At 47.1% G+C, this 57671-nt stretch carries 60 protein-coding genes and 2 tRNA genes (2 of these 62 only partly in view); 29 read left to right on the top strand and 33 right to left on the bottom strand.

The window, feature by feature from the left end; translation table 11 throughout:
- The 8 genes from cas1e to CUJ83_RS07280 form a co-directional block, all read right to left on the bottom strand.
- A protein-coding gene (gene cas1e / locus CUJ83_RS07245) for a type I-E CRISPR-associated endonuclease Cas1e (protein WP_230741623.1) crosses the window boundary here: on the bottom strand, positions 1 to 242 show its 5' portion. 700 nt of this gene lie to the left of the window's left edge; 242 of the gene's 942 nt are visible here — the first part of the coding sequence; its start codon is at positions 240 to 242; its stop codon lies off the left edge, out of view.
- A complete protein-coding gene (gene cas6e / locus CUJ83_RS07250; protein ID WP_230741624.1) occupies positions 242 to 991 on the bottom strand; it encodes a type I-E CRISPR-associated protein Cas6/Cse3/CasE in 750 nt (249 codons plus the stop codon). The genes cas1e and cas6e overlap by 1 nt, the downstream gene beginning before the upstream one ends.
- Positions 973 to 1689, bottom strand: coding sequence for a type I-E CRISPR-associated protein Cas5/CasD (gene cas5e / locus CUJ83_RS07255; RefSeq protein ID WP_230741625.1), 717 nt, complete (start codon positions 1687 to 1689; stop codon positions 973 to 975). The genes cas6e and cas5e overlap by 19 nt, the downstream gene beginning before the upstream one ends.
- An 11-nt stretch (positions 1690 to 1700) precedes the next feature.
- The gene (cas7e, locus tag CUJ83_RS07260) at positions 1701 to 2879 is read right to left on the bottom strand and encodes a type I-E CRISPR-associated protein Cas7/Cse4/CasC (RefSeq protein WP_230741626.1); all 1179 of its coding nucleotides are present in this window, start codon (positions 2877 to 2879) and stop codon (positions 1701 to 1703) included.
- A complete protein-coding gene (casB, locus tag CUJ83_RS07265; RefSeq protein ID WP_230741627.1) occupies positions 2876 to 3457 on the bottom strand; it encodes a type I-E CRISPR-associated protein Cse2/CasB in 582 nt (193 codons plus the stop codon). The genes cas7e and casB overlap by 4 nt, the downstream gene beginning before the upstream one ends.
- Positions 3454 to 5052, bottom strand: a complete 1599-nt coding sequence (casA, locus tag CUJ83_RS07270) for a type I-E CRISPR-associated protein Cse1/CasA (RefSeq protein ID WP_230741628.1) — start codon at positions 5050 to 5052, stop codon at positions 3454 to 3456. Before casA ends, casB begins: the two co-directional genes overlap by 4 nt.
- A 12-nt stretch (positions 5053 to 5064) precedes the next feature.
- Positions 5065 to 7743, bottom strand: a complete 2679-nt coding sequence (gene cas3 / locus CUJ83_RS07275) for a CRISPR-associated helicase Cas3' (protein ID WP_230741629.1) — start codon at positions 7741 to 7743, stop codon at positions 5065 to 5067.
- A 530-nt stretch (positions 7744 to 8273) separates the two neighbouring features.
- Positions 8274 to 8347, bottom strand: a tRNA-Arg gene (locus CUJ83_RS07280).
- 469 nt (positions 8348 to 8816) lie between these two features.
- Between CUJ83_RS07280 and glnA the strand changes: the two genes are divergently transcribed.
- Together glnA and CUJ83_RS07290 are read left to right on the top strand one after the other, a co-directional pair.
- Positions 8817 to 10259 carry a type I glutamate--ammonia ligase gene (gene glnA, locus CUJ83_RS07285; protein WP_369423943.1) on the top strand — a complete coding sequence of 481 codons (1443 nt, stop codon included), beginning with the start codon at positions 8817 to 8819 and terminating at the stop codon, positions 10257 to 10259.
- A gap of 113 nt (positions 10260 to 10372) precedes the next feature.
- Positions 10373 to 10513: a hypothetical protein gene (locus CUJ83_RS07290; RefSeq protein ID WP_230741631.1), complete on the top strand. Its 141-nt coding sequence runs from the start codon at positions 10373 to 10375 to the stop codon at positions 10511 to 10513.
- Between the two features lie 7 nt (positions 10514 to 10520).
- On the opposite strand, the gene CUJ83_RS07295 is transcribed toward CUJ83_RS07290, so the two are convergent.
- Complete coding sequence (locus CUJ83_RS07295; RefSeq protein ID WP_230741632.1) at positions 10521 to 11348, bottom strand: pantoate kinase; 828 nt, start codon at positions 11346 to 11348, stop codon at positions 10521 to 10523.
- Positions 11345 to 12565 carry a bifunctional phosphopantothenoylcysteine decarboxylase/phosphopantothenate--cysteine ligase CoaBC gene (coaBC, locus tag CUJ83_RS07300; protein ID WP_230741633.1) on the bottom strand — a complete coding sequence of 407 codons (1221 nt, stop codon included), beginning with the start codon at positions 12563 to 12565 and terminating at the stop codon, positions 11345 to 11347. The genes CUJ83_RS07295 and coaBC overlap by 4 nt, the downstream gene beginning before the upstream one ends.
- Before the next feature lie 336 nt (positions 12566 to 12901).
- Between coaBC and spt4 the strand changes: the two genes are divergently transcribed.
- The 8 genes from spt4 (at position 12902) to ribB (ending at position 17310) form a co-directional block, all read left to right on the top strand.
- Positions 12902 to 13129 carry a transcription elongation factor subunit Spt4 gene (spt4, locus tag CUJ83_RS07305; protein ID WP_230741634.1) on the top strand — a complete coding sequence of 76 codons (228 nt, stop codon included), beginning with the start codon at positions 12902 to 12904 and terminating at the stop codon, positions 13127 to 13129.
- Between the two features lies 1 nt (position 13130).
- Entirely contained in the window at positions 13131 to 13664 is a 534-nt protein-coding gene (locus CUJ83_RS07310) for a GTP-dependent dephospho-CoA kinase family protein (RefSeq protein ID WP_230741635.1), read from the top strand.
- Between the two features lie 27 nt (positions 13665 to 13691).
- Positions 13692 to 13991 (top strand): 30S ribosomal protein S24e, encoded by a 300-nt coding sequence (locus tag CUJ83_RS07315; protein ID WP_230741636.1) that lies wholly within the window; start codon positions 13692 to 13694, stop codon positions 13989 to 13991.
- A gap of 16 nt (positions 13992 to 14007) precedes the next feature.
- Positions 14008 to 14193, top strand: a complete 186-nt coding sequence (locus tag CUJ83_RS07320) for a 30S ribosomal protein S27ae (RefSeq protein WP_230741637.1) — start codon at positions 14008 to 14010, stop codon at positions 14191 to 14193.
- Between the two features lie 269 nt (positions 14194 to 14462).
- Positions 14463 to 15125 (top strand): hypothetical protein, encoded by a 663-nt coding sequence (locus CUJ83_RS07325; protein WP_230741638.1) that lies wholly within the window; start codon positions 14463 to 14465, stop codon positions 15123 to 15125.
- Positions 15126 to 15159: 34 nt separating this feature from the next.
- A complete protein-coding gene (locus CUJ83_RS07330; RefSeq protein WP_230741639.1) occupies positions 15160 to 15849 on the top strand; it encodes a 2-phosphosulfolactate phosphatase in 690 nt (229 codons plus the stop codon).
- 133 nt (positions 15850 to 15982) lie between these two features.
- The gene (locus tag CUJ83_RS07335) at positions 15983 to 16615 is read left to right on the top strand and encodes a DUF120 domain-containing protein (RefSeq protein WP_230741640.1); all 633 of its coding nucleotides are present in this window, start codon (positions 15983 to 15985) and stop codon (positions 16613 to 16615) included.
- On the top strand, positions 16612 to 17310 hold the full coding sequence (gene ribB, locus CUJ83_RS07340; RefSeq protein WP_230741641.1) for a 3,4-dihydroxy-2-butanone-4-phosphate synthase: 699 nt from the start codon (positions 16612 to 16614) through the stop codon (positions 17308 to 17310). The genes CUJ83_RS07335 and ribB overlap by 4 nt, the downstream gene beginning before the upstream one ends.
- Before the next feature lie 365 nt (positions 17311 to 17675).
- Here the strand turns inward: ribB and mptA are convergent, their stop codons facing one another.
- Positions 17676 to 18626, bottom strand: a complete 951-nt coding sequence (gene mptA / locus CUJ83_RS07345; RefSeq protein WP_230741642.1) for a GTP cyclohydrolase MptA — start codon at positions 18624 to 18626, stop codon at positions 17676 to 17678.
- A gap of 283 nt (positions 18627 to 18909) precedes the next feature.
- The gene (locus tag CUJ83_RS07350) at positions 18910 to 19482 is read right to left on the bottom strand and encodes a hypothetical protein (protein WP_230741643.1); all 573 of its coding nucleotides are present in this window, start codon (positions 19480 to 19482) and stop codon (positions 18910 to 18912) included.
- 78 nt (positions 19483 to 19560) lie between these two features.
- Between CUJ83_RS07350 and CUJ83_RS07355 the strand changes: the two genes are divergently transcribed.
- Genes CUJ83_RS07355 through CUJ83_RS07390 form a run of 8 tightly spaced genes read left to right on the top strand, consistent with a single transcriptional unit; the run spans position 19561 to position 25744 of the window.
- Positions 19561 to 21273 (top strand): type II/IV secretion system ATPase subunit, encoded by a 1713-nt coding sequence (locus CUJ83_RS07355; protein WP_230741644.1) that lies wholly within the window; start codon positions 19561 to 19563, stop codon positions 21271 to 21273.
- Complete coding sequence (locus tag CUJ83_RS07360; RefSeq protein WP_230741645.1) at positions 21254 to 22138, top strand: type II secretion system F family protein; 885 nt, start codon at positions 21254 to 21256, stop codon at positions 22136 to 22138. Before CUJ83_RS07355 ends, CUJ83_RS07360 begins: the two co-directional genes overlap by 20 nt.
- Before the next feature lie 3 nt (positions 22139 to 22141).
- The gene (locus CUJ83_RS07365; RefSeq protein ID WP_230741646.1) at positions 22142 to 23062 is read left to right on the top strand and encodes a type II secretion system F family protein; all 921 of its coding nucleotides are present in this window, start codon (positions 22142 to 22144) and stop codon (positions 23060 to 23062) included.
- Positions 23059 to 23814, top strand: a complete 756-nt coding sequence (locus CUJ83_RS07370; RefSeq protein ID WP_230741647.1) for a DUF7289 family protein — start codon at positions 23059 to 23061, stop codon at positions 23812 to 23814. Before CUJ83_RS07365 ends, CUJ83_RS07370 begins: the two co-directional genes overlap by 4 nt.
- Positions 23783 to 24256: a hypothetical protein gene (locus CUJ83_RS07375; RefSeq protein WP_230741648.1), complete on the top strand. Its 474-nt coding sequence runs from the start codon at positions 23783 to 23785 to the stop codon at positions 24254 to 24256. The genes CUJ83_RS07370 and CUJ83_RS07375 overlap by 32 nt, the downstream gene beginning before the upstream one ends.
- 11 nt (positions 24257 to 24267) lie before the next feature.
- The gene (locus CUJ83_RS07380; RefSeq protein WP_230741649.1) at positions 24268 to 24819 is read left to right on the top strand and encodes a hypothetical protein; all 552 of its coding nucleotides are present in this window, start codon (positions 24268 to 24270) and stop codon (positions 24817 to 24819) included.
- Positions 24791 to 25231, top strand: a complete 441-nt coding sequence (locus CUJ83_RS07385; RefSeq protein WP_230741650.1) for a DUF7262 family protein — start codon at positions 24791 to 24793, stop codon at positions 25229 to 25231. Before CUJ83_RS07380 ends, CUJ83_RS07385 begins: the two co-directional genes overlap by 29 nt.
- A complete protein-coding gene (locus CUJ83_RS07390; RefSeq protein WP_230741651.1) occupies positions 25232 to 25744 on the top strand; it encodes a DUF7261 family protein in 513 nt (170 codons plus the stop codon).
- Between the two features lie 68 nt (positions 25745 to 25812).
- Here CUJ83_RS07390 and CUJ83_RS07395 read toward each other — a convergent pair whose 3' ends face one another.
- The 3 genes from CUJ83_RS07395 to CUJ83_RS07405 all read right to left on the bottom strand — a co-directional run bounded on the left by CUJ83_RS07395 (position 25813) and on the right by CUJ83_RS07405 (position 28705).
- A complete protein-coding gene (locus CUJ83_RS07395; protein WP_230741782.1) occupies positions 25813 to 26244 on the bottom strand; it encodes a hypothetical protein in 432 nt (143 codons plus the stop codon).
- A gap of 127 nt (positions 26245 to 26371) precedes the next feature.
- Positions 26372 to 27550, bottom strand: coding sequence for a hypothetical protein (locus tag CUJ83_RS07400; protein WP_230741652.1), 1179 nt, complete (start codon positions 27548 to 27550; stop codon positions 26372 to 26374).
- 522 nt (positions 27551 to 28072) lie between these two features.
- A complete protein-coding gene (locus CUJ83_RS07405) occupies positions 28073 to 28705 on the bottom strand; it encodes a hypothetical protein (protein ID WP_230741653.1) in 633 nt (210 codons plus the stop codon).
- Between the two features lie 176 nt (positions 28706 to 28881).
- On the opposite strand from CUJ83_RS07405, the gene mgtA reads away from it, so the two are divergent.
- The gene (mgtA, locus tag CUJ83_RS07410; RefSeq protein WP_230741654.1) at positions 28882 to 31401 is read left to right on the top strand and encodes a magnesium-translocating P-type ATPase; all 2520 of its coding nucleotides are present in this window, start codon (positions 28882 to 28884) and stop codon (positions 31399 to 31401) included.
- Positions 31402 to 31459: 58 nt separating this feature from the next.
- On the opposite strand, the gene CUJ83_RS07415 is transcribed toward mgtA, so the two are convergent.
- Together CUJ83_RS07415 and rqcH are read right to left on the bottom strand one after the other, a co-directional pair.
- Positions 31460 to 32512, bottom strand: a complete 1053-nt coding sequence (locus CUJ83_RS07415; protein ID WP_230741655.1) for an mRNA surveillance protein pelota — start codon at positions 32510 to 32512, stop codon at positions 31460 to 31462.
- Positions 32509 to 34503 (bottom strand): ribosome rescue protein RqcH, encoded by a 1995-nt coding sequence (gene rqcH, locus CUJ83_RS07420; protein WP_230741656.1) that lies wholly within the window; start codon positions 34501 to 34503, stop codon positions 32509 to 32511. The genes CUJ83_RS07415 and rqcH overlap by 4 nt, the downstream gene beginning before the upstream one ends.
- Positions 34504 to 34699: 196 nt before the next feature.
- On the opposite strand from rqcH, the gene CUJ83_RS07425 reads away from it, so the two are divergent.
- Positions 34700 to 35326 carry a hypothetical protein gene (locus CUJ83_RS07425; RefSeq protein ID WP_230741657.1) on the top strand — a complete coding sequence of 209 codons (627 nt, stop codon included), beginning with the start codon at positions 34700 to 34702 and terminating at the stop codon, positions 35324 to 35326.
- Here CUJ83_RS07425 and CUJ83_RS07430 read toward each other — a convergent pair.
- From CUJ83_RS07430 to CUJ83_RS07455, 6 genes are all read right to left on the bottom strand, one after another.
- The gene (locus CUJ83_RS07430) at positions 35323 to 36591 is read right to left on the bottom strand and encodes a radical SAM/SPASM domain-containing protein (RefSeq protein WP_230741658.1); all 1269 of its coding nucleotides are present in this window, start codon (positions 36589 to 36591) and stop codon (positions 35323 to 35325) included. The genes CUJ83_RS07425 and CUJ83_RS07430 overlap by 4 nt on opposite strands.
- Positions 36588 to 38279 carry a dolichyl-diphosphooligosaccharide--protein glycosyltransferase subunit 1 gene (locus CUJ83_RS07435; protein ID WP_230741659.1) on the bottom strand — a complete coding sequence of 564 codons (1692 nt, stop codon included), beginning with the start codon at positions 38277 to 38279 and terminating at the stop codon, positions 36588 to 36590. The genes CUJ83_RS07430 and CUJ83_RS07435 overlap by 4 nt, the downstream gene beginning before the upstream one ends.
- A gap of 3 nt (positions 38280 to 38282) precedes the next feature.
- Positions 38283 to 38729, bottom strand: a complete 447-nt coding sequence (locus tag CUJ83_RS07440; RefSeq protein WP_230741660.1) for a zinc ribbon domain-containing protein — start codon at positions 38727 to 38729, stop codon at positions 38283 to 38285.
- A gap of 39 nt (positions 38730 to 38768) precedes the next feature.
- A complete protein-coding gene (locus CUJ83_RS07445; RefSeq protein WP_230741661.1) occupies positions 38769 to 39338 on the bottom strand; it encodes a diacylglycerol/polyprenol kinase family protein in 570 nt (189 codons plus the stop codon).
- Between the two features lie 33 nt (positions 39339 to 39371).
- Complete coding sequence (gene purM, locus CUJ83_RS07450; RefSeq protein WP_230741662.1) at positions 39372 to 40397, bottom strand: phosphoribosylformylglycinamidine cyclo-ligase; 1026 nt, start codon at positions 40395 to 40397, stop codon at positions 39372 to 39374.
- A gap of 758 nt (positions 40398 to 41155) precedes the next feature.
- On the bottom strand, positions 41156 to 42559 hold the full coding sequence (locus CUJ83_RS07455) for an aspartate kinase (protein ID WP_230741663.1): 1404 nt from the start codon (positions 42557 to 42559) through the stop codon (positions 41156 to 41158).
- Positions 42560 to 42801: 242 nt separating this feature from the next.
- Between CUJ83_RS07455 and CUJ83_RS07460 the strand changes: the two genes are divergently transcribed.
- Both CUJ83_RS07460 and CUJ83_RS07465 read left to right on the top strand, forming a co-directional pair.
- A complete protein-coding gene (locus tag CUJ83_RS07460) occupies positions 42802 to 43707 on the top strand; it encodes an ABC transporter ATP-binding protein (RefSeq protein ID WP_230741664.1) in 906 nt (301 codons plus the stop codon).
- Positions 43708 to 43739: 32 nt separating this feature from the next.
- On the top strand, positions 43740 to 44474 hold the full coding sequence (locus CUJ83_RS07465) for an ABC transporter permease (RefSeq protein WP_369423945.1): 735 nt from the start codon (positions 43740 to 43742) through the stop codon (positions 44472 to 44474).
- Positions 44475 to 44478: 4 nt separating this feature from the next.
- Here the strand turns inward: CUJ83_RS07465 and CUJ83_RS07470 are convergent, their stop codons facing one another.
- On the bottom strand, positions 44479 to 44670 hold the full coding sequence (locus tag CUJ83_RS07470; protein WP_230741665.1) for a hypothetical protein: 192 nt from the start codon (positions 44668 to 44670) through the stop codon (positions 44479 to 44481).
- Between the two features lie 92 nt (positions 44671 to 44762).
- On the opposite strand from CUJ83_RS07470, the gene thiD reads away from it, so the two are divergent.
- Positions 44763 to 45536, top strand: a complete 774-nt coding sequence (thiD, locus tag CUJ83_RS07475) for a bifunctional hydroxymethylpyrimidine kinase/phosphomethylpyrimidine kinase (protein ID WP_230741666.1) — start codon at positions 44763 to 44765, stop codon at positions 45534 to 45536.
- A 374-nt stretch (positions 45537 to 45910) separates the two neighbouring features.
- Here thiD and CUJ83_RS07480 read toward each other — a convergent pair.
- The 5 genes from CUJ83_RS07480 to CUJ83_RS07500 all read right to left on the bottom strand — a co-directional run bounded on the left by CUJ83_RS07480 (position 45911) and on the right by CUJ83_RS07500 (position 48578).
- Positions 45911 to 46017, bottom strand: a tRNA-Met gene (locus tag CUJ83_RS07480).
- 152 nt (positions 46018 to 46169) lie between these two features.
- Positions 46170 to 46865 carry a ribose-5-phosphate isomerase RpiA gene (gene rpiA / locus CUJ83_RS07485; RefSeq protein WP_230741667.1) on the bottom strand — a complete coding sequence of 232 codons (696 nt, stop codon included), beginning with the start codon at positions 46863 to 46865 and terminating at the stop codon, positions 46170 to 46172.
- Between the two features lie 542 nt (positions 46866 to 47407).
- On the bottom strand, positions 47408 to 47698 hold the full coding sequence (locus CUJ83_RS07490; RefSeq protein WP_230741668.1) for a ubiquitin-like small modifier protein 1: 291 nt from the start codon (positions 47696 to 47698) through the stop codon (positions 47408 to 47410).
- 56 nt (positions 47699 to 47754) lie between these two features.
- Positions 47755 to 48135, bottom strand: coding sequence for a DUF2111 domain-containing protein (locus CUJ83_RS07495; protein WP_230741669.1), 381 nt, complete (start codon positions 48133 to 48135; stop codon positions 47755 to 47757).
- Positions 48136 to 48185: 50 nt separating this feature from the next.
- Positions 48186 to 48578 (bottom strand): DUF2111 domain-containing protein, encoded by a 393-nt coding sequence (locus tag CUJ83_RS07500; protein ID WP_230741670.1) that lies wholly within the window; start codon positions 48576 to 48578, stop codon positions 48186 to 48188.
- A 275-nt stretch (positions 48579 to 48853) separates the two neighbouring features.
- Between CUJ83_RS07500 and CUJ83_RS07505 the strand changes: the two genes are divergently transcribed.
- Together CUJ83_RS07505 and CUJ83_RS07510 are read left to right on the top strand one after the other, a co-directional pair.
- Positions 48854 to 49495, top strand: coding sequence for a MarC family protein (locus CUJ83_RS07505; protein ID WP_230741671.1), 642 nt, complete (start codon positions 48854 to 48856; stop codon positions 49493 to 49495).
- A 457-nt stretch (positions 49496 to 49952) separates the two neighbouring features.
- On the top strand, positions 49953 to 50321 hold the full coding sequence (locus tag CUJ83_RS07510; protein WP_230741672.1) for a response regulator: 369 nt from the start codon (positions 49953 to 49955) through the stop codon (positions 50319 to 50321).
- Between the two features lies 1 nt (position 50322).
- Here the strand turns inward: CUJ83_RS07510 and ilvD are convergent, their stop codons facing one another.
- Positions 50323 to 51969, bottom strand: a complete 1647-nt coding sequence (gene ilvD, locus CUJ83_RS07515) for a dihydroxy-acid dehydratase (RefSeq protein ID WP_230741673.1) — start codon at positions 51967 to 51969, stop codon at positions 50323 to 50325.
- A gap of 244 nt (positions 51970 to 52213) precedes the next feature.
- On the opposite strand from ilvD, the gene CUJ83_RS07520 reads away from it, so the two are divergent.
- The 4 genes from CUJ83_RS07520 (at position 52214) to CUJ83_RS07535 (ending at position 55662) form a co-directional block, all read left to right on the top strand.
- A complete protein-coding gene (locus CUJ83_RS07520) occupies positions 52214 to 52462 on the top strand; it encodes a hypothetical protein (RefSeq protein ID WP_230741674.1) in 249 nt (82 codons plus the stop codon).
- A gap of 167 nt (positions 52463 to 52629) precedes the next feature.
- On the top strand, positions 52630 to 53523 hold the full coding sequence (gene moaA, locus CUJ83_RS07525; RefSeq protein WP_230741675.1) for a GTP 3',8-cyclase MoaA: 894 nt from the start codon (positions 52630 to 52632) through the stop codon (positions 53521 to 53523).
- A 1046-nt stretch (positions 53524 to 54569) separates the two neighbouring features.
- On the top strand, positions 54570 to 55325 hold the full coding sequence (locus CUJ83_RS07530; protein ID WP_230741676.1) for a Nif3-like dinuclear metal center hexameric protein: 756 nt from the start codon (positions 54570 to 54572) through the stop codon (positions 55323 to 55325).
- Positions 55309 to 55662, top strand: a complete 354-nt coding sequence (locus CUJ83_RS07535; RefSeq protein ID WP_230741677.1) for a hypothetical protein — start codon at positions 55309 to 55311, stop codon at positions 55660 to 55662. The genes CUJ83_RS07530 and CUJ83_RS07535 overlap by 17 nt, the downstream gene beginning before the upstream one ends.
- Positions 55663 to 55674: 12 nt before the next feature.
- On the opposite strand, the gene CUJ83_RS07540 is transcribed toward CUJ83_RS07535, so the two are convergent.
- From CUJ83_RS07540 to CUJ83_RS07550, 3 genes are all read right to left on the bottom strand, one after another.
- Complete coding sequence (locus CUJ83_RS07540; RefSeq protein ID WP_230741678.1) at positions 55675 to 56517, bottom strand: prohibitin family protein; 843 nt, start codon at positions 56515 to 56517, stop codon at positions 55675 to 55677.
- Positions 56518 to 56589: 72 nt separating this feature from the next.
- Entirely contained in the window at positions 56590 to 57246 is a 657-nt protein-coding gene (locus CUJ83_RS07545) for a 4Fe-4S binding protein (protein ID WP_230741679.1), read from the bottom strand.
- A 31-nt stretch (positions 57247 to 57277) separates the two neighbouring features.
- Positions 57278 to 57671, bottom strand: the final stretch of a protein-coding gene (locus CUJ83_RS07550; RefSeq protein WP_369423947.1) for an ORC1-type DNA replication protein. Its footprint extends 734 nt past the window's final position; only the last 394 of its 1128 coding nucleotides appear in the window; its start codon lies beyond the right edge, outside the window — the gene reads right to left on this strand; the stop codon is at positions 57278 to 57280.

The raw sequence follows: 57671 nt of genomic DNA on the forward strand, positions 1-57671 counted from the left end.
CCACCTTCGCCGCACCATGCAGCGAGACATCCGTTATCTGCCAATGTCTTTACTGCTTCGTGAGTAATACTTGTTCCCGGACCCATCATTAGCAAAGCAAGACTGGCACAGGGGACACTGGTTCTCCCTCTTTCATCATGGATAGCTACTGCCTTATTTTCTCGATCGATTTTACAGTGCTCTACATAAAGGTAGCTCCACCCGTCCTCGACTCTCGGGAGTTCATGCAGATCTTTCGGCATCAATCCCCTCTTGCTGAGGCAATAGATAAAAGTCCGAACCCATATGCTTTCCCACTACCTATCCCAGCTTTCAAGGTATCCTGAAATTTGCAGGCGTCGGTGACTATAAGTTTTCCTTCATAAAGTACGGAGACAAAGCTAAGCCTGTTATTGACAGTTCCGTTAGAACACTGATTACCTTTTAAGTAAGCCCCTTTTTGTGGGCTTTCTTCTTTTACAAGTACATCGGCCAGTTCATGAATCGCCTTTGCTGCGATCAGTTCGAATCCTCCGTGATCACCTTTACGCTTTAACCATGATATCTGTTCGGCCTCATTTTTTAGTGGCACTCTTTTTCCATTAGACTTAGGCTTGCCCAGTTTTATTTCCTCTACCCTAGACGTACCTACTTTTTTTGTAGGATTCGCCCTTAACCGGAATGTAAAAACGTCGCCGGATTTTATACCGCCATATTGTTCAGATATTTGTTTACATGCTGGATTTTCCAGATCCGTATCGATAAGAAGGTATCCTGCAGGTAAAGACGACCAGTCAGGATTCACCAGAGATTGTACAAGCAAAACTATAGCACCGCTTCGGGGATGAATGTCAAGCCTGTGAAGTACCCCGAACTTTTCTCTTGCATCCGCATCTTCTTCATTTAAGTCCGGATACCCGCCGAGGACCGTCCTGTGAAGTTCCTGACAATCCGCAAGGTCTCTTCTCACCGCTTTATTTCCGGGATTGAGTATTAATCTAGAGAGGTACATGTATCCTCCTTCATTATAGGTGCTTTAATTTTGAAAATTCTAACATTTCTTATACCATACATGCGAACAGGGCTCTTTTGTACTCGGTCCGTCCTCATATAAGGCCCATTATGATCTTCTACGATGCATTTGAGCTCTTCAGGATATTTTTCACGAACTTCACATGTATAAGAACTCCATGGATACTTTGCCAGCACATCATCGATAGACCCATAATCCTGTGTTATTGTTTCAAATATTGGCCTGGTAGGCGGACAGGATTTTCTTCCGAGATAAATCGGCCATCGAGGATCTTCCATTGCATCTCTTATCTTATACAGGAGTTGACCGGGACCTTCGATAGCGACCAGAAAAGATGCGTCTTCAATATATTCCCTTATTGATATTATTGTAGTAGGCTCACCGTCACTACCTTTGAACTTACCTTCGGCAGTGGGAAGTACTCCGTTTATTGTATGAAAGTCTTTAGAAATTTCGCCCGGATTTTCTATTCTTATACCTATCCGGAGGTTCTTATCAAGCTCTTCTACAAGTCTCGGATCATTTCTCGAATAACCCATAGCGCATCCTATCAGCCCGACAATGCCCGATTTTGACGGTTCTTCCCCTGTGTCTCTTATGTCCCATTTTGCCTTGAGGCCCCATGACTGCATAGGCCCTTCTAGCCTTAAAATCAAGATAGGTGGATAATCCGTCATTAAACCACCCATTAAAACGCCTTTTTAATACTGGATATAAGGTCATCGATGGACGGGCATTCATCTGCCCCGTTTATTCTTTTATTTCCAGTCGTAAACAGCAGCCTTTTTGTAGATTCAAGATTAAATTTAGCAGTCTGAAGTTCAACCTCATTAATGAACTTATTTATGCTATCCTCGATCAAGTCAACGCTATTCGATGGTTTCGCTGGCCTGATGAAAGCATTTGCAAAACTTACAGGAGTCTTTTTCGGCCTGATCTCTACGAGTATCATACTTGGTAACTGATGAGCTGCAAAGCTGTTCTGTTTACCGCTTGGGGTCGTATAAATCGCGGCTTTTATGAATGCGCTTATTGTAACGGAAGCTATTTTTTTGGCATTTTCAAGAGCTTCTTCGTATGCCTTTTTCTCGGCTTCATCCGATTTTTCTCCCGGTTTGATGCCTGCGAGATTTTCAACGAATGATTCGTAATCAAGTGAGAAATATTTATAATAGCAAGCCGAATTAAATTGAACGTCACCGATCATATCAGCTCCTGTATCTTCATTATTATTTTTTTGAAGATCATCGACTGCGGTGAAATAATCGAACTCGTGATCCATCTTGTTCGTCGATAATGCATGGGCTACCTGCATGGATGCCTCAACGTTCATGAACGCATCTGAAGTGGTCATACGCCCGAATAAAGCAATATCGGGAGTTATGGGACGCCAGCCCTTAAGTTCTGCTTTTTTCTGAAGGTCGGCAGCTTTAATTTTCTTAAATTCTTCGACACTGTCGGAAGTTTTAATTGCATCCTTCATTACTTCGGCAACTGCATCGATGTCTTTTTGTGTTATAAACATCGTCTGTGCAGTGTTCAATTCACCTTCTCGCTCCTTCCCGTCTTTTGTACCGAAACCGGTTGCCTTTTCTGCGGCCATATTAGCCATTTTTTCATCAATGCCTTCACTCAATAATTTCTGTTTCACCAGTTCCGGCAGCCTTCTAGTCCTCATCGCGAGTCCGATATCTTTCATCTCTTCCTGGAATATTTCAGAGGCCCTGATGCTTCGCTTTATGCTCTGGCTGGATATTCGCGACCTTCTGATCCCTCCGAACATGCAATCTTTAGGGCTTCCTGTATCATCCCTGTTCAGATTACAGGGAGCGTGATTCTGTATCATGTGTATCTCAATTAATTTCATACTTTTACCTCCTTGTTTATTGATTGATCATTATTTTCTGCAGGTTTACCATAGCCGAAATACGACCTGGCCCACCTTTTCTGAACTTTCTTTTCTGGATTATTCCAGAATTTTAGATCTTGTAGCAGTCTTAGCCAATCAACACCGATCTCATGGCTGCCTGCAAGTTTTACACATTGCCTTATTCTGTAGGCGAGCTCTCCGCCGCCAGGCTTAAAACCGTCTACAATATCGAATTCACTATCCAGCAATGCAGCCATACGGCTGTCAATGCTTTCTGATCCGGCCCGTTCTTTCAATCTTTTCATCGTCAACCCGAAATCGCCATCAAAATGATACTTATTATGCCCGTAAAGTGTTGCGACGATGAAAAATACCTCTTCATTTGGAGAGTCTGCAATGCCATATGGAAGTATATTGTAGAAAGCCTTCATTGCCCCGCGGGATTCCGCTATTGTATTGCCTGCATTCCTTTTAAGGACGGCAAGATCGCCCCTGTCGACACTCGACAGCCTTTGAAGGAACTCCTCGTTTCTGTCTGGTTTTTGCTGTTCTTGTTTCTCGTAATAAGCTTTCATGTTGACTCCTTCTTATTCCTCGATTTTTTACCGTCTTTTTTACTATCAGGATACAATGCAGCTCTGGTACGCGCCCTGAATTCATTCATGGCTTCGACCTGCCGCTTTAGTGATTCACCATCCGTATCAAGAGGACCTAACCCTTTCTCAAGAGCTTTTGTACCCTCTTGTACCAGTATCTTTTTCCATTCATCTATCAGTTTAAAATAAGCTCCAGAGTCGTTTTCATCCTGTTTCGATAGTGTCGATAAAAATTCATTTTCGAACTGATCCTTCAATGATCTCCAGTAAGATGATTGGGCTGAAACGATGATATTATCAAATGCTTTATCGTTAGACTTGCCATTTCTTGGATAAGCCTTTTTCAGGGCTTGCCGGATATTATAAGATACATAATCGGCAAGGTCCATCCCATCCTGAATTAACCTTCCGGCATTATTCTTATCAAGGATCTCCCTGGCAATGTTAAGATCCTCATGATACCATTCATATATTTTCATCTTACCATCTGTCCGAATGCCGAAAACTTCAATCTGGAGTGGTTCTTCTTTTCGTATGATGCCAGTGTCTCCAAGTTGTTTGAATTGATTGATGACCGAGGGTCTTTCGTAGCTTATTTTTCCATCCTTGCCGGAATAATCTCCATGCTGTAATAGCATAAGCGGCCCGATATCTCTCCATAATTCTTTATTTGGGACGGGCCGTAATGGCCTAATACCTTCTTTCGTTTTAATGTAGGATACTTGTGGATCAGCCCAATATCCAGGTTCAGGTGATTTTTGGCCCGGCCCCCAATTCATGTGTCGTACAAGTCCGGGCTGTTCGGCCCCGCTATATGTACATTTTCCTACTGATCCTTCAGGTATAAGTTGAATAATACGAGGTCTCCAGGTCAGGCCTCCCGGTATCGAGAATGTTTTCACATCTTTTATGGAATCAAGTTTATTTCCATTCTTCCATACAACAGGCATATCGCCTATAGGCTTTATGAATGGCTGAACAACACAAACATTATAGACGATAGTTTCAAAGAGATTCCTTCCTTTGACTAAGACATACCATGGAGGACTACCATTAATGCTTGGAGATAAACCGGCACCGCCAGCAGTCATGAATGGCGCTATCGTCACGAGCCCCTTTGCACACTGTTCATAAGAAAAGGCATGGTCTTCCCAATTTCCATGATGGAAATGCGTAACGTTTGTGCCGGCAGGAAGATGTTGCATTAACCTTGCTACCGGCTCCGGTGGTTTCTTTTTAATGTCATTTATCGGTTCTTGCATAAATGGGTGTTTTTCATCAAAAATATCGAACCTGTCCCCCCATTCAGTGGCGTATAAATCTAATATTTCGTGGTCAAAATATCCATTTTCAAGTATATCGGCAAGATCTTCCGTATCGCCAGGATTAAACGCATCCATAATAAATGCGATAAGTAAGCGATATATGCCAAACTCAATAGGAGGGGCGGGATCATAAATACATTTAAGATTATGCGACTCTTTCAGAGTACCCAGAATACCCATGTGCCTAATACTACCCGATTGATCAATGGAACCAATCCATGGTTCTGTTAATAGATTATATGATGCCAAATTTTCACCTCTTCATAATTTTTCCATTCTCAGCCCATACTCGTCATCATTTGTTATTACAACACGATCGCCATTCTTATTGACACCTTTCCACATCACGGAATTCATACATAATATGCTCAAACCTTTTAGCCACATAGGACCCTGTATTATCTGTTTATAACCAGGTTCAGCGTCATATTCATTGATCCAACTACAGGGTATGCTGGCCATTTTCAACATCAAACGCTTCATCATATCTTTAGAAGGAGCGTTCTTGCAATTAATAAAATCCTCGAACTCGTCGTCATTCAGGATTAATAATCGGTTAGTATTATCGCCGAGACGTGTCTTTGCATAAAAGTAGGATCTGGTGCCAGTATCATCCTCATCAAAGGAAAATGCGCTTGACATCAACGCCAAACTGAATTCCTTTTTATTTGGATCTGTAATTAGATATGGCGAAGCTTTCCCTTTTTCACCATCTATACTATGTCGCATATCGTCATAAGAGTCGGAAAGATCCTGGATTGTGATACCAGAAGATGATGGCATCATGTCCGGAGTATAAATTGAATATGCTTTCTCGACGAGCGTACGTATATCTGTCGGTATCAGAATATTATCTAAGGATCCAATGATGTCTAGCGTTCTCAAAAGTGTATACCTATGATAAATAACTTCAGAAGCCCCAAAATCAGGTTTTCCTTGGGCGGGAAGTAATATATGCAGCCTTGGTATCGTTCCAGTCGGTCTGTTTTTACGGTCGTGTCGATGAAGACGGCCTGCTCTTTGCAAGATAAGATCGATAGGTGCGATCTCAACGATCATCTCATCAAAATCTAGATCGAGGCTTTGCTCAACTACCTGTGTAGCAACCAGTATCGCTCTTTTAGGTCTCACAGTATAATCAGGATGACTTTCGATGAGCAAACTTCTTTTATCAAATAATTTAAGAGCTTTTTTCTCGATCACTCCCCTTATATCGGCCGTAAACCTTGAATGGAACAATAATAGTTCAACGCTATCGTCTTTTAAATTCTTCAGGGCTTCATAGACTTTCTGAGCAGCTTTAACGGTATTTAGTATGATACATATGCAGCCGCCATTAGTAGACGATTCAAGAGCAAGTGACGCAATTTTATGGTATTCACCGATAAATCCGGGATGCTTTTCTAAACTAATGTTCATATGCTTAGATGACCCGGCAACTGCTTCTTCGATGATATTATTATTTTGGTCGACGTAAGTTACTAAAGGATAGCCCATAGTTGGCTGGAAAGTTCCAAGATTTTTTTGACCTTGGTTTATGAAAGAAGATAATAGTTCTTGCTTTTTATCAGAAGGCAATGTTGCTGACAAGAGAATGACAGGAATTTCAAGACAGGAGCACCACTTAAGCAATAGCCATAATATTGTGCTCATATATGCATCATAAGCATGGACTTCATCTATTATCAATACTTTATTTGATAACCCGAACAGTCTAAGGAAACCAAATTTAACGTTAAGTACACTCATTAGACTCTGATCGATTGTTCCTACAGAATACGGAGCCAGTAGGGCTCGTTTTGAAGGCTTGAACCAATTCATTATTTCTATAGTATTATCGAATTCATCATCGTATTGCACATTTATTGGGGATACCTCGTCTATGACCCAGGACATTCCATGGACTAGATGTGGTTTTATGATAGCATCTTTATTATGTAATTCTAAAAATTCATTTACTCTACCATACATCTGGTTACTGGTGGCCGCAGTCGGAAGTGCAACATACATACCGGATAGATTATTCTTCCTCATTATTTGGACCGCAGTATATATTGCGGCCTCAGTCTTGCCTTCGCCCATCGGGGCTTCGATTATGATCATACGAGGGATGCTACATGACTTGATAATATCTACACATTCTTGTTGAATAGGTCGTAATTTAGTAAATGTAGAACCCGGCCAAACCTCACAAAACTCGACCTTATCTTCCCAGGATATACCATCATCAAAACCTAGATAACTAATGGCTTTTTTAGCATTAACCCGGCTAATATTCGCATATTCTTCAGTTGAACACTGTAAATCAGTATATCGCATCAAATCTACATTTGATGCAATCCAGTCGCTTAACACTATTAACCCGCTAAGTAATAAGCCTGCTTTACCATTGTCAATAAATTCCACTGAGGATATTTCAGGAGGTTTAAATATACTTTTTACTTCATTATTCAGTATTTCTTTATAATTATCCCAGTATTTTTTCAATGTCGGATAATCAATTGGATCCTTAAAATTAGATCTGCTATGATGGTTCAGTATACTATTTGATACGGTATTATAGGATCTTCTGCTCCAGCCTTCTTTAGATAATTGTTCCTTAATCCAATCATGGCTTCTTTTTTCATGAAGGAATCTTCTATCATATTCCGGAGGAAAAAGTATGCCTGACGTCATGAGTTCCTGAGCTAATTTTTCATTCTTAATTTGAAAGTCAGGTTCGCATTTACCAATATCATGAATAGCTGCCAGATAAGCCATCCATGCCATACTGGACGTTTCATCAAGCCCGGTCGCCGAAGAAAATTTTTTATTTATGATTTTAAAACAAGGAGTCGATAATAAAGATAAGGCAATATTACCAACGTCAATCATGTGATGTAACAATGAATGTCTGGGATTAGATTTAGCCCATATTATATTTGGATCAATTTCTATCATAACACCACACCGATTTAATATAATTGTTACCAACTTATCTTCAATTTTTTGTATATTAAATATAGGATTTATATTACAAAAATTGCGAACAATTATTAACCAATATATACATCATGTGACATTTTATATTGTTGTGTCTTATGACTTAATATTATAAAAGATTATTGGTCAACCGATTACCAAAGAATATTAGAAAGCGTTCGGCGAATGCTTTTAGGGTCTGCCCGAAGCGAGCGTTAGCGAGCGAAGGGATGCGTAGATGGCAGGGTAATGGACGCGGCCTCTGTCCGCGTCGCTTAGGACTTGCAGCATAACAGAGCGAAGCGAATGTTATGCGGGGTGCAAGCCCGGCCCTGACATCGAAGCACCCTAAAAGCCGAGTAGCGAGGCCAAAGGCCGAGCGTCGAACCGCGAAAACAAATAAGAAAATAAGAAAAGATTATTCATCAAAAATAAAAAATGAATATAGGATCGTGAATTCTAACGTTTTTGTTAGTTTATTAAAGAAGAAAATATTCATAATAAAACAGCGGACTCGCCGCGATTCGAACGCGGGTCTTAGGGTTCGAAGCCCCACAGGATGTCCTGGCTACCCCACGAGTCCAACGACGCACTTTACTTGCGCCCCTAAATATTAAAACTTTTGTATCGGAAAATTATAGTGCCATCAGACATATAGCTAACCTATAATAGGATAGCAACTCTTATGGACTTTATTAATTCAGTATTTAATCCCATGTAAACCGATAAGTTTTAACCTTTAAGAAAATGTTATGAAGAAATGATTAATTAATAAGATATAAAATAATATTATATATAATTAATTTTAAGGGAAATGTTTTTATATTATAATTAGAGCCCGGATTTGAAAACGGTTAACTAAGGCTTAAAGTGCCCGTTGCCGCGCCAAAATTACATTTTTCAAGTGCCATAACTGTATCTTTAATTCTACATTCACCACACATAACACCAAACGCATAGAAATATATAAATACATGAAGTAGGTATTGTATTTCACAGTAGGAAACATACTTCCTACTTAGAAAGGATATGTAAGTTTGGTGGAGGAACCAATTGTGTCAGACAAATTAAAGAACGTGTATGACCTGATAGAGAAAAAGAAAATAAAATATGTAGACTACAAGTTCGTGGACGTGCCCGGAACCTGGCAGCACAAGACTCACCCGATCTCCGAACTTGACGACGATGTATTTGAAAATGGTACCGGATTCGATGGTTCGAGCATCAGAGGCTTCCAGAACATCGAGGACAGCGACATGCTGCTTATGCCGGACGCAACCACCGCATTTATCGACCCATTCATCGCCGAGCCCACAATATCCATAACCTGTGATGTAAAAGAGCCTGGCAAGTCAGACGGCTACAGCAGAGACCCGAGACACATCGCTAAAAAGGCAGAGGAATACTTAAAGTACAGCGGAATAGCAGACACCAGCTACTGGGGTCCTGAACTGGAATTCTTCATATTCGACGATGTGCAGTTTGACGTGCTTACTCCATACAAGGGCACCGGCTACTCAGTTAACTCAAACGAGGGCGTATGGAACTCCAACCATAACAGCACCCCCAACCTGGGCCACCGCGTAAGGTTCAAGGAAGGCTACTTCCCGGTCGCCCCGACTGACACCCAGACCGACATCAGGAACGAAATGGTCGGCCTGATGGAAGAAATTGGCATTAAGGTAGAGCTGCACCACCATGAGGTCGCCACCGCAGGCCAGGCAGAGATCGATATGAGGTTCGACACTCTGGCAAGCATGGGCGACAAGGTCATGAAATACAAGTATGTGGTCAAGAACGTTGCCGCAAGGAACGGCAAGACCGCGACCTTCATGCCCAAGCCGCTCTTTGGAGACAACGGCAGCGGAATGCACGTCCACCAGAGCTTATGGAAGGATGGCAAGCCATTGTTCTTCGACGAGAACGGTTACGCATTACTTTCACAGACCGCATTATATTACATAGGCGGTCTATTGACTCACGCCCCCGCACTTCTGGCTTTCTGCAGCCCGAGCACGAACTCTTACAAGAGGCTTGTCCCGGGATACGAGGCGCCGGTTAACCTGGTATTCTCAAGCAGGAACAGAAGCGCTGCGATACGCATACCCATGTACTCGAACAACCCCAAGACAAAGCGTATAGAGTTCAGGCCGCCAGACGCGACTGCTAATCCGTACCTCGCGTTCGCAGCCATGCTCATGGCAGGAATTGACGGCATAAAGAAGAAGATCGACCCGACCGAGGCAGGATTCGGCCCGCTGAACAAGAACATATACCACCTGGCCGCAGAGGAAAGGGCGAAGATCAGGTCTGTACCTGGATCGCTCGACGAAGCGCTCAACGCACTGCAATCCGACTATGACTTCCTCCTGGAAGGCGGAGTATTCACCAAAGAACTCGTAGAGGGCTGGATCGACTACAAGAGGTCCAACGAGATAGACCCGGTCAGAATGAGAACCCACCCGTACGAAGTATACCTGTACTACGACGCATAGATCGTGGGATACCCTCCACCTCTTTTTTTATTTTTAATACAATTTTTCTTTCTTTATCAATAGCATGTCCGATGAAAAGTTTATTATGGACTCATTTACCAGTATCATGTGATATGCCGGGATCTATGGTTAGTGACATCATCAATAAGATCATATCAGGGCCGTTCTGTTGTATAGTCATTTTTGCGCCAGGGCTGATTATCCCGCTCTATAAGTGGCTAAAGTCGATGCTGTCCGGCAGGAAAGAAAGATAATGAAAAATTATATGAGATGTGCGCCGGATAGGTTTATTTTAGTCTTCCTTACTTCTCCGAACTCGTATAAGCCTTCAGGCATCGTAGAGAATACCGTATCGCCCAGCATCGCCATCGATGCCATTCCGCCGTGAGATTCCACTGCTTCGACCGCATCCATAGCCCTGGAGCTTATTAGCCCGGTATCAACGGAAAAGTCCCTCGACAATTTCATAAAGTTCTCGAAAGTCGGCCGTCTTAACAAACCATCAAGGCACTTTTTCCCGGCCTTATTGATCAGTTCCCTTTCTTTGCTGTCCGATAATATTGTCTTTGTAGATAATGGCCCGAATGAAATGTAATAAATGTCCATGGCAGGGACTGGTATCCGGTCAATTATAAAAGGAGTCCCGGGCTTAAGCCTTACAGTGACTCCGCCGCATGTCATCCCGGCGACATCGCCCAGCCCGGTGCTGTTCCGGACCTCGGCCACATGGGCGGCATAGCTCAAATCGTTAAAAGTCTTTTCCAGTTTCAGGGCTTTGTTGAGCGCAAGTGCAGTGCTCAGCGCTCCTGCTCCGCTTGCCCCGAAACCGCCTCCTACCGGTATGGAAAGTCTGCTTTTGACTGTGACAGGCTTATCCGTGAGCAATTCGATCAACGTTCTTGTCGTGACCGCATCTGTTTCTTTTCCATTAAGAAATATTTCAGTACGGTCTGACGGACTCACTTCAGTGTATGCCCCGTCATCAAGTGCCAGCCCGCACCCGCATGAGCCCATTCTTAAGGGGTCATCTTCCTCGTGGACGATAAAGAACCCGGTGATGTGCGCCGGAGCGAAGGCTTTGCCCATCATTTAAAATACTCCGATACCGCGTCAAGTATGGCAGAAGCGACAGCCCTCTTCTTGCCGGAACTCCTGCTCACTGTCCCGTCAGCCTGGATTATGAACACGTCGTTCACTTCAATGTCGCGAACGCCTCCGAAGCGGTTTGCGACCACCATGTTCGCGCCTGAAGAGTCCATTTTCTTAATGGCCCTTTCGACAAGCTCGTCCTCGCCGACAGTCTCTGCCTTGAAAGCGACTATGAATACAGCGGGGAACTCGTGCCTTACGCGCTCGAGTATCTTTTCAGCAGGCCTGAGAGTTATCGTTACCGGGCCTGAAGAGCTGATCTTTTCAGACGAAGGCACTACGGTGAAATCGGATATCGCCGCGGCGCTGATATAAATATCGTAGCCGGTCCTCAGCTCGTTCATAACTGCATTCATCATGTCTGCGGCGCTGTCCGCAAATATCTCTTTTATGCCCCTTATGCCAAGCCGGTGGCGGTGCACGACAGTGACGTCTGCGCCGCTGCGAAAAGCCTCCAGAGCGATCTCGGTGCCCATGCGGCCCGTGCTGCGGCTTGTCAGCACGCGTATCGGGTCTATCTCCTCAAAATTGGGCCCGCTGGTTATCAGTATCTTCTTGCCCTTCAGCGGAGATGATGAAAGGATACGCTCCGCGTTAAGGACGATCTCATCGTTTTCCGGAAGCTTCGCGATCTTTTCCTCTATCTTAGGCATGAGGAACCTGACCCCGATACTTTCCAGCTTCTTTATGTTTTCCTGTACAATAGGATGATCGAACATCGTCCCGTGCATCGCCGGGACGACCATGATAGGGATCTTTGAGCCTATAGCGGTCGTAGCAAATGTAGTTACGGTGGTGTCATCGATACCGGAGGCTATCTTACTTATGGTGTTCGCTGTGCACGGCGCGATCAAAAGAAGGTCATAGGCTTCCTCACGCTTTCCGCAATATGCGACATGCTCCACATCTCCGGTTATCTCTGTTATGGCCTTTCTGCCGGTAGCATATTCAAGAGCCCATGGATGGATGATAGTCTTAGCGGCTTCGCTCATTACGCCCTGTACTTCAGCGCCGTTACGGATAAGCTCCCTGGCCAGCTTAATCGATTCTACTGCCGCAATGCTTCCTGTCACGCATAATATTATCTTCTTGCCCGCAAGAGAAGTGCTTCTTGATGCGGTAAGATCGAGCGTGGGATGAGAGACGTTCAAGCTCAATGATAGAACCTCGTTCTTATGTAAAGCCTGAAGGATTTTAAAGTTTCTTATTATAGTCGGTAATATTTTGACTCGCACGTTGTATCGTTTTTCATCTCTGGTCCCATGCCATAAATAAAAAAAAGAAACGCCGGGCCCCGGAGACAAAAAGTTCTCATGATAGACCAATAAGAACTGATAATTAAAAGATAACAGCGGACAAAGTTTTTATTTTATGTGTTATTTTTGAGGCATACGTTAACCACATCGGAATGCATTATCTTTATATACTCAAAGTTACTATGACGTGATGATTACTTAAGGCAAGGTTATCAAAAAATTTCTGGAGTTAATTAGATGGCAAAGCAGAAATCTGAGTCCCGTTCTCGGAAAACGGGTAGCAATTTGAAGGCTTGCAGGGACTGTCATAGCCTGGTGGAAGGTCCGGTTTGCCCGACCTGCCAGTCAAGCATACTCAGCGAAGACTGGTCCGGCTATGTGGTCATCATTGACCCTGTGAAGTCTGAGATCGCGGCCCTGATGAATATAAAGCGTCCTGGTAAGTTCGCTTTGAAGGTGCGGTAATTTGGCCCTGAAGTTGCCGGTAGAGTTAAGGGAGAAGCTAAAGAAGCCCTATGGTAAGCTTTACCGCTGCAAAGGAGAAGATTGCCTTAAGCAAGTGATAGAAGAATTACCAGACCCTGTCAGGATCATTTCGATAGGGGATGTGACCACATATTACCTGCTGAAGGCTAACGTTATCCCTGATATGTGCCTTGTGGACGACATGACCATGAGAATTCCTGTCGACCGGGCAATGAAGCAGGGAACGGCCCACAGATCATTCAAAGAGGTAACCGTCATTAACCCTCCCGGCGTCGTTACGGGAGAGCTGATGGACGCGATTAAGGACAATATGGACTCCAGAATTCCCGTCCGGATATTCGTCGACGGGGAAGAGGATCTTGCGGTCATACCGGCGTGCATATACGCTCCGATCGGTTCGGTCGTGATATACGGCCAGCCCGGCGAGGGCATGGTCGTGGTAGAGATCACCGAGGAGAAGAAACAACAAACTTTATCTTTGATAGAGCAAATGATAGAGGAAAACGCCAGTTAATATCATCAATATTCGATGGTGAATAGTATGGAAATAAAAGTACTTGAAGAAAAGAAAAACCCTCTCTTAGAGAGACGCGAGGTCAAGTTCTGCGCCACGCACAACCTTGGCACACCGTCGAGAGAGGAAATAAAGAACAAGATAGCCGCATATCTGAACTCCAAGCCTGAGCTCGTCATCATAGAGCAGATGAGGTCTGCCTATGGAAAGCGCGAGACATACGGCTATGCAAAGATATACGAGACAGAGGACCGCTTAAAGCGCGTCGAGACAGAGCACATCATCCAGAGGAACGCTAAACCCGCTCCCGAGGAAAAGAAGGAATAATCAGGCAGTGATGACTATGGCAAAGAAGGCAGCACCAGCAAAAGGAAGCGGCTTAAAGTCCAGAATGTACGAGGTCAGCAAGGAAGGCAAGGTCACCAGGAAAGGCCAGACCTGCCCGAGATGCGGTGACGGAGTATTCCTCGCAGCCCACAAGGACAGGACGTCCTGCGGCAAGTGCGGGTATACCGAGTACAAGAAATAAGAACAGCACAGACTTTTAGACCATAACTATCACCGAGATGGACGCTCCCCCGGATCGATGATGATTATAGGTATGCCATGCCGGCCGCCCAGTATTACCCGGTACCGGATGGCGTACGTTCACATATCTTTTCTAAACTTTTCTCGTCATCAGGAGAACATCGCAGCCCTGAACCTGGTAATATTTTCCAGTATGTCGATTTATTATCAGTTATAAAAAAAGAAAAGTATAAAATAGCTATAAAGCGATTGACAAACGAAGTGAAAATAATGCCAATGAATATTATCAATGTTAAAGTGGACGACGAGCAGGAAGAGACTATCCTGAGCGCCGGCAAGGATACCGGATATGTCATGATGATCATGAACGATGAAGGCGGCATAAGAATATCGACCGAAGAGCTGGAGACTATGGTCGAAGGCGAGAACGATGCCGCTACCATCGATTTTACATCGGAGTACTATGAGCACGTATTCGAGTGGCTTGGGGACAATGACGTTGAGGTCACGGACGATATAGTGGAGACCATCAGCCAGCAAAAAGAGGCCGAGTTCCAGTTCGAGGAGAACGAATATGCGGAAGCTATCAAAAAGTCCGAAAAGCTCACGACGTCCATGATCGACCAGCTAAAAGAAAAGCTCGAGCAGGGAATTGATACGGCTGTCACTCCAAAAATGAAGAATGATTACAGGGCCGCGTTAAAAAAATTAAACAACAAAGAGTATGATCTTGACTATATCACGAAATGGTCGGTGCGCCTGATCGGGGAAGATGAGGCGGAAAAATTCAGGGAGAATATTGACGGCACTGAAAGCGATTTCGTGGACCGCATTTTAAAGAATCGTATGTATAACAGGCTTTTCATAGATGACTATGCATTTTTAGAGGGCGACGGAAGCTTAAAGTGGGTCAGCCTCGAAAAGAAAAAGTAAACTGGTGCCTGATGATATGCCCGGAGCTTGTGACATGAGATACTATATTGCCGCCGAAGGTAAAGCCGAATACTTAATATCCCCGGCAGGAGTCCCGGTCATAATCGACGTGCTCAGGGCATCTTCTACGATAATTGCCGCTTTATGGAAAGGCGCTGAGAAAGTCATACCGGTAGAGTATGAGGACTGGGCCTTAAAGCTTGGTAAGGACATTGGCGCGGTATTGATCGGGGAGAGAGACGGTGTACGCCTGGAGGGGTTCGACTATAATAACTCGCCGAACGAGATATTGAAAGCGGACCTGAAAGGAAAGACCGTGGTAATGACAACCTCTAACGGTACGAAGGTGATGGTCGACGGCGGCATCATAGCGAGCACGCTGAATGCAGGGGCTGTCGCGAACCATATCAAGGATTCCGACCGCACATACCTTTTGGCATCCGGGTCGCCTCTAAAGTCTGACGAAGACATGTATACTGCCATGTTAATAGAAAAGCTCATCAAGAAAATGGAGCAGGGATATTCGGTTGATGATGCATTGAGCCTGTCATCTCATGAGGAAGATTTTATCTCGCTCCTGGATAGCATCAGACATTCAGGCTCGGGAAAAAAAGTCTCACATCTCGGATATGCCGATGACGTCGACATGATATGCACCTCGGTCAACAAATTCCCGATAATACCTGTCTACAGGAATGGTGCCATAAGGTTATCATACACTTGACAGGGCACCATAAATCAGGTCCTGAATAATTTTTGCCATTTCATATGCAGGATACTATTTTATCCATATGTGACGAGAAGTATTTTATAGTTGCATACCATACATGATATGCGTCTTAAATTTGAGGGAGTCTATGGAAGTCGAAACTTTAAAAAAGCTCGCGCTGATGGGCGCCATTCATGATCATGTCGACCTTTCATCCTCGACGTTCGCGTATACACTGGGTACGAGCGCCCAGACCGCTGCAAGAAGGCTTGCATTGCTGGAGAATGATGGTTTTATCACGCGGATAGTCACAAATGAAGGGCAGAAGGTGCACATCACTGATAAAGGGCTTATAGTCCTTAAGTCGGAATTCATGGACTACAAAAAATTATTCGAGTGCGATCACGTGAACAGTATTAAAGGAAAAGTGACCACAGGACTTGGCGAAGGCCAGTATTATATATCGCTTGACGGGTACAGGCAGCAATTTATAAATAAGCTAGGGTTCGACCCGTATCCGGGCACGCTTAACATTAAGCTCAACAAACCGTTCTTGCACGGTGATTCGAGTGTCATAAAGATAGACGGGTTCAAGGACTCGAACCGCACATACGGAGGCGGAAGGTGTTATCTCGTTAAGATAAACGATATTAGGGCCGCCATCATGAGGCCGGACCGTTCGAGCTATCCCGAGACATTAATAGAGATCATAGCCCCGGTGAACCTGAGAAAAACGCTGGGACTTAAAGACGGAGATGAAGTAGAGGTGTTAATAGAATGATCCAGGACGCCATAAGGGCACTCAGGAACGGGCAGGTAATCCTGCTGTACGACTATGATAACCGTGAGGCAGAGACTGACCTGGTCATAGCTGCCGAATTCACGACACCGAAAAGTGTCTATCAGCTCAGGAGGGATGCCGGCGGCCTGATGTGCGTCGCCATCGATCCGGTGGTCTGCTCAAATCTCGGCATACCTTACATAGTGGATGTGCTGAGATATGCGGGTAACTCAGGTAACGGCTTCAAGTCCATCGAGTCCATCTACGAGAAGGTCGGCGACATACCATACGACTCAAAATCATCGTTCTCATTATGGGTCAACCACAGAAAGACATACACGGGCATTACCGACGTTGACAGGAGCCTGACCATTAACAAGCTTGCAGAAGTCACGCATCAGGCCATGAACGGCAACCATGTGAATTTCGGGGCCGAGTTCAGGTCTCCAGGGCATGTGCCTTTATTGAGGGCGGCGCCGAACCTGCTGAAGGACAGGAAAGGCCAGACCGAGTTGTCCATCGTTCTTGCGAGGGCGGCGGGGGTAACTCCCGCGATGGTCATGTGCGAGATGCTTGATGGCGAGACCGGAAAAGCCCTTTCGAAGAAGGATGCCATGGAATATGCGAGAAAGCACGGGCTGGTCTTCGTAGAGGGTAAAGATGTTGAAGAGCTGTTCAATTCATCCATGAATTGAATTTCAACATCACTTTCGTTTAATTTAAATTGAAAAGACCACAATTTACCTATTTCTTTTTCTGTCCTTACCAGAAGCTTAATTGAAAGATAATAGTATAGACCTCACTTTTTCACCACAAAGCGCACAAAGGCGACCAGGGACCACAAGCTTTCACCGCGAAGCGCACAAAAGGGCACAAGGGTACACAAAGGACTTTTTTTAGAAGATTAACATATCTAAAAAAATGTGGACCTTAGATCTCTTCGTGGTGAAAAACCGTGTCCATGGATACCTTTGTATCATAAAGAATGAATAAAAGATCAGTAGATACGAATACCGAGATCATTTAAAATCATAAAAAGAAGTAAGATAATAAAAAGTGATCAAACGACGATATTGCCGTTGTTCATCACTTCTTTCTTGAGCTCGCCGAAGGTCGCCTTCCGCTCCGCGAACGCGTTATGGCGGTGGATGCTCTCCTCGTTTACCTGCTTTATCGTGATTATCGTGTCCTCTGGCAGGTTCGGGAACCTCTCGACAAGGTTCTTAGCCATCGTCCTGACACAGTCCTCGACAAATTTAGGGTTTTTATGAGCCGTTATGACAACATGCCTTTCATCGTCACGCTTTAGCAGCTCGTACATCTGGGAACTCATTGAATTCTCTATGATATCAATAATAGCCTCGATGCCAACTTTGACGCCGTTACTTGATTCTACCATGATCGTGCCTATACCGCGCTGGTTGTGCGTAGGCATGGGCATATCGCACAGGAACTCGCTGATGGTGGCATCATCGACGCCGAGCTTTGCGAGTGTGTTAAAGGCCATTTCCTTGGAGATCTCCTGGGCGCACGGACAGGCTGTCATCGCAATGACGTCCGCACCGATGGTCTTCCTGATCTTGCCGTCCCGGGATACGATCGCGTCGGCATAGATGTCGTATACTTCCTGGCATTCCATTTTAGTCCGGGGCGATTTCTTTTTCATCATATATTCGCCTTTCATACGGACTTCCGCGTTAGTAGCGTATTCGTGTTTTTCAAGAAGGTTCTTTGATACGTCAACGCACAGGTCCTCTATCGCATATATCGGCTCCTGCACGGCGTCCTCAAGCGTCTTGTCGATGACCTCGAGGTTCCTTGAAAGGTTCGCCCCTTTCCTGTCGGAGGGGAGATCTACAAAAATATCAAATGTTGGGATCAGCACTATAGGCCTTTTGTCACTTCTGGTTATCTCTACCATCTTTTTGACTTCTGTTATACCCACTCTTGTTAGGCCTATGTGGACGTCAGGATTATTTGCTTGCACGTCTGGAAGTATCAATATCTTCACCCAGAATGTATTCTTTAAAGACTTTAAATGAGATAAGCTTTACCGTATAAGGATTTTTCGCCTTGTGTCGCAAAATTGCACGGACCGGTCTTTGTAGAGGGGAATCTATGAGAGCCGGTAGCCGTGCATCGCTGAAGAGCGACTTTGACTTGCGATTTGCTGTCTTTGTGTCTATTATGTGGCTTCATTTATCAACTTTCCCTAAAAACAGCATTTAACTAAATATCGATGCGTTTTTGAGGGTAGGAATGGAATTTTTCTTACTTTAATAAAAATCCTGGTCTTAATATGATAATTTTAGATCGAGACAGCCGCCGATATATGAAGACATAAATGTGCGAATATTTTCTAGCTCTTTTTTAGTCATCGCATTGATATTCATATTCTTCAAAGATGTGGCCATTAGCTTTGAAGCGAAATTGCTTCCGAATATCATGCTGACCTGCCTTTCCCATTTTTTTATATTCTTTTCAGCTACCGATGCCGGTATGATACACTTTTCAGAGACATTATCAATGTCCGGAGGCTGGGAAAATAATAGCCGCACTGTACGTGATATGGCCCGAATGTTCGCAGTCCTGCGGCAATTTATGTAGACGTGCACATCATCATATTCATGGCTTATGACGAGCGCTTTTTGATCGCCGGCATCAATCGACAGCTCATAGGAGCATAACAACTTCATAGAGGATATTATTTGTTTTACGCCATGGTTTATATCGGGGAAAATATCGTCCTTGCAAATGACAACAATATCATTTACACCATACATTTCGCCTGATATTGAGCTCGCGATCTTTTTCGCCCATTTTCTAGCATACTCATTCGACACGCTATCACCGGTAATATATGCCATACTTATTTACAATAATCTATAAATAATACATATTATACTTTATTACATAATTAAGAAAAAAAGTATATTGGGATAGATATGAGCACTGTATCCAGAGAGGACTTATTAAAGGTCGACGATAGTAACGTTCCAAGAAAAAAGCTAAAGCTCGGAAACCGTAACGTACCGCCGGACACCGTAGTGAACGACAGGGCCGGTGTGAATTATGCGGGCGCTAATGACAGCCGGAACGTATCGATCCCGGAGGAAGACAATGCATATGCGCCATCGGGGTTCAAGGTCATAAAGAGCTATAGTATCGATGATAATTGCAGTGCCCAAATATTGTGGGACGTCACGTCAAGCAGATACAGGTATCTCCTCATAGAGCCGTCTTTGACAGCCGTCGAGTCAAAGACCTATTCAGATATTGTTACTGAGCTTCACAAGAAACCCCGGTCAGAGCTATACCTTATGAAAAAGCTTGGAGGGCGTCAAAGAATAAGACAAAAGTTCGACAGGCTTTGTAGAGAGAAACTTGTGGATAAACAGCTTAAGGAAAAGATGCTTTACCACATAGAGAAGGATTTCTGGGGCTATAAAAAGATCGACGCGCTCCTTAAGGACAGGAACGTGGAAGATATAAGCTGCAACGGCTATTCGAGGCCAGTGTATGTGTATATCCCCGAGTTTGAATCGATACCCACTAACATTGTTTTTGAAAGCGAAGAGGAACTTGACGACTTTGCGATGTACCTCGTCCAGAGAGGCGGGAAATCTATCAGCGCAGCAAATCCGATACAGGACGTGGCGCTGCCGGACGGGTCAAGGCTGAACGGGACGATATACAGGGAAGTAAGCTCGAACGGCACAACTTTCTCGATCAGGGTAGCAAGCCGCGCCAGGGGTGCTGCAGAATTGTTACGCCGCCGAACTTTCTCTCCGGAGTCAATGGCTTTTCTCTGGCTGGCAATGGAGAATAAGTGCAGCATGGCGTTCATCGGAGGGACCGCCTCTGGAAAAACGGCCGCTATGAACGCTGTGTGCAGTTTTATCACAGATAAGAATAAGATCGTGACCATAGAGGATACGAGGGAGGTCAGGCTGTCCAGCCAGAACTGGACGCCGCTGGTCGTGAGGGAAACAGGTGATTCTCCTATCACAGAGTTCGACCTGCTAGTCGCGGCGTTCAGGCAGCGCCCGGAATATGTCATAGTCGGTGAGGTCAGGACGCCGGAAGGCTCAAGAGCCGCCATCCACGGTATAAATTCGGGCCATACGGTCATGCTGACGTTCCATGCTGATTCATCCGCTAATTTTTTCAACAGGATCACGAACGAGCCTTTCAATATTTCTCCGTATATCGCTTCGAGCCTGTCGCTATGCATAAGCCTGGCCATGGTCACGGTCCCCTCAGGAGGCCTTGATGTAAAGGTCCGCCGGTGTAAGTCCATATCCGAGGTCGTCGGGGTAAAAGAGGATGGCACGGTAGATATGAGCATGATCTTCGAATGGAACCCGGCCACAGACGCAATGACGATGAAGACCGGCAGATCCCGGGTACTGGGTAAAATCAAGGAGGAAAGAGGCTGGGATGACGAGCGCCTTATCAAGGAGATAAGCGCCAGGACGTTCATCCTCAGATGGATGAGCGAGAACAATATCATAAATGAGGAAAGGGTCAGAAAGGTCGTGGAGTATTTCCATCGGGATGGCGAAGGTATGCTGGGATTCATAAAGGAGCATCCTGGCATTATCGGGACAGAGGACATCGTACCGGAGCGTGCTGCCTGTGAGGTTGAAGGAGCTTAAAATAAAATATCCAGAGATCCCGGTCATACGAAGGCTGTCAAAAAGCCTGATTTCTTCGGGCAGGATGGACGGGTTCATGTCGTGTTACGAGAAATGCAGGATCGATATGACTTGCCCGGAATATGTTTACAGGACATTACTGCTCTCCATTGGAGTCCCCATAGCGGTAATAATATCGGCCATAGCCGTCGCATTACCGGGAATGATCCCCGGGCCTTTGACGGCAATATATTCGATACCCGCAGGTATATTCGGCGGCGCCATAACATTTTATGCCAGGGTCTACTCGATCCGGTCGCTTAAAAATTACAGAGGTGCGCTAATGGACGCGAAAGCCGTTCATTCGGTGGGTTTTATGCTGACGATGGCCGAGTCGAACGTGCCTCTTAAGAGAATGTTCCAGAACCTATCGAACCTCGGGACCGTCTATGGAGAGGACATAGCCCTGGAATCGACGTATATCATATCGCTTGCGGAAGAGGACGGGATGGACATAATATCGGCTGTCAGCAAAGCGCAATCAGTATCGCCGTCTGTGATATGGCAGGAGATACTGATCGGGATATCAGGCGTATACAGCAGCGGAGGGGAGCTAAAGGAATACCTTAAGGGTAAATACCAAACCCTTAGCGAGAGGAAAAGAACCGACGTCAGGAAATATAACGACACTGTCCAGGGATTATCGTCCGTTTACCTTTCAGTCATCGGAATTGCAGCGATCTTTATTGCACTGATAAATCTTGTCTTTAACATGGCGAGCCTCTTTTCGAACGACTCGCTGGTATGGCTTGATGCCCTGATCATAGTGCCCATCGGCAGCTTCGTTATCATGCGCATATTAAAAGTGACCAACCCGGAGGCTTAAGACGTGCAAGGTACACTGGCGGGCATATTGCAGGCTTCTTTAAAGATGGGGTCCTATGCGGACACTACCGACATAAGGAGCATAGTAAAGTCTATAGGAATGACGAATGTAACGCTTGTATCATTTATTCTCGGAGCTGCTCTCGCATCGTTATCGCTGCCTTTCTACCCGATAGACGTGGCCATAGCGATCTGGCTTATCTCGGGTCTTGTCCCTGCAGCGGCGGCCTATATTTTAATATCGTCATATGATGCCGGGATAGAGTCCAGAGGCCCTGAGCTTTTCTATGATATTTCGGAGCAGGTCAAGGCAAGCGGCACCATAGTTAAGGCTTTAAAGAGGGTGTCCAGGCATAATTACGGGGCCATGTCCGACGAAATAACAAGGATACTGTCAGAAATGGAGGACGAAGGCTATAATATCGCCGGCTCGCTCGATGAGATGGCAAAGAGGGTTAGCCAGCAGTATATTACGAGAGCTGTCTCGGTCATTAAAGAAGCGCTGACATCAAGCTCTAACCTTGAGGTCATACTGAAGATAGTCGCGGAAGAAGGGAGGCTTGCATTATCCCTGGAAAAAGAGCGGCGTGCAGGAATATCTTCTTCGGTGTTCGTCATATATCTCACCGCGATAATGTTCCTCGCCGTCATCTCGTTGTGCATCACGTCGTTCATGCCCTTATTCCAGAAGCTGAACGCAGTCTCCTTCGATGTAAGCCAGTCCCCGATAAGGGACATGGTGATGCCTTATTATATTTTATCTATATCTGTCGCCCTTTGTTCAGGGCTTGTCATAGGCGTTATGAGGGACACCACAGTCTTCGGAGGCTTCAGGGATTCCGCGATACTCATTGCCATCACGTTCCTGGTCTATGAGCTGGTAGTGTTCCCCGGTAAAAGTATAATGGGGGTATATGGCTTTTGAAGGCTTTTGACGATCATGCTGTTTCAGAGCTGCTCGGCTATACGATCCTCGTCGGCATAGTAATATTAGCGGTCATCTCGCTCACTTCGACGGGCACCGGGGCGATATACTCTACAGTAAAATACCAGGAATTTTTAGGCGCCTCGGGGGCATTGAAATGCCTGGCACACCAGGTCAGCTCTTCCGCCGTGTCCAACAATACTTTTTACAGGGCTTATGAGATGGCCGTTCCTGCCGGATATGAACTGGAAGTTAAAGACAGGTACGATGATCTCGGCTCTATAAGGTTACTGGCGGACGATACGCCGCTTACGTCTTTAAGGACAGGAAGCGTGAAACTTAAATCACCTTACAGGTACGCCGTATTTGAAGGCGGCGCGGTCATGATGAACGATACCGGCATCCTGTCCGAAGGGCGGAAGCCGATGATCTATACTGTAGGATCACAGTCAGGTAGAGACGTGCTATATATTTCGATCGTATCTATCGTAAGCGATACGTGGACATATTCAAATGGCGTTCCTATAACACTTCGTATCCGCTGCGGATCGGTAAAATGTATGAACTGGACGCTGGATGGTAAAAATGCCACATTATTGATAGACTCCGTAGAGCCGGGCATATGGGAGAAAAGGCTCGTTGGCCTGGGCTTTAGTACAGAATACGAGAACGGAACATTAAAAGCAACATCCGGAAAGGTCGCTGAGATCTATGTCACATATGCGGAGATCGGGGTCACAAAAGAGGTATAATGAGGAGGGTGTCGCCAGTTCGACGGAGTACATCTTACTTCTCGGAGTGTCGACCATGATCTTCACCGCGATCTGTATCGGCGTAAACAGCTTTGAGAATACCGCGTCATCTGACTCGTCATATGCTTCCGCGACAAGGATAGCGGCGTATGTAAGCGATCTGATCTCGGACGCGGTATTATGCGCCGGAGAGGATAATGGGGAGATGTCAGTGGAAATAGAACTCCCGGAACGTATCAATGGCATGACGTACATGGTATACCCGTCGGAGGACGGAAAACGGATACTGGTCAGGATAAATTCTCCCGGCCTTGAAAAAGAATATGGTTATCCGTTGATCACGGCTTCTGATAGCTTAAAACTGTCAGGCTCTGTCATCAGCTATCCGAAAGGGCATATGATCAGGATCGATCCGGCAGCAGGGAGTGTTACGATCTCCTGAGAGGTGCTCGGATGGATGATAAGGGTTCTTTCACAATAGATTTTATCGCCGCCTGTACGCTGCTTATCATCGTGATGATAGGAGTGTATTATAGCGGGATGAACATGGTCGCCGCAAGGTTTACAGATAGCTATGCGTCTGAATTACAGCCTCTTGCCGACAGGATATGCGATATGCTGGTCAGAAGTCCGGGCTATCCGCAGGACTGGCATAACGACCCGTCATCTGCGGATAACGCCTCGTATATAGGGCTGTCATCCGGAAAACCAAACCTGCTCTCCGACGATAAGATCCGGGCGCTATCATTTTTTAATGCCGCCACAGTAAGGCAGGTTTTCGGGATCGAGGACCGGGATAATGAATACGGATTGCATATCGAGGTAATATCAAAGGATGGCACTGTGATCAAGTCCTGCGGGAGCGCCATATTACCGCACACAAAGAATGTGGCGATCTCTACAAGAGCAGCGGCCATTGAACAGGAAGACGGGACATACAGGAATGCCTTGATAAAAGTATTCGTCTGGAGGGAACATGTCGGTTCGGCCGCGACTGATCTGTGATGATTCAGGCATCGCACACATGCTCGAAGCGATGGCCGCATCGATACTGCTGGTCTCGGTGCTGGCATGCCTTAACGTTGCGGCGCCCGCCATGAACGATGATACGGAGGATCTGATGCTGTTATCATCAGATATGTTGAACATTTTGATGTACAGGAGCAGTACGCCGGAGCACCCGAACTTAGGACATGCCATGTCTTCCGGAACGGACTGGGAAAATGACTCGGCGAAGATCGATGAGGATGCCCGCAGTATGCTGCCTGATCGTGTTAAGTATTACATGGTCACTGGATATGGGTGTATCGGGGACCGCCCCCCTTCGGGAGTGAATGTATGCGTAAGGCCTTTTCAAGCTTATTGCATCGATACCGGACAGATAATGGATTGCAGTATCATGGTATGGAGGGCTTAAATGACCGGAAAATACGATGAAAAAGGCCAGATGATCATCATGACGGCAATGGTTGCCGGTCTTTTATTGATATCCATAGCATTTTTTATTACGTCAGTAAAAGATCCCGGAATTGATTCTACGGAGAGCCCATACCTGACGGCCGATGCAAAAGACAATATACTGTGGGCGCAGGACGCCTCACTGGATGATGCGGCTGCAAGGACAGGTTCATTGTACGCATGGGATGACCGGGTATTTGCGGTTAACTGCTTTAAAAATACTGCCGCATATGCCGTCAATAGCCTTGCCGATAATCTACAGATGCATGGAGTCGCGTATCAGTTCTCATATAACCGGACACTTTCAAATGAGTATATTCTTCAAAATCCCGGCCTGGATCTCGAAAATATCGATGGCGTTCTCGTATATGAAGAGTCGGGAGACGCGAAAATATACGGGTGCTCTTATGATGCGCATATCTATGACGGTATCACATGCATCAAGATCGGCAGGATAACGGTAAAAACATAATAAGTATTATTGAGGGCTTTGATGTCTGCCCCTTATATCAAAGCCCTCAATGGATAATAACTAATGGTTCAAAGCTCGTATTCCTGGACTTTATCCCAGCCCGACTCCACGTAGAATACAGGCTTATCAAAGAGCTTCTTGTGTAACGAGAGATACCTTTCAAGTACGTCCAGGACATCGTCGCGCGGTACGAAATATATCATAGAGTCCATTCTCTCTGTGATCTTGTCTATATCGTCAAAAATGTTCGCGAAGCTGTTGACTATGACGAACTCGTTCTCTTCCATGGTTTCCATAGACCTGCAGAGCTTTTCCGTCTTCTCCATCAGACGGTACTGAAGGCGGTTGTACTCGTCAAGGTTCTTGATGAACATGTCGACGTTAGGGACTGCTCCGCTCTCCACTATGTCTTTTCCTGCGCTTATGTACTCTCTGGATATATCGTCCATTGTGAGGTCAACGTTCGGAAAGTCAACCTTTATTCTCCTCTCGTTTTTCATACTGACCAAAAGACTACAAATAAACGATAGTATATAGCCTTTCTTCTGCAAATAAAAAATATTACGCAAAACGGAATTAAAATAATAAAAATTATGAATATTAGAGGTAAGCAAGCGCTTGCTTAGCCTAAATAAGTAGCCCTGTGGCGTCTTCCACCATTCCGGCCCCGATTCCAAGCTTTTTTATATTGGTTTTTATTCCTTCGGCCTGGAAATCAAACTTCTTAACGTTGACAAGGAACTCGTTATAATTGAAAGTGCCGCCATGCTTGAAGCTGAACTTATGGTGCGAATATGCTTTTACGGCCACATTAAGCGAATAGCCATCGCACTCGCTCCTGAACTTCCAGTTCACCATGCGCGAATCGTTTTTCACGTCTATGTTATTTATCCAGAACAGCCGGTCGTGCTCCGCCGAGTAGAACATCCCTTTGTTACGCAGCGCATAATAGATGTCCTTACTTCCGAAGTACGGCTTGAAAAAGACGAAGTATGAGCCGTCCTTGAACATCAGCCTGGACCAGTTCCAGGGCACCAGGGGCGTCGATAGAATGACTTTTTGCAGGTAGCACCTGCCCTCGTACTCCTTATCGTTTAAAGTGCCCTCAAAGTCATAATAAAGGTTATAGACCTGATAGTTCAATCCCATCTTCATCTCGTTAAGGATCTCTTCATCATAGCCTTTCAAGGGCTTTTTGACCTTAAAGTCGCATTTTATCTGATCGCTGTCTATGCTGACACGGTATTCAGGCACAGTGCCGGAGATAGACATATCAAAGCCGTTACCCGTAGAGCATATCGAATTTCCTGTCGCGATAGTCTTTGTCTCTACCGCCGGGACAGCAAGCTTCTTTTTACCGTCATAGCACCATACGAAAGCCCCGGTGTTAAGCTCGCCAGTGTTAGAGTTAAGCCCGTTAAGCTCGATGTCGTCTATTATCGATTTTCTCGTATTTCTTCTGCCGAAGGACGATACAAGCTGCATCGGCTTCTTTTTATCGAGAGACGTGAATATGGCGAACCAGTACTCTTTCCCGTAAGGGATAAGGTACTCGTATTTGTATAATATCTCGTCGAGGCATGGCGAGGGCTCAGCCGCCCTGTAGATGCTTGTCTTGAACTTGCTGTTAGAATAGAACATGGACATTTTCGGCAGCGAGTAGCGGGATATCTTGCTGTGTAATAATTCCTCGTACCGCTCCCTTGAATCTATGATGTTCTTTCCTTTACTGACTATTCGATTATTATAAAGTGAGAACTCTAACCTATTCTTAAGACTATCCAGAATATCGTTTTCTCTCACCATCTCTTACCCTCGAATCGTAATAAGCTATATAAATTCCTCATATCTTAATAATTACTATAGGTAAGGGCCGTAAGCGGTATAGAACTTATTTAATAAAATATTATCGATAATTTTTCTTTTTCATTCGTTTTTGATTTTAAGGCTACGAAATGATTCGTAGCTAAAATAATAATTATATATTTGATAAAAGTAATAATAACATGCAGAACAGCAGGGTAAGCTACCGGATCGTTCCCGATAAACTTCCATGAAAAACTCCTTTCGAAACCCGGATCCCCCCGGTGCTATACCTTACTCAGAGACTGGAGAAGCCCCGGTATCACCACCAGGAAAATGTTCGGTAATAGTTGTGTCTGCCTTAGAAAAAGGGTCATAAGGAGGGGATGGGTGGCCCTTTTTCCCACCCTCTTTTAGATATGAATCAGTGATTTTTATGCTGTTCCTGACGGATGGCAGGCAGACGACTGATTTCACAGAAATACAGAAACACAAAAAAATCCCAAAACTGAAGAGCAGTAAAGTTCAATTTAGAATGCCGGCAAAGTACTGGACTTCCCATGCCTCGTACAGTGCTGCTATCGTCAACAGCAATATGACGACTACAAGAAGTTTGGCGTTATCCAGTATAGATATCAAATACGCTTTTAGCCGGGACTCTTCCCCGAAATCTTTCGGCCATACCAGGGCTTTGATCTGCCTGACGCATGCGAATATGGCTACTACATATGCCTCGCCTTCAAGCAATATTGTAAGATAATGAGGAATCAGGTTCTTTAAAGGCAGGACACCTTCGACAGGGATTATCAGCATGATACCCCACATCAGCGCCCTTATTGCGCCCATGATAGGGGCCCATATCGGAAATATCAGTGAAGGTATTGTGATCACTGCTAAGGTGCCGAGGAAAAAGTTCGTGATAAGTGTCACTCCTGCTGCCCGGAGCACATCGCCCGACTGGTACGCTTCGCCTACTGCGCTAAGCGGGCCCTCGCTGAAACTTTCGCCCGTCTGCGTGAGAAGCATGAGCTGAAGGTCGGGGGACGATAGCGCTATCAGAGCGCCTATGATCACCAGCCCGAAATAAAATATGTTGACAGCTAATAGTAATTTCCAATCCTTTTTTAAGATATCCTGGATGTCTTTTATCAGGCTCATTTTTTATCTACTTATAAAGATAAAGATAGGGTAAAAAGATTAATGTTTCTACGAATTGTAGTTCATCGATTAATCTTTATTAAAAATAACCCATATTAAAGACCTAAAAAATTCTTTTATCACCTCTAAAAATTAAATATAATAAATATAATAATAATAATGTTAGAGACAATACTATGAGCCCGGAGCAGAAAGCTTTCTGGAGCTTATCCCCGGAAGAGTCGTTTAAGCTTCTTAATACGTCACAGGACGGCCTTGACAGCGAAGACGCCGGGCGCCGGCTAAGAGACAGCGGACCTAATGTCCTGAGGCCGAAGAGAAGCTTTAACGTTTTAAAATTATTTCTTGCGCAGTTTAAAAGCCCCATAATAATCATATTGCTTTTTGCAGCCGCACTATCATTATTTCTCAAAGACCCTACGGACGCCATAATAATAATGATCATAGTCCTGGTAAGCGGCCTGCTTGGTTTTTGGCAGGAGCTGGATGCCACGAACGCCGTAAACAGGCTCATGGAAATGGTAAAGGTAAAGGTCACGGTCATCAGGGACGGCATAAGCAGGGAGATATGGTTCGACGATGTGGTTAAGGGCGACATCGTACTGCTTTCCGCAGGAAGCGCCGTTCCCGGCGATTGTATGATCCTTGAGTCGAAGGACCTTTTCGTAAATGAAGCTGTGCTTACCGGGGAGACGTTTCCCGTCGAAAAAATGCCGGGGACCCTTCCGCCGAATACCCCCCTGAGTAAAAGGACAAACGTAGTGTTCATGGGAACGCATGCCGTGAGCGGTTCCGGAAAGGCGCTCGTTTTCAGGACAGGAAAGGAGACGGAGTTCGGCAGGATCACGGAGAGGATAGGATTAAAGCCCCCGGAGCCTGAATTCGAAAGAGGCGTAAAGCAGTTCGGGTACCTGCTCATGGAAGTCACGCTTTTTCTCATAATCGCCATTTTCGCTATCAACGTATATCTTGTAAGGCCGGTCCTTGAATCGTTCATTTTTGCCCTGGCGCTGGCCGTCGGCCTTACGCCTCAGCTATTACCCGCCATAATAAGCATAAACCTGGCGAGAGGCGCAAAGAGAATGGCTTCAAAGAGCGTCATAGTCAAGCAATTATCGTCGATAGAGAACTTTGGAAGCATGAACGTGCTTTGCTCGGACAAGACAGGCACAATAACGGAAGGTATCATAAAAGTGCATTCCGCTGTCGACATCCAGGGCGCGGAAAATAAAAAAGTGCTTTTTTACGCCTACCTTAATGCGGTATATGAGACGGGCTACGCCAGCCCCATAGATGAAGCGCTGAGGTCGTATTCAGAATTTGACATCACCGGCTATGATAAGGTCGATGAAGTACCCTATGATTTTTTTCGTAAAAGGCTGAGTGTGCTCCTATCCACATGTGAAAAGAACATCATGATAACAAAAGGCGCGATGAAGAACGTGCTCGAGGCCTGCGATCTGGCAGAAAGCCCTGACGGCAGTATTATCGAGATCGATAAGGTCTCTGATGCACTGGAAAGACAGTTCACGGACCTGAGCGGTCAGGGATATCGTACGCTGGGTATTGCATATCGTGAGGTTTCCGGCCGGCACATTACCAGGGATGACGAGAAAGGAATGACATTCCTCGGAACGCTCGTGCTATACGACCCTCCGAAGCCAGATATAGCCGACATCATTAAAGAGCTGAAAGAGCTGGGTGTTTCTTTAAAGATCATAACAGGGGATAACCGTCTTGTCGCGGCAAGCTTAAGCAGGGAGATCGGCCTTGGATCGGCAAAGATAGTCGCCGGGCCGGAAATAGCTATGACAGGTGATGATGCCCTCATAAACATAGCAGCCAGTGCAGATGTTTTTGCAGAGGTAGAGCCTAACCAAAAAGAGAGGATCATACTGGCGATGAAAAAAGCGGGGAATGTCGTCGGCTACATCGGAGACGGCATCAACGACGGCCCCGCCCTTCACGTCGCCGACGTCAGCATTTCGGTGGAAAGCGCGGTCGATGTGGCCAAGGATGCCGCAAGTATAGTTCTTCTGGAAAAAGACCTCGGTGTGCTTGTCGAGGGGGTAAAGGAAGGGAGGGTGACGTTCGTCAACACCCTGAAATATGTTTTCATGGCCACAAGCGCGAATTTCGGTAACATGTTCAGCATGGCGGGAGCGTCGCTGATCCTGCCGTTCCTCCCGCTGCTGCCGAAACAGATATTATTGACCAATCTGATGACGGACCTCCCCGAAATGACGATCGCTGCCGACAACGTAGACCCGGAAATGGTTGATGTCCCGCGCAGATGGGATATCGGGTTCATAAAAAAGTTCATGATCACCTTCGGCATCCTGAGCTCCGTATTTGACTTTCTCACGTTCGGAGTGCTTATTTTGATAATGAACGCCTCTATGGACCAGTTCCGTACAGGGTGGTTCCTCGAGTCGATCGTCTCCGCGACCATGATCGTGCTGGTGATAAGGACCAGAAAGCCTTTCTTTATGAGCAGGCCTGGGCGATATTTGTTCTTATCTACATTATTCGTTATCGCCGCGACGCTGTTGTTCCCGTATACGCCTCTTGCGCCTATATTTGGTTTTAAGCCTCTTCCGCCGTCCTTCATTTTAGTGTTAGGGCTGATAGTCCTTGCATACGTCATAATGGCTGAAGTCACAAAGAGGCTTTTCTATAAGATGGTAAAATATTGAGTATCTGAATAAGAGGGGTTAGTAACACCTTTCCTGAACTATTTTTAAAAAGCAAAACTTACGCCATCGGGAACCTTAGCAGCGCTGCTATCCCGCCAAGCTTTTCAAGCCTCTGGCCCGGCTCGAACTCGGTGGAGAATACGACCACTTTACCCCTGGAGTATTCCACGCTCCGCATCATTTCCTCGACGTCGGACATACCTTTCTCGCGGAAGTTACGTAAGGTCTCATCCGCTATCAATAAAGTCTCCACAGCGCCGAAATCTACTGCCTTTTTAGTCTCATTATACCCGTATGCGGCCTTGCCGTCCTTCGCGATCTCTGCCATGAGGCTTTCGATATAGGTGGCCTCGCGGGTGATCCTGGTCTCTTCTATCAATCTCTGTAAAGCGCCTCTCCTCAGGACTTCCTGGAAGCCGGATGAGCCTATCGAGGAAGTGTCTTCGACGACGACCTTTTCTGCGACCTCTTTGTAGTTGCTCTTGAGGAACTTCACGAAATCGTCCTTGATAAAGCCGGGCCCGGCGACCACTATGGTCTGGGCTTTTTCCGCATATTTTAACTGGGATGCCACTTCGCCGAAGAAATCCCCTCTGGCGTCGGTGCCTTCGCGTTTTCCGGAGGATGATTGCCTTATCCTGGATACTTCCTCGACTCCGTACTGTCTGACGTTGCCGATCACGGCTTCGCCTTCCTCTATCGTGGCTATGACGACCTCGGGGCGCTTTGCAGCCTCGACCGCCTCATGTACACGCTCTAGCTGGTCGTTCTTCCAGTATTTTACTATGGATAGCTCGTTGAACGGCTCTATGTTGATAGTATGATATGCGCCAGTGTCAAGATCAGAGACTATAGTGCCTTTTATCCTGAGCCTGTTTGAGAACTTGTGGAATTCCACGGTCTCGACGTCAACGCCGAGCCTCACCAGCTTTTTCTCTATCTTGTCAGGCCTTATCTTATCGGAGACCGCGTCAACCGCCCTGAATGTCATAGCGAACACAAGGTCATGGGGCTCTATAATGTACTTTAAGTGCCAGAGATCGTCCAGCGACTCGGGCGTCAGCGATATTTCGCCCTGGTGTCCCTTCAGTTCCTGCTTGTTGACCTTCATTGTATTATCCTCGACTCTCCTGCGGGCATGAACGGGGATATTTTGTCAGGCGACGCTATCTGCCTGATGACCTTCGCGTCTTCCTCACTGGCTTTGTCGACAAAGTAGCGGTATATTTTTTTGGCCATGTCGTCCTGGTTGTACTCTCCGGGCTCTATTGTAACATGATACTTCGCCCTGGACTTTACCGAATCGACCGGCCCGCCTATAATGTAATATCCGGTCTCGTCCACCCTTATGCCGACCGCCGCCCTTACCTGCACGTCGTTGAAATAGTTTCTTTCGCCGCGTATAATAAATGCACCCTTCGCGACATATTCACCCGATTCCGGGGTCTTCGATACCTGCTCGGGCTTTACCCAGTAGCAGTCTCCCGAATACTGTTTCGCTTTCCATACCGATGAATATGATACCGCGAACTGTGCGACCTCGTTCAACGCCTGCTCGGTCACCTGCTTTCCTTCCGTCTTTACCACCGTGATAGGTGCTCCGTGTGCCTGTGCATGGAAGAATATGTCCTTGTTCTCCATGTACTTCTTGACGACCTCTTCATTAGTGTCCGCGTCTCTGCCGGCGATCACTAAGAAGCCGTCCGACGTGTAGAACCACCTGAACCTCTCGTACCATCTCGGCTTACGGCGCTGGACCGTTACCTTCTTGTGGTTAGCCGCTTTTTCCTGGGGCTGTGCCTTTGCTATAAGCTTCTTCGTTTGCTCGATGGCCTTCAGCGCGCCTTCTTTCTTGGACTGTACCTTCTTGGCCTTTTCATAATAGACCTGCGCGTTTTGCGGCACCGTCAGGTTGATATTAAGGTTTACAGTGGCTTCAGGGATGTTCACGGTCAGCGTTCCGGTCGCGGAGTCTATGGCCTGTATCATCGATGCGGCAGCGTTGCCGGTCTTTTTAGCATCTTTCAGTATCTTACGGATGTCATCCCAGGAGTAGCCTTTTTCCCTTGCCCCTTTAATGACCTTGAGGACCTCTTCCACCTTCGGGTATTCGGCGTATATGACCTCGCCTTTCCTGACGTTCTCCTTTTCATCCTTCTCGAACTTCTTGATGGCATCTTCCTGCTGCCTTAAACGCCTCTCAAAGACATTGAGCTTCTCCTCTTTCTTTTCGACTATCGCTGCCTTTACCTCGGTAGCTACCTGCTTACTGTAGTATGCGTCGAGCGCCTTGTTGAAAGATTCGAAGTACACTTTTTGATGGTTTTCATATTTTTTCAGCTCTAAAGGCAGGACGTCAATATCCTTTCCGTTTTCCTGAACGATATATGCCCTGTACGTCCCGTCTGCCAGCGGCCTGAACAGTGCCTGGATAGCGCTCAACAGCAGCCTTATCTCGCTTTCGACCAGCGTCCTGGCTTCCTTGTTCTTATCGATGCCTGCCTTCAGGCAAGCCTCTTCCGCGTACATGCCGCCGATGTTGGTCTGGGTGGCGATCGTCCTTACGACGTCCTTATCGGAATCCGAGAATAATTGGGACAGCCTCTCTACGGTGAGCTCGAAGGGGCTTAGCTGTGCGGGCGGGAACTCGTACTGTTCGCCCCTGACAACGTCCCTGTCCCTCATCTTAAGGGACTTGAGGGGCATCATGATGCGCCTCTGGTCGTCTAAAAGTATGACGTTGCCCCTGTTGAATAGCTCCACCACAAGGGTGTTTTTCACCCCTCCCCTGGTCACGTCTATCTCTAAGATACGGTCGAAAGCGTGCTGCTCCAGTCTGGTGATACGCCCTCCCATCATGTATTTTCTCAGCATCATGGGGAACGCCGGCGGCAGCTTCGGGGATTCCCGGGGGTGTTCCGTGATATGGAACCTTTTACCTGCTTCGGCAATGAGGTCGTACTTGCCTGTCTTGAATTCCTGGACCTTCAGGCGGATCTCGTCGGCCGTGTGCTGGTATGCTTTCTCCAGCTTGGCGTCGATCAGGAACTGCATCTCTTTTACGACTGTGTAAACGTCGACGCTTGTCATTTCTTCTTTCATTTGATACACTTACCCTAATGATTTTTTTAAAAAGTATAAAGCGATGAATTTGATTTTCTTGTAACAAAAGAATGTGCTGATAAATAAACTTTAGCATCGAAGGCTTCGCATATTTCAAGAATCGCTTTTTGTTGTCCTCACCTTTATTTTCATTGAGGCCGAAATTTTATTTTGAGGTGGGCTTATGTCCCGGGACTTGTTGAAAACGTTAGCCCTTATTGCCATAATATTAGCTGTCATAGCTATTATCGCTTTATTTGTTTCAGGTTATATTTCCGCATTCTTCCCTGGCCGTACTATAGACCAGAGCAAAGGCGTCAGCGAGAAGACAGGCATCAGAGGCATAGCAGGAGGGGCCAGAAGCACTGCTCCGTCATCAGAAGCGGCTAAAACAGCGCCGCAGGGATTTCCCGGAATGAACATGACACAGCCTCCGCCCGAAATGATGCCCGTAAGCCCTCCGGAGCAGCATACGGAGCAGCACAGGTATATGTCTCAAGGATACAGGATGCCGCAGGGGATACCTATGGGATACCCTGCAGAAGGCTATCCGCCAATGATGCCCGGAGTGCCTTCACCTCAACCGGGCGAAAAGAACGTGACGACGCCTGCTCCTACAGTGCCGGTAAGATATCCGTCTGCAGGTACACCCGCAATTCAATACCCGCCGGTCTATGAGCAGCCTGAAACTGACTGGCCTTACATTCTCAGGGCACTGATGCAGGTATTACCGTTCATATTCTCAAAACAGGGTGGCGTTAACCCGCTATGGCCGGTGTGGCCGGAATACAGCCCGGCGTTCCAGTGGCCTCAACAATACTAAAATCCGCACTGCAGGTCCAGCGGACACCCTCCGCCGCAATACTGGAACTGTACGCAGTTCCTGCATTTATCAGGCGCGAAACCATGCTCCCTCAGCTTTTTCGCCAGGTCACATTCCCATATCTTTTCAAGGTCGTCCGTCAGCGCGTTCCCCATAGGCTTAAAATAAGACTGGCACGGTAAAACGCTGCCGTCCGGCTCTACAGCAAGAGTAAGCCTGGCCGCGGAGCACGCTTTTATCCCCAGGCCCATCTCTATCGGGTTAATATGGTGATACCTTGTCGGCGTATACCATATGAACTCCATGCTGTGAGCTTCGGCTGTATCGATGATGTCGGGTAAAAGCACTTTCAGCTCATCGACCGGGACACCTTCAGTCTCTACTCCTCTGTTCGCCCTTATGATGGCGTTGATGCCGAACTTCTTTATGCCGAGGCTGTTCAGGAACGGTATCAGGTCGAGTATAGTATCCTTATTCTTCTCCGTGATCGTGGTATTAGTGGTCGTATATACCTTGCTGACGACGTTCTTTATGCCTGCCACCGTCTCCTTGAACGCGTTCGCCCCGCACATCTCGTTATGTATCTTCGGGTCCGGCGACTCGATAGTGATCTGCACATAGTCAAGCCCGGCCTTATTCAGCGAATCCACGCGCTCTGGAGTGAGCAGCCTTCCGTTAGTGATAAGTCCTGTGACGGCGCCAAGCTTCTCGGCATATATGATAAGTTCCTCGAGGTCGTCGCGCATCAGCGCTTCCCCGCCGGTAAAAACGAGATTAGGGACCTCGAAGTCGACGCACTTCTTAATGATCTTCTTCCACTCGTCAGTGGTCAATTCCTTCGTCGTTTTCGGGCCGCCGACATAGCAGTGTCCGCAATTATTGTTACACCTGTAAGTTATGGCAAGGTCTATCCTCAGCGGTGCTTTCAAAAGCTGATGCTCAGGCTCCTTCATCTTGACGTCGTAACATGAGAAAGGACATGCGTTATCCTCGGCGACTCCCCACATGATGCTCTGGAGGCGCTCATAGTCGGCGCTGGCTCGTTCCTTACTGACTTTGTATTTCATCATGATGCGAAGCAGCACGTTATCCTTGATGCTTCCGACAAGCGGGGGCTTTTCGTTATACTTCATATAATATCTCATGAAGTCAGTCCCGATGCGGTCAAGGTAAAGGATATAGGAAGCGTTCACTATCAGCAGTCCGGTGCCGTCCTTCTCTTCTCTCAGGTGCAGCCTTGAGCCGTCTATCCTTGTCTTTATCATGTACATCCTCCTCCGCCGCCGGCACATGCACACGCACACGCACAGGATACGCATGCACAGGCGCAGGATACGCAGGCGCATGAAGTCCTTCCGGTAGGCGCTGCGTACGAGCCTCTGATATTTGAAGTGGGCGGCGGCGCATTAGCCTCTTTCCTCACCCCGATGAACCTTTCAACGTTAGCTACGACGCCGGCGGAAAACGATTCGACAGAATTACTGATCGAGTTCGCGAAATTCTCTACCGTCGCGGTGGTCCTGTCTGTCGGCCTCGGCACTTCGGGCGTAGGAGTGGGAACGGGCTTCGCCGCTTCTTCGCCTCTCGTCGGGACCCTGTACTCGTAGGGACGCGGAAGTCCCCAGTAATACGGGTACCACCAGTAATACGGTGGCACGCGGTAAGTATCGCTTCCGGGCGCATCGGAAACATACTCTTTTGTCTTTTCCTTGAACTCCTCGTCAGCGAGCAGCCACATCATGTTAGAGTCATATTTTTCGAGTTTTAACTCCGGCGTCTCTACCGCTTTGATCTCGTCCCATGCGGTGTATATCTTCTGCCGGTAATATACCTCGGTGTCCCTTCTGCAGTAAGGCCTTGTCTTATCAACCACACGGCGGGCTATGACCTTGAAGCACTCCAGAAGTTTAGCCTCGTCAAGCCTGTCGTCGACGATGGACTCTACGAATAGCTTTTCATAATATTTCAAGCCCTTTTTGGATACAAGTTCGAGCCTGATAGGGTCAGTAGAGATAAGCTTGATGTTGCCCTTTTTCATCAGCTGGAACATGATTATGGTCAATACTCTTTTTGGGTCGATACGAAGCAGCGTCGCGGCTTCCGCAGGGTCAAGTTCCTTGTTGACGCCGATCCCATCCATTTTTACTACAGGTGAACTATACGGGTTACGTTTTGTGGAAGCCCCTGCGAATATGATTATCATGAATATCCCGAAGAAGAATAACATCGGGCAGATGCATCCGCAGACATCTTCGAAGAAAAACGGCGTGACGCCGGGGAAGTACGGCTCTGCCGTGGGCTCGGCCTTACCAAAGACAGCTCCGGGCTGCATGTATTTATCGGGGAATGCCACCGCCACCTCGAACTTCTGGTTCGGCGCGAGATTTTTCTCCTCGAAATAAACGGCAAGCTGACCGTTCTCTATCATTGTATTATCATATTCACGCTTGCCGGTGAGCACTTCATCCTTGCTCACGCCTTCGGGAAGGTATATCTTGACCCTGGTATCATCGATGTACATGTCCCACCAGACGGGGATGAAAGTGACAATATCATACCCTTCCCGGTCCGCCTGATAAACGAACGGGTAGAGCGAAGAATAGATGTTAAGCTTAACGTTATCGCCGGGCCTCAGGTTAAAGTCCTGTATCTTTATCTGGCCGCCTTCTACCCTGAAGTCATGCCTTTTGCTGCTGCCGTCCTCCACATAATAGACTTTCTGGTTTGATGTCGTCAGAGGTATCCATACCTCGTTCCAGACACCCTTCACGATGTCAGCGTCTATACGGTATTCCATGTAGACGACGCCAGTCGTATTAACGTCAAGCAGGACGTGCTGGTTATTGACCTGCCACCGGTATTCCTCGGCCGATGCCACAGGTGTCATTGATAATATGATGATCGCGATGAACGTGATGCAAAGCGCTTTTTTAAAATCCGACGACATGTCCATTCCTTATTCTATCTGTTTCTCCAATCCGAAAGGTATGAGCTCGGGGAACGAATAGGTTATGATGCCCGTATGCTCGGTCGCCTCAAGGTTTATCTCGCAAATGCCTTTCCGGGCCATCCTGTCGAGCACCATCTCCGCCTGGCTCGACTCGAAGCCGACGTTGATCAGGTCTGCGACGGTGACGCTGCCTTTGTTCTTCTTCGCCATGGCCAGCACCTGCCTTTCCATATTATGGTACCTGGCATCCTCCATTTTTTCTTCCATTAAAGCCGAATATGCCATATACCCCACGAAAGCCGCCGCTCCCAGCATGGCAAGCCCTACAAGGCCTGTCGCCACGGACCAGCCTCGCCCCGCTATGACAGCCATGATTGTGATGAACCATACAGGAAGGCTTATGGCGATAATGCCCAGGCTGGCGAGTATCAACATGATGGTTTTTTGTTTCACAAATTTTTATATTATCCGGCATGACTATAGATTTTTTGTCTATGAGGCCCACAGGGCTTTAATTAGTGCCATCGATAAAAACGCGGCGACAGGTATCCAGAGATTTTCCAGCTTACCTGCGTATGCCTCTGTGATCATGCCTGCGATAGAGCCGATAAAAATGAGAGGCCCTACAAAAAAATACCCGACAGCCGATGAAACGATAATGCCTGAAACTGTCCCCGCCAGCGTCTTTTTTGTATATGGCAATTTACGCCTGCCGAACTTCTTTCCCATCGTACTTGCGACCCCGTCACCCAGCGTCAGCACTATGATACTTGCATAACAAACTTCTGGCGCATAGTACAAGGAAATGACTAGCAGCCCGGCTATGGAGACAAGATAAAGAAAAGGCTCGAACGCACATCCTTTCATCTCCCCGTCGCGATAAAGGATTGATAGATACTCTTTTTTGACATAACGCTTCGCTAGCTCAAGCGCGATAAAAACGGCCAGTCCCAGCGATATGAGCGCGATCGAGATATATGCCGAATAAAGGGCGATGAAAACAAAAGCCGTGCCGGAGATATGCACCAGTTTCCTGGGCTCGATGATATGAAACGCTTCCATACCCATATCCCGGCAAAAAGGGTAGCTACAGGGCTACCACAGGTTAATGCCGCGTATCGTACAGCCGCTCTCCACGACCGATCCTACGATCTTACCGTCAGTCATCTTGACGATCGGGCCGGCCTCGTCCTTCGAGGTGATCATCAAGTAGCCCATACCCATGTTAAAGGTACGGTACATCTCCCTGTCGTCTATGCCACCCTCTTCCTGGATGAATGTGAACACGTCCTGTACCGGCAGCGGGTCATGGAAGTCGAATCCAAGCTTCGTGATGCGCTTTAAGTTGTTTAGGCCTCCGCCGGTGACATGGGCCATGCCCTTGACGTTGAACCTCTTGAAGATACCTACGACCTCAGAGTAGATACGTGTCGGCTTTAACAATTCTTCGCCTATCGTAACATTATTATTGTACGGGAACGGGTCAGAATATTTCAGTCCGGCGTCCTGTACGACCTTCCTGACAAGGCTATATCCGTTAGAGTGTACGCCGTTGGACGGGAAGCCTATGATGACATCTCCGACCTCGACCTTTTCTCCGGTGATGATCTTATCCTTTTCTACGACGCCCACGCAGGTGCCGGCGAGGTCGAACCCTTTGATTATGTCCGGCAGAGACGCGGTCTCCCCGCCCACTATAGAGATGTTCGCCTGTCTTGCGCCTTCGTTAAGGCCTTTGATGACCTGGCTTATCAGCTCTTCGTTTGGCTTTTCAATTGAGATATAATCGACGAACGCCAGAGGCTCGATACCCATAACATAAAGATCGTTCACGTTCATCGCGATACAGTCGATACCGACCGTATCCCATTTTTCCATGATGTCGGCTATGATCAGCTTTGTGCCTACGCCGTCAGTGGTGATCGCCAGTGCGTAGTCTCCCATGTCAATGAGACCGGCATAGTGGCCGGACTCTCCCATCGGCTGCCCGAACCCGGTGCGCTTGTAGGTGAGCCCTTTAATGATGCCCGATTTTATTCCTTCGAGCTTTGTGACATCCACGCCTGCTTCCGCATAGGTCAGGCCTTTCTGAGGTCCCTTATTTCCCGTATCTTCTTCCATGATGGAGAGATAAGCCCCGAAAGATAAATAAAAGTTACTCTTAGTCTTGAAGTTACTTATAGAATTAAATTTAGTAGCACCTGGTATGCCTCATCATCATTAATTGATCGTTTCGATATTCTATTTACCACAAAGGCGAACAAGGAACACAAAACTGCTAACCACAAAGCGCACAAAGGCGAACAAGGAACACAAAGGACCTTTTTAAGAAGATGATCATATACTAAAAAAAATTTTGTGTACCTTACTCGCCTTCGTGCGCTTCGTGGTTAACAACTTAGTGTACCTTACTCGCCTTCGTGCGCTTCGTGGTTAACAACTTAGTGTACCTTACTCGCCTTCGTGCGCTTCGTGGTTAACAACTTAGTGTACCTTACTCGCCTTCGTGCACTTCGTGGTTAACAACTTAGTGTACCTTCGAGCCCTTAGTGGTTAACTTGACCGATGAACATACGAGGCAGAGAACTTATCGCCTCAAGATTTCGGTATGAACATCCGTATCGGGCAACGAGCCGTATCGTTGTCTGAGGGTATTATCGTCCCCGTGTTCGAGCATTCCCCACTCTTTCCATCCTTCGGTACATAAAACTTACATTGAGAGCAGACTGGCATTCTTCTATCACCTTCATCCCCGGAGATGCTAACGCATGCATAGGGTTTTGTTAAAATAGAAGTATATAGCAGCCAGTATAATAATTTTTAGATGGACAAAAAACAGAAAATTAAAGCTTCGGACAGGTGTCCAAAGCCTTCGTCACTTAAAACTTATCTAATGCGAATTCCTGGTGGAGCACTCTTACTGCCTTCTGGGCGTCGTCCCTGTTAACGACGAAGGATATGTTAGCCTCCGAAGAGCCCTGGCTGATCATCCTTATATTAATGCCCTCTTTGCCAAGAGATGTGAATACCTGGCCTGCCACGCCGGGCGAGCCCGCCATTCCCTCCCCTACGACAGCGACAACACACACGTTGTTGTTACACGTGATATCTTTCACGATGTCGTCGTTAAACTCGGCCCTTAAAGAATTTATAGCAGAATTTGCCTGCAGGCCGTCAATGGCGATCGAGACGTTGAACTCGCTCGAAGCCTGGCTGATCATTATGATATTGACCTCGCCTTTGCCCAGCGCGGTGAATATCCTTCCGGCGATGCCGGGGGTGCCGGACATCGACGCGCCGCTGATATTTATGAGAGAGATGTTCTTTATCATCGTGACTGCCTTTACGAGGCTGTTCTTTTCAGCGTCGTTGTTCATCACGACCATTGTTCCGGGGTGATCGGGCTGGAACGTGTTAAGCACCCTTACCGGTATGCCCTTCTTCACGGCTGGCTCTATCGTCTTCGGGTGAAGCACTTTAGCGCCGAAGTATGACAGTTCCATGGCCTCAAGATATGTAACGACAGGAAGCGTCCTTGCCTCGGGAACTATCCTCGGGTCGGTCGTCATGATACCGTTGACGTCGGTGTAGATCCATATCTCGTCCGCGTCTATCGCCGCGCCTATTATGGAAGCGCTGTAATCTGACCCGCCTCTTCCCAGCACGGTTATGATACCCTTCTCGTTGGACGCTACGAAACCGGTCACCACGGGGATCATGTTATCCCGGAGAAGCGGAAGAAGTTTCTCTTTGATCTTCGTGTCACAGCTTTTGTCGGGTTTCGCGCTCTCATACCTGCTGTCGGTTATCAGGCCTGCTTCCCCTCCGGCAAAGAACCTCGACTTAACACCGAGGGACCTTATCGCGCCGCTGATGATGGGTACGCACATGCGCTCCCCGTATGAATATATGTAAGCGAGAGACCTGTTCGTAAGCTCGCCGAGATAGCAGACGCCGATGAGCGCGTTCTTTAGTTCGGACAGCCTCTGGTTGATCTCACCCGAGACCTCGTTGCGTATGGCCTCATCGTCGATAGCGTCCTTAATTGCGAGCTCATGCCTGCTGATGATCTCGTTAAAGTGGCTCTCGAAATCTATGGTGTTGCAGGTCTCGCTCGAGATCTGCGCCATTTCGTAGAGCTTATCGGTGATACCGGTCATAGCCGATGCGACTACGATGACATCGTTCCCTTCGTCATAGTACTTTTTGACGAGCTTTGCGACATTTTTTATCCTGGAACCGTCGCCGACCGAGGTTCCTCCGAACTTCATCACGATCTTCATTTATACCACTGTCTATGGTGACCACTATTGCGCCTAGTTTTGAGTTAGATTATATAAGAAAATTACGCATATAAGGTCTTGCTGGTTGACAGGAAAATTCATAAAAAACCTTTTGAAGAAAAATATTGGGCTAGTTGGAACTTGTGCTTTAATATCCCGAAAATATGAGGCGATTTTAATACTGATCACCTGTATGAATTTAGAAAATAGAATATATATTAAAAAATAAATAAATTTATTTGATGGCGATCGTGGTAGGGACTGACCTCACAAAGACTTATAATGGCCTTCGGGCCGTCGACAACATCAACTTTTCAATAGAGCGCACGGAATGCTTTGGCTTTCTGGGGCCCAACGGCGCGGGGAAGACCACAGTAATGAAAATGATAAGCTGCCGCTCGCCGGTAGGCAGCGGCGATATTGTCGTCAATAATATGAGCGTAAAGACTGACGCCAGAAAGATAAAAAGTGTCATAGGGGTCGCGACGCAGGAAGATAACCTGGACAGGGACCTTACTATCTTTGAGAACCTTGCGATATATTCCCGGTACTTTGATATTTCAAAAGGCGTGGCAAAAAAGCGGATAGATAAGCTTCTCGGCTTTTTTGACCTTACCAGTAAAAGAGATACGCGCGTGGACGAACTTTCGGGCGGGATGAAGCGAAAGCTGATAGTCGCCAGGGCGCTTGTGAACGACCCTGAGATTTTGATCCTCGACGAGCCTACGACAGGGCTGGACCCGCAGGCCCGGAGGCAAATCTGGGATACGGTCATCAGACTAAAGTCCGAAGGCAAGACGATCATCCTCACAACGCACTACATGGACGAGGCTGAGGAGCTATGCGATAGGCTCGCTTTGATGTTCGACGGAAAAATACTGGAATACGGCTCGCCTAAGGAGCTGATCGAGAAGATCATCGGCACCAATGTCTGCGAGCTTTATGCCCCGGACAAGGAGTCCGCAAATGAGATAAGCAAGACGATACCGGGCAGCATAGAGCAGGTAGGGAGCAGGTTATACATCTACGGGAACGACGCGAACGTCCTCAGGAGAATGTGCGAGGCGGCCACCAGCGCAAAGCATAGCGTGAGGCGCGCCACGCTCGAGGACGTGTTCTTAAAGCTTACAGGGAGGGGTCTGAAATAAAAATAGAGCTTCCCACGCTCAGGGCGAGGCATATCTGGTCAAGGAACAGGGATGTCTTTAAAAAGTTCGCGCTGTCCAGCATCCTGCCTTATTTTGCCGAGCCTTTACTTTTCATACTTGCGCTTGGATACGGCCTGGGGATTTTTGTCGGGGAGATAAACGGCGTCAGTTACGCTCAGTTCCTTGCACCGGGCATACTATCGTCGTCGGCGATGTTCGCAGCGTCATACGAATGCACGTACTCGACGTTCGTGAGGATGATATTTCAAAAGACCTTTGACGCCATCCTTTGCACACCGCTCATGGTCGAGGACATCGTGCTCGGAGAAATATTGTGGGGCGCTACAAAAAGCCTGATCAGCGGCATATGCATCTTTATCGTTATCCTAGCCCTTGGCCTCATCAGTTTAGAGTCGGCCGTAATAATCATACCGACGATCATTATCGTAGGGTTGATGTTTTCTTCCCTGAGCATGTTCTTTACTTCGATAGTGCCGACGATAGACTCGTTCAACTATTATTTCACACTGCTGGTCTCGCCGATGTTCCTCCTGTCAGGGGTTTTCTTCCCGATAGAAAATCTGCCCCCGATAGTCAAGGATATTTCATGGTGGCTGCCGCTGACGCATGCAGTAAATATTATACGGTCCGCTGCGCTGGGAGAACACAACCCGTCGTTCTTGCTGGATATATCCTGGATGATAGTGTTCACGCTGATATTCTATGCGCTATCCACGGTACTTATGAAGAAAAGGCTTATTCAATGAATCATTATCGAACGATCTCGATGTCATTCTTTTCGCAGATAGCTACCCCGTAACTCCCGAAATCCACCTCGAATGTGTTCCGGCCGCTGCCGGTGATCTTATAGAGGATGACCCCTTCGGAGCCTTCGGGTATCACGTCGCCCCCAAGTGAGCCCTTTAGCTCACGCAGGAGTACAACTCTGTCATTCACGCGCATATATGACCAACTATATAAAGTAGATTTAAAGTCGTATAAACTTTTGGTTTGTCCCGGAAAGTCTTATTAACCATTTATACATTCTACCTCTCATGAGCCATATCGTTGCCATGACCATAGCCGGTTCGGACTCCGGCGGAGGCGCCGGGATCCAGGCGGACCTCAAGACCTTCCAGGCCCTCGGAGTCCACGGCACCTGCGCCATCACCGCGATAACTTCGCAGAACACCCTGGGCGTCCAGGGAGTATACGATGTCCCCGCAGAGGTCACAGAGAGCCAGATAGACTCGATCATGAGCGATTTCAACGTGATCTTCGCAAAGACAGGCATGCTTTCAAAAGCAGAGACCGTAGAGTGCGTTGCCCGCAAGGTCAAACAGTACGGCCTGAAAGTCGTTATAGACCCCGTCATGGCCGCAGAATCCGGAGGCCGGCTCCTGAACCCCGACGCCGTCGACGCTCTAAAGAACAAGCTCATCCCTCTCGCGGAAGCCGTCACCCCGAACACCTATGAGGCATCAGTCCTGTGCGGTTTCGAGATAAAAGACATAGACGACGCAAAAAAAGCCTGCGAAAAAATATACGCCCTCGGAGTAAAAAACGTCATCATCACCGGCGGCCACTTCGGCGGCATCGATATTCTTTACAATGGCGATTTTAAGGTCTTCAGGGGAGAACTTGTCAAAGGCGGCACTCACGGCACAGGATGCACATACGCAGCCTCCCTCACCGCATATCTCGCAAAAGGAGAGCCCGTCGAAAAAGCCTGCGAGAAAGCAAAAGCATTTGTAAAAGACGCAGTGTCAAACTCGATGGACGTTGGCCATGGAGTAAGGCCGGTCAACCCCGGCGGTAAACTATTTTAATTTTAATTTTTCGCGTTCGGCGAGGCTTTTAGGGTCTGCCCGCAGCGAGTGAGTGTAGCGAACGAGCGAAGGGATGCGTAGATGGCAGGGTAATGGACGCCGCCTCAGTCGGCGTCGCTTAGGGCTTGCGAGCGAGCATGCAGCGAAGCTGCCATGCGAGCGGGGTGCAAGCCCGGCCCTGACATCGAAGCACCCTAAAAGCCGAGTAGCGAGGCCGAAGGCCGAGCGTCGAACCGCGTGAACCAAAAAGCAATAGATTATAATATAATTCAAACATCGAACCGCGTGAACTGAATAACCATGGAATATCAAATAGAACTATATTTAGAAAATCATTACACAAAAACAGTTATTTTTAAAATAGAAGGTATAAGTGTCGGAGGCGGGATCCGAACCCGCGACCTTCAGATGTCTCAGGTTATAGCGTATTCTTACAATACCCTATGAGTCTGACGCCCTAACCAGACTAGGCCACTCCGACATTTTGCATATCCTAAATATCATACTATGATATAACTCTTGTGGTTTATGCCTGGATAAATGCCGGAATAAATGCCGGAATAAATATTAAAAAAAGGATTAATTAAAGGCATTTCGCCTTCCATCGCCCCGGCAAACAATATCGCCCAAAGATCACATTTTTCTTGAGCGTACTTCGACCTTATCCTCATAGCCGATATAGACCATGCTGGCATTGGTAAAGATACCGTGCTCAACCAGACCGGGTATCCGGGACAGCTTAACACTTAAAGCCGCCGGCTCAAGGATCCTGCCGAACTCGCAGTCAAGTATCATGTTACCGTTATCCGATATGACAGGCCCGTCCTTGCCGGTGCCGCTCCTGACCGTACATTTCCCGCCAAGTTTTGAAAGCTCTTTCTCGACTAGCCTGCGCGCATAAGGTATAACCTCAATGGGTACAGACCTGGCCAGAACGTCCGTGTATTTCTTATCGTCGATAATAACGACGAACTTAGCCGCCGACATAGAAACTATCTTTTCCCTCGTGTGGGCAGCGCCTCCGCCCTTAATGACGTTCAGGGCCGCGTCAACCTGATCGGCGCCATCGATGGCGATGTCCAGCTCCGGGCTCTCCGTGAGCGACGTCAGAGGTATACCGCATTCTATTGCGAGCGCCTCGGACGCATACGATGTCGGCACGCCTTTTATCTTAAGGCCGTCCTCAACGACCTTTCTGCCAAGGTATTTAATGGCGTGGGCCGTAGTCGACCCGGTACCCAGCCCGACGACCATGCCGTCGGTAACAAGCTCGCATGCCTTTTCGGCCGCGTTCCTTTTAGCCTCTTCACTGCCTGAAAGATTCTTCATAATTCCCGTGGGATAATGAAGGGCCTAAAATGGAAAAAATTTACGGTGAAAAACTAAGGAAAAATGGTTCATAAATGGCGACAAAAAAGATCGCGCAAGTTAACCATAAAGGGCTCTAAGGCACACTAAATTGCTAACCACAAAGCGCACGAAGGCGAACATGGACCACTAGCTCTCACCACAAAGCGCACAACGAGCACAAGGGAACACTAGCTCTCACCACAAAGCGCACAACGGGCACAAGGGAACACTAGCTCTCACCACAAAGCGCTCAAAGGCGAGTAAGGTACACAAAATTTTTTGTATATAATAATTATCTTCTAAAAAAAGTCCTTTGTGAACCTTCGAGCCCGTTGAGCGCTTAGTGGTGAAAAATAGTGGTCCTTCGAGCCCATAGAGCGCTTAGTGGTGAAAAAATAGTCCATATTCACCTTTGTTGTATGCATGATCAATAATACGCCAGTAATTCTTCGATAAAGTGATCATGTACGGCAAAAACTTTAGTCGCTGTGTACAAAATATTTTAAAGATCGATCTTAAGATCAGCCGCCTGATACCGGCGGGAATATGGCGAGCTCGTCGCCTTCTTTGATCTGCGCGGCCATGCCCTTGCCGGACTTTACATCCTTTCCGTTCAGAAGTACGTTGACGTAAGGCTTTATCTCGCCGTCCTGCAGCATGAGGGGGCCGAGGCCAGGATATTCGGATATAAGGGAAGATATCACGTCCCTTATCGTATCGCCGGCGACATCGATCTCGATGTCCTTCTTGCGCGTGACTTCCCGGAAGTTCGCAAACAGCTTTATCTTGATCTTAACAGTAACAGTAGCCATGTAACAGCATTCCACTTTGACGCGGAGGGTTATAAAAATTATGCTCAGGCAGCCGGTTACTCCCGACCGCCCACCTGCTTATACACTTTCATGTACTGGTCCATCATCGACTTGATCTCGAGAGATCCTGTCGCGTCGACCACTCCTACGGCCGCTATGGCCTCCCCTCCGACAAGTATCGGGGCGACGATCACAGGGATGTCTTTATAGATCCCCGATGCCGGTACGGTCTTTATAAGCTTCTTTTCAGCAAGGCATTGCTCCAGTATCGGACCGGTATAATCTCTTGATATAACGGCACCATCCTCGATCCGCAGGCCGGGCTTATTCTTGCTCCTGGCTGTCACAGGCAGGTTGCCGAACAGCGAATGGATGCACATGGCAAGCTCGATGAGGTCGTTTGCAGTGGAATCCGGGGTTATGGTGATCTGAGCCATGATTATTCTTTACGCGACTGAAGCTATTATATTTTTGCAACAGGATAAATCTAAGGGGGCCACATCTGTAATTGCATGCGCACGCGAGTTGTTACATCGACGAACTCTTTTAAGGTCAGCATTCCTGAAGTATCGATAATGCCTATCGCGGCTACGTTATTACCCTCCCTGTCCCTTACAGGGGAAATGAAAATCGGTAAACCCGTATGCTTTCCCATATTCACATTAGTACGTATCACATCGCCCATGTCATCGAATAAAGCGCAGTCGAGTTCATTGCATAGCTGCTCGCCGTCGTTGACGGCACCATCCTCTACCATCACACCTTCTCCAAGCCTGCTTTTTATGATAACTGGCATCCTGCCGATGAGATTATGCAAGCACATGGCAAGAGATGCCAGCCCTATTCCGGGGACGTCAGGGGATATTGTCAATAGTCGCATTATATCCATCTCTACAAAAAAATTATAAATATATTATCGAGAAAATAAACATAATGTCCAGAGGACGCCGGCCATTATCATAAGTCGCCAGACAACAGATGCCGAAAGCCGGATCAATCCGGACCGCATTGATATTCTTTATTTTATCATATGTTCGAATGATACATGTTCAGACGCGTATAATTATAATATATAATCATTAGAATAATATGCTATTTACGGTGGCATAGGAAGCTTTTAATACTTATAATAATATTTGACCATCTCGTATCTTTATGCTGGACATAGCTTTCAATGATAAATTGTTCATACATGCTCTGGTAGGCATATTCGTTATTGTAAATCCATTCGGTAATGTCCCGCTTTTCATATCACTTACCTCTAAATTCACCGCGGCTGAGAGGAAGCACGCCATTATCAAATCAGTGGTGATCGCCACAGCCATACTGCTGGTATTTGCGCTTATAGGAAAGATCGTTTTTGACCTTCTTAACGTCACGTTAAGCTCGCTGAGAGTCGCCGGCGGCCTGCTGCTCCTCGCTATCGCATTCGATATGCTTATGGGGAAAAGCCCGGCCTCCAAGATAGACGAGTCCGAGGAAAGAGAAAGCGTGGCCGTTACGCCTATGGCGACACCGCTCATAGCCGGCCCGGGTGCGATGAGCACCGTGATGATACTGATGAACGAGGCAGCCACCCCGGTGCTAAAAGGCTCGATAATAGCCGCCATATTGATCGCCATGGGAGCCGCGTTCATAATCCTGATAAACTCGGAACTTGTGTTTAATATCATCAAAAAGGATGGCTCGCGGGTACTGACCAAGATCATGGGCATAGTGCTGGCGACGATCGCCATAGAGATGATGGTGAACGGGCTGATAATAGCCTTCCCGGTGCTTACGGGCATAAGCGTTTAGACCCTGATATTTAATTTTTTACATATTTATATAAATAAACTTTATTTCCCTTGTATAAAATTTATCAGGATGCCGTACGGCAATAATTAAATATAATACTAGAAAAATAAGGTTAGACGTTTAAAAGTGATGACAGATAAATATCATATAATAATTTTATAACAAAACAGGACATATTATAATTATAACCAACGTAATATCAAGCAAGAACTAAAGAAGTCCTTATCAGAAAATAAAATATAGAGTATATAAGATAGGAAAAGATAGAAGACCACTGGAAAAATAATTAAAAGTATGAAATGATCATGATGATAAACCCGGTCCATAAAGGTATTATCCGGCAGCTTCGGGCTGATCGACAATCGCTGAAGATTTGACGCTCAAGATATCTGAAGAACAAAAGATCAAATGGCAGTGCTTTTAAAAGGATCCCTGGTGCGCTGCTGGTGGCATAAAGATGACTAACATTGCTATAGTTGATGATGAGCCAGATTTACAAAGACTATATAAATTAGCCCTGACATCCAAAGGATATAATATAGTGTATATAGCAAATGACGGTGTCGATGCTATCGAAAAGAACAATAATTCGAACGTGAAACCGGATGTCATAATAATGGACCACAGGATGCCCACAAAGAACGGTGTCGAGACCACGAAGGATATACTGACAAACAATCCCGGGATCAAGATCATTTTCGTCTCCGCGGACGAGGCAGTGGAAAAAGAAGCAAAGGATGCCGGAGCGATCCGTTTTCTAAAGAAGCCGATATCCCTTAGAGACCTTTTAAAAAATATAGACGAAGTTGCCGCGAACAGCAACTAGATCATCTTATCAGGCCGCCGGAAGAGGCGGAAGTGACATTTTTCACGTACCTTGACAGGTAGCCCCTGAGCTGTTTCCTCTTTGGCACGAAAGACCTCTTTCTTGCCTCGATCTCATCAGCGTCCAGCTTTACTTCGATTTTTTTGCCGGGGATGTCTATCTCTATTATGTCCCCTTCCTTCAACAACCCTATCATGCCGCCGTCAACGGCTTCAGGGCTGACATGCCCTATGCACGGCCCTCTTGTGCCCCCGGAGAACCTTCCGTCCGTTATCAACGCGACCGAATCGCTAAGGCCAAGGCCTGCGATCGCCGAAGTCGGGCTTAGCATTTCCGGCATTCCAGGGCCTCCGCGGGGGCCGACATACCGTATCACGACAACATCCCCTGCCTTGATCTCCCCTCCGAGTATCGCCTTAATGGCGTCCTCTTCCGAGTCGAACACCCTGGCCTTTCCGGTGAACCTTAACATGTTCTCGTTCACGGCGCCGCTTTTTACGACAGCGCCCTCTAACGCGAGGTTACCGTATAGTACGGTTATGCCGCCGGTGGCGTGGACCGGAGAGTCCATGCTTCTGATCACCTGTTCATCATTGATCCTCGCCTCTTTTGCTATGGCCATTAACGACTTGCCGCTCACGGTGGGAGTGTCCTTAAGAAGGGGTGATATCCGCTTGATGACCGCTGGTATGCCGCCCGCCTCATCGAGATCTTTCATCGTGTAGGGGCCTCCCGGGCTCATATGGCATATATGCGGCGTCTCGCTGCTGATCCGGTCAAAATCATTTAGCTCCAGAGGGATGTCCCCTTCGGCGGCGATGGCGGTCAGGTGCAGAACCGTGTTCGTCGACCCGCCTATGGCCATGTCCACGCGAATGGCGTTCTCGAACGATCCTTTTGAGACGATGTCAAGAGGCTTTATATCTTTCATGGCGAGCTCGACTGCACGCCTGCCGCTCTCGTATGCGATGCGGTACTTGGAGCCGCTTACCGCGTGGGATGTGGCGCATCCCGGAAGCGACAGCCCGAGCGCCTCTGTCAGGCATGCCATCGTATTGGCAGTATAAAGACCCTGGCAGCTTCCGCACCCCGGACAGCACGCGTCCTCTATAAGCTTTAGCTCCTCTTCGGTCATCTTCCCGGCCTGCACGTTGCCTATGCCTTCGAATGACGATATCAGTGTCAGGTCTTTTCCATTCAGCCTTCCGGGAAGCATGGGACCGCCGGTGACCGCGATACAGGGTATGTTGAGCCTTAACGCGGCCATGAGCATTCCCGGGACGATCTTATCGCAGGAGCCGAGCATTACGATACCGTCAAACCTGTGAGCCTCCACCATAAGCTCTATGGAGTCCGCGACTATTTCACGTGACGGGAGCGAGTACTTCATGCCTTCATGGCCCATGGCGATGCCGTCGCATATCCCTATGGTACCGAACTCGAAAGGCACTCCCCCGGCCTCCCTTATGCCCTGCCTGACCTTCTCCGCAAGCTCGTTCAGGTGCTTATGCCCGGGAACGATGTCGTTCCACGCGTTGGCTATGCCTATGAACGGCTTATCCATATCGGAGTCAGTGACCCCGACGGATTTAAGGAGCGCCCTGTGAGGCGTCCTTGTCATACCTTTTTTCACTGTGTCGCTTCGCATCGTAATACACCGAAGATAAAATGAATGTTATAGATTTGCTTATTTACTACATCTTTTAAATGTATTCCCGTACATATTCGGTATTTCATATATAGCATTTTATAGGTAATCATGACTGATTACAGGTCATAATTATTATTATGATATTTATTAAATATTTTTATAAAACATAGGATAGGTAGGAAAACGATATATTCTATTAATTTCAATAAGTAAGCATTAATCTGTAAAACGGCGGGAGAGCATGGAAAGACCTTTTACGAACACTAACCCCAACATTGTCTTACGTCGCATGTATATATACAAAGAGGAAGAGGACGAGGACGAAAAAAAGTATTATGTCATGGCTGAGCAGGACAATGGCCGGAGACGATTCGTCACAAAGTTCAGGCTCAGGGATGACGCCGTGAGATATCTCAGGGACTACGCCAAGCGAGAGAACTGGAAAGTCCACGGGGAAGAGATCTTCAGGCCGATGGGCGGCAAAAGATAAAACTTTCGACTATTTTTCATAAAATGGATATTACCATAAATAGTAATTTTTATAGATAACCAGTAACGGGCAATGGTATCAAAAACTTATTAAGGTATTAGCTTATAACACTTGTAATTAAGCTATTCCAGATAGTTAACGTAAAATGAAAAAGGTAATGATATTCGATGTCGGAATCACTGGTTGACGCCTATAGCAGAAAGATCTCAAGTTTACGAATTTCCATTACGAACAGATGTAACCTTAAATGCCTGTATTGCCACAATGAGGGCGAGCAGGACAGCGGTAACGAGATCACCGTCGAAGAGATCGCACGGCTGGCGCGGATCACGTCAAAGTACGGCGTCGATAAAATAAAATTTTCCGGCGGAGAGCCCCTTGTTAGAAAAGATTTCGAGGATATACTCAGAGCCTTGCCGCCCATGAGAGACGTATCGGTGACCACGAACGGCACGCTGCTGGCCAAAAGGGCAAAAGGCCTGAAGGAAAGCGGCCTCAACCGTGTGAACGTCAGCCTGGATACGCTAAGCAAGGATCGTTTTGGCTTTATCACCAGATGCGACAATAGCCACTTCGACAGGGTCCTCGACGGCATCAGCGCGGCCATAGATGCCGGCCTGACGCCCGTTAAGATCAATATGGTCTATCTTAAGGATATCAACGAGAACGAGATGGAAGATATGATCGATTTCGTAAGGAATAAGCCTCTTGTTCTCCAGGTCATCGAACTGATGAACTTCCAGGGCGTCTTCAAGTACCATGCCGATGTTTCGGCCTTTGAAAGATCTCTGAAGGAAAGGGCCGATAAGATGGTCTGCCGCGAAATGCACCGCCGTACAAAATATTACCTCGACGGGGCTGAAGTGGAAGTCGTAAGGCCTATTGACAATTCCGAGTTCTGCATGAACTGCAACCGCTTGAGAGTGACCTCAGACTTTAAATTAAAGCCGTGCTTGCTCCGTAATGATAATCTTGTCGATGTCCGCGGCCTGAGCGACGAAGAGCTTGAGGAAAGATTAAAGTACGCGGTGAGCATACGCGAGCCGTTCTTTAAGCTATAAGGGCTTTAACCCTTACGCCAGCACCATTCCCGCCATACAAGGTAAAAGACATACTTCTTTTTCACCACAAAGGTTACCAAGGACCACCAGTTTCCACCACAAAGCGCTCTAAGGGCTCGAGGGTTCACAAAGGACTTTTTTAGAAGAATTAGCATATACTTAAAAAAGTCTTTTGTGTACCTTATTCGCCGTTGTGCGCTCCCATGAATAACTTTTTGATGGTCTCTGTAAAGACTTGCATGTAACATCTATTACGGGATCGATGTTCTGCAGTTGTGCCTGTCGGATGGCAGGTAGGCACGTAACCTCACAGAAACACAGAACCACAAATTTTTTTTAGAATTTAAGGTCACGAAAACCCTAAGGTTCGCTCACCAAATCACCAAGGCTCTAGTATCACCGTCAACGCACTAAAGTCTCAAATGCACGGCTCAACGCACTAACCTCTCCAAGTCACCAACGCTAAAACAAGACCCGAACATTCTCCAAACCACAAAAGTTCAATATCCCGGTCTGTGTTCCCCTTGACCTATAGCAGGGATATTTGTCGTGTAAGCGTCAACCGTGCAGTTAAAATTTAGTGTTTTTGGAGAATGTTCGGGTCTTGTTTTAGCGTTGGTGACTTGGAGAGGTTAGTGCGTTGAGCCGAGCGTTTGGGCTGTTTGTGCGTTGACGGTGATACTGGAGCCCTTTGTGGTTTGGTGAGTAAATTCTTAGTGCTTTTTGTGCACTTAAAAAATCATATAAAAAATTTTTTGTGTTTCCGTGTTTTTGTGAGGTTACGTGTCTGCCTGCCATCCGACAGGTACAACCATAAAAACTTCATCTCAAAGACCAGTAAGTATGACACGTTCGTTCATTCTTAAAACCTGAGCAAAACACCGCTTATCAAAGATTTCGTGGTGAAAAATAGTGGTCCTTCGTGTCCTTTGTGGTTAGCTTGCATGATTTTTTATCGTACGTGTAAAGCTTATCTAAAAATGAGACTCCAAGCATCACCGCAACACTCTATATAAGTCAGGTGGATATCTTAATCTGTAGATTTTATGATGCTCAACGAGTTGATCTCAGTACTTGAAAATATCGCGCCCCCGGATATGGCGGAGGACTTTGACGCCGGGAAGATAGGGCTTATAATAAAAGGTACGGACACGGTAAATAAAGTCGCGACAGCTCTCGACCCCACTACAGATGTCATAAAAAAGGCGATAGAAATGGACGCGCAAATGCTGATCACTCATCACACGCTCATATGGAGCCCGGTGAATAAGATCAGCGTCGGGCTTGGAAACCAGTTAAGGCTCCTGCTCGATAACGATATGTCGCTGTACTCGATGCACACTAATTATGACAGGGCAGAAGGCGGAGTGAACGATGTTCTTTCAGGCATGCTGGGGCTTAAAAGCGTTCAGGGGGCAGAGATGGGCAGGATCGGCATCGTGGACGAAATACCGCTAAGGGAATTCGCAAAACATGTCTCTGAAAAGCTCGGTTCGCCGGTGGAGTATACGGGAAATGGCAAAAAGAGGATAAAGAAAGTGCTGGTCATCGGAGGCAGCGGGTTCAAGGAAGGGCTGGGCATCGCCAAAAAGCTGAATGCTGACGCGATCGTATCGTCGGAGCTAAAGCATGACATTATCAGGGATAGCGATAATGTTGCGCTGATAAGCGCGCCCCATTATCATACCGAGGCACCGGCCATGAAAGCTCTGGCAGAGCGACTTTCGACGTTCGTGCCTTCGGTTTTCATCGATGACCCTCCCGGCATCGAGGTGATCAGCTGCGGTGACAGAGATATTTGAAGAGATCAGAGATGCGGGCTCCCTTACCGATGAGCTTGCCGAAAGGGTAGAGAAAGAGTATGGGGCCAGAGGCAAAAAGGCTATCGAAGCCTTCCGCTCGGGCAAGATTAAAAGGTACAGGGACTTTTTTGTCGTCGAAGGCAAGAAGGGAGAGTATATAGTCGAAGGGGATTTTTGCTCCTGCGACGATTATCTCGGCAGGCTCTCTAAAAAAGGCGGGATATGCTATCACTCAATAGCGACGCGAATAGCCGACGCCACAGGCCGGTATGAAAAGGTCGATGAATGGTATACGGATAAGTTACGCGGAAGGACGTATTTTAAAATAAAGAAGTGAGCATGGGAACGCTCACGTGAACTCTTTGAACATCGGCATGCCGTTGCTGCCCGTAGGAACATAGATCACAGATTTATTGTTCAGGCTGTTTATCCAGTACCAGTACAGGTATTTTTCGTCTATGCTGTCCCTTATTATCGTATTCGAGTCGGCGATACCCTGGGCTTCGACCACTTTTCTCTTCGCCTCGAGCTCTTCGGCCTGAAGGACGAAGCTCATCCTTCCCACGTTCTGTTCTGCGGTTATCTTTGCCTCTATGGAGTTCTGGACGCTTGGAGGCAGTTTCACGTTACGCAGCAATACCTGCTCGACTATGATACCCCTGGCGTTCAGTTTCATATTCAGCTCATCATATATCTCGCCGCTTATCCTGTTGCGCTCCGCCGAATAGATGTCTTTGGCCTCATACCTGGCTATAACTTCTCTTATTACGCTCCTTATCTGCGGCCTGACTATGACGTCGGCATAATCCGTTCCGACGCTCTTATAGACCTGGTCTGCCTTTTCCGGGTCCAGGCGGTATAGCACCGTCAGGTCAAGATCAACTGACAGGCCCTCTTTTGTCAGCGTGTTGACCGTATCGGAGCGTGTTTTCGTGCCCTCCTCTTCCAGAATGCTCATCGTATAGGCCTGCGTCTTTATCGACATTATCTTAACATCAGCGAACGGGTTTTTAAAATGGAACCCGGCGTAGAGCTCATTTGCGTCCACGTTACCGAAAAGGTCATGGACCCCTACGCTGCCTGCCGGCACCACGACTACGGGCGACAGCAGGCCCGTGACAAGGCTTACGACGATCAATAAAATGACAGCTATCAAAACAGCTGCAGAAGCGATCCCCACAGTATTTTTCAAATTTATACCTCTAAGGATAATATGAGTAAACGCTTGATAAATAATTTAAGTATATAGAGAATCATTGAAAATTTACCGGATAACCGACAAAAGCAGCGTGGAGTATTCGTCCCGTAGTTCAGGGTAAGGGATTATTTCTATAGATCCGGCCTTGCATACTTTTTCACACACACCGCAACCCTTACACCTGTCAGCATTTATGACAGGGCCGTCTCCGTCCGCCTTTATTGCTTTGAACGGGCACATGGCCTCACAAATCTTACATCCTGCACATTTTTCCGGGCTGGCGACATTTGCCGCTCCCAAACCGACGATGTCATCTATATAAGCCCGGGACATGTTTTCTGTCCTGTAAGGAATGCAACAGCATGAGCAGCAAGAACAAAGTTCCAGCGTACGTCCGGTATCGACACCGGGCTGGCGAAGTTCAGCGCTTGACCATATGACCATGCTTACCAGGCCTTCCTCTTTCGCCAGGTTTAAGCGGCTCAGCGCATCCTCTTTACATATCTCCTTTGCGCTGCCGTTCTTAACGATGTCTTTTGACCCCGGGCCCAGGTAAATGCAGCTTAGCTCCTTCGAATGTTTTTTGCATTCCCTGCGATCACGGCATGCGCAAACGCGGGCAAGAGACATGCAGGAGCTTTGCTCGATGAGCATCTTTGCCATATCGAACGGTAAAACGACAGGATACTTTCGAAAGTCAATATTTACCGGGATAACGACCATTGAGGATCACCATTATAAAATAAATTTTATCCTATATGTCCAGCCTCTTTTCGACCTCTTTCGGGTCATATTTCAGAGAGACCAGCCTGCTCTGCCCCCGGGTGCCCTTTCCGGTGGTATCGACGTTGACGAGCTTTAATCCCTCAAGCCTGTTCACCATCTCATAGAAAGAGGTGTAGCCGAGGCCGGTGTTCCCTTTAAAGCATTCGAAAAGCTCACCGGACATCATTTCATATTTTCCCGAATCGATAATGCACTTCAAAAGGACCTTTTCTTCCTTTTTCAGGTTCCTGACGGTGTAATTCAGGTGTATGTACCTGGAGCCTTCGTACGCTTTTTCGACGTCCTCCCGCGATACGATCTTGCTTGCACGGCGCTCCGCGTTAAGGCCGGCCCGCTTCAGGACGTTTATGCCCACCCGGAGG

The organism is Methanooceanicella nereidis, assembly GCF_021023085.1.
GTDB lineage: Archaea > Halobacteriota > Methanocellia > Methanocellales > Methanocellaceae > Methanooceanicella > Methanooceanicella nereidis.

Coding starts and splice junctions, on each gene's coding strand:
- CUJ83_RS07295 (WP_230741632.1), bottom strand. CDS start 11,348: ATGATGGGCAAAGCCTTCGCTCCGGCGCACATCACCGGGTTCTTTATC.
- purM (WP_230741662.1), bottom strand. CDS start 40,397: ATGGAAGAAGATACGGGAAATAAGGGACCTCAGAAAGGCCTGACCTAT.
- CUJ83_RS07330 (WP_230741639.1), top strand. CDS start 15,160: ATGAGATACTATATTGCCGCCGAAGGTAAAGCCGAATACTTAATATCC.
- CUJ83_RS07545 (WP_230741679.1), bottom strand. CDS start 57,246: ATGGTCGTTATCCCGGTAAATATTGACTTTCGAAAGTATCCTGTCGTT.
- CUJ83_RS07415 (WP_230741655.1), bottom strand. CDS start 32,512: ATGAAGGTCAACAAGCAGGAACTGAAGGGACACCAGGGCGAAATATCG.
- casB (WP_230741627.1), bottom strand. CDS start 3,457: ATGAAAGCTTATTACGAGAAACAAGAACAGCAAAAACCAGACAGAAAC.
- CUJ83_RS07400 (WP_230741652.1), bottom strand. CDS start 27,550: ATGGTGAGAGAAAACGATATTCTGGATAGTCTTAAGAATAGGTTAGAG.
- rqcH (WP_230741656.1), bottom strand. CDS start 34,503: ATGAAAGAAGAAATGACAAGCGTCGACGTTTACACAGTCGTAAAAGAG.
- CUJ83_RS07335 (WP_230741640.1), top strand. CDS start 15,983: ATGGAAGTCGAAACTTTAAAAAAGCTCGCGCTGATGGGCGCCATTCAT.
- CUJ83_RS07325 (WP_230741638.1), top strand. CDS start 14,463: ATGCCAATGAATATTATCAATGTTAAAGTGGACGACGAGCAGGAAGAG.
- CUJ83_RS07355 (WP_230741644.1), top strand. CDS start 19,561: ATGAGCACTGTATCCAGAGAGGACTTATTAAAGGTCGACGATAGTAAC.
- CUJ83_RS07435 (WP_230741659.1), bottom strand. CDS start 38,279: ATGGACATGTCGTCGGATTTTAAAAAAGCGCTTTGCATCACGTTCATC.
- CUJ83_RS07490 (WP_230741668.1), bottom strand. CDS start 47,698: ATGGCTACTGTTACTGTTAAGATCAAGATAAAGCTGTTTGCGAACTTC.
- cas7e (WP_230741626.1), bottom strand. CDS start 2,879: ATGAAATTAATTGAGATACACATGATACAGAATCACGCTCCCTGTAAT.
- CUJ83_RS07445 (WP_230741661.1), bottom strand. CDS start 39,338: ATGGAAGCGTTTCATATCATCGAGCCCAGGAAACTGGTGCATATCTCC.
- CUJ83_RS07290 (WP_230741631.1), top strand. CDS start 10,373: ATGCCGGGATCTATGGTTAGTGACATCATCAATAAGATCATATCAGGG.
- rpiA (WP_230741667.1), bottom strand. CDS start 46,865: ATGAAGAATCTTTCAGGCAGTGAAGAGGCTAAAAGGAACGCGGCCGAA.
- CUJ83_RS07520 (WP_230741674.1), top strand. CDS start 52,214: ATGGAAAGACCTTTTACGAACACTAACCCCAACATTGTCTTACGTCGC.
- CUJ83_RS07375 (WP_230741648.1), top strand. CDS start 23,783: ATGCGGAGATCGGGGTCACAAAAGAGGTATAATGAGGAGGGTGTCGCC.
- CUJ83_RS07430 (WP_230741658.1), bottom strand. CDS start 36,591: ATGATAAAGACAAGGATAGACGGCTCAAGGCTGCACCTGAGAGAAGAG.
- cas5e (WP_230741625.1), bottom strand. CDS start 1,689: ATGACGGATTATCCACCTATCTTGATTTTAAGGCTAGAAGGGCCTATG.
- mgtA (WP_230741654.1), top strand. CDS start 28,882: ATGAGCCCGGAGCAGAAAGCTTTCTGGAGCTTATCCCCGGAAGAGTCG.
- CUJ83_RS07505 (WP_230741671.1), top strand. CDS start 48,854: ATGCTGGACATAGCTTTCAATGATAAATTGTTCATACATGCTCTGGTA.
- CUJ83_RS07315 (WP_230741636.1), top strand. CDS start 13,692: ATGGAAATAAAAGTACTTGAAGAAAAGAAAAACCCTCTCTTAGAGAGA.
- spt4 (WP_230741634.1), top strand. CDS start 12,902: ATGGCAAAGCAGAAATCTGAGTCCCGTTCTCGGAAAACGGGTAGCAAT.
- CUJ83_RS07460 (WP_230741664.1), top strand. CDS start 42,802: ATGGCGATCGTGGTAGGGACTGACCTCACAAAGACTTATAATGGCCTT.
- cas6e (WP_230741624.1), bottom strand. CDS start 991: ATGTACCTCTCTAGATTAATACTCAATCCCGGAAATAAAGCGGTGAGA.
- CUJ83_RS07350 (WP_230741643.1), bottom strand. CDS start 19,482: ATGGCATATATTACCGGTGATAGCGTGTCGAATGAGTATGCTAGAAAA.
- CUJ83_RS07385 (WP_230741650.1), top strand. CDS start 24,791: ATGTCGGTTCGGCCGCGACTGATCTGTGATGATTCAGGCATCGCACAC.
- CUJ83_RS07405 (WP_230741653.1), bottom strand. CDS start 28,705: ATGAGCCTGATAAAAGACATCCAGGATATCTTAAAAAAGGATTGGAAA.
- CUJ83_RS07390 (WP_230741651.1), top strand. CDS start 25,232: ATGACCGGAAAATACGATGAAAAAGGCCAGATGATCATCATGACGGCA.
- moaA (WP_230741675.1), top strand. CDS start 52,630: ATGTCGGAATCACTGGTTGACGCCTATAGCAGAAAGATCTCAAGTTTA.
- CUJ83_RS07470 (WP_230741665.1), bottom strand. CDS start 44,670: ATGCGCGTGAATGACAGAGTTGTACTCCTGCGTGAGCTAAAGGGCTCA.
- CUJ83_RS07500 (WP_230741670.1), bottom strand. CDS start 48,578: ATGCGACTATTGACAATATCCCCTGACGTCCCCGGAATAGGGCTGGCA.
- CUJ83_RS07380 (WP_230741649.1), top strand. CDS start 24,268: ATGGATGATAAGGGTTCTTTCACAATAGATTTTATCGCCGCCTGTACG.
- CUJ83_RS07530 (WP_230741676.1), top strand. CDS start 54,570: ATGATGCTCAACGAGTTGATCTCAGTACTTGAAAATATCGCGCCCCCG.
- CUJ83_RS07455 (WP_230741663.1), bottom strand. CDS start 42,559: ATGAAGATCGTGATGAAGTTCGGAGGAACCTCGGTCGGCGACGGTTCC.
- CUJ83_RS07510 (WP_230741672.1), top strand. CDS start 49,953: ATGACTAACATTGCTATAGTTGATGATGAGCCAGATTTACAAAGACTA.
- CUJ83_RS07320 (WP_230741637.1), top strand. CDS start 14,008: ATGGCAAAGAAGGCAGCACCAGCAAAAGGAAGCGGCTTAAAGTCCAGA.
- ilvD (WP_230741673.1), bottom strand. CDS start 51,969: ATGCGAAGCGACACAGTGAAAAAAGGTATGACAAGGACGCCTCACAGG.
- cas3 (WP_230741629.1), bottom strand. CDS start 7,743: ATGATAGAAATTGATCCAAATATAATATGGGCTAAATCTAATCCCAGA.
- CUJ83_RS07395 (WP_230741782.1), bottom strand. CDS start 26,244: ATGAAAAACGAGAGGAGAATAAAGGTTGACTTTCCGAACGTTGACCTC.
- CUJ83_RS07495 (WP_230741669.1), bottom strand. CDS start 48,135: ATGGCTCAGATCACCATAACCCCGGATTCCACTGCAAACGACCTCATC.
- ribB (WP_230741641.1), top strand. CDS start 16,612: ATGATCCAGGACGCCATAAGGGCACTCAGGAACGGGCAGGTAATCCTG.
- thiD (WP_230741666.1), top strand. CDS start 44,763: ATGAGCCATATCGTTGCCATGACCATAGCCGGTTCGGACTCCGGCGGA.